The sequence below is a fragment of the Oceanimonas marisflavi genome (assembly GCF_003049725.1).
In the GTDB taxonomy this organism is placed as follows: Bacteria; Pseudomonadota; Gammaproteobacteria; order Enterobacterales; family Aeromonadaceae; genus Oceanimonas; species Oceanimonas marisflavi.
In genome coordinates, this window is the sequence record NZ_QAGM01000023.1 from 1 (window position 1) to 53,659 (window position 53,659).

Here is a 53,659-nt window from a genome sequence, read left to right on the forward strand (position 1 = left end):
GCGCTTACTGGCCTGTTCCAATAACGGTCTGACGGCTTCAAATTGTGCTCGCGTAATGTCGCTGGGGTATGTTTTTCGTTTCATCCGTCCAGTATCGGCTATTGGCGAAAGATTTCAAACAGGTTCTCACAGGCACCGAAGCGCCTGTGAGGGTGATGACATTCATGGTCGATCAGAAGAAGCTGTCGTCTTCGCTCTGAACCTGGCGATATTCAATGTCGGCTTCGGTCTTGAGCGCGTTGAGCAGGCTCTGGTAGTCCCGCTGGCCCTGTACCCGGCTCTGTCCCTGACGGATCAGCGCCAGCTGCTCAGAAGGCGCCTCAGGGGTGTTGACGCTGTTCAGGCGCAGCACCGCCAGATCCCCTCCGGACAGGGTCACCGTCTGCAGGCTGGGCTGCTCGTCCGGTGCCGTCATGGCAAACAGGGCATTGAGCAGAGCCGGATCCTGGGCGCTTTCCCGGGTCACGTCGGTCAGCTCACTGGCGCTCAGTTCATGCTCGCTCAGCCAGCCTGCAATATCACCCTCGGTCCATACCTGCTCCAGCTCACCGGCCGCTTCTCGCGCCAGCTCGGCAGCCTTGTCCTTCAGCGCCTGGGCACGGGCTTCGGCCTTCACTTCCTCGAAGTCACGCACCGCCGCCGGACGGTAATCCAGCACCCGGATCACCGCCGCCTTGTTGTCACCCAGCTCAATCAGATCCGAGTTCATGCGTTGCTCACGCAGCTCCGCCGAAAACGCCTGGGTCACCAGACGCGGATCGGCCAGCACCTCAGGCAGCTCATCCGCAGACACAAAGCCGGTAGACTGCACGGTCAGATCCAGCTCGCCGGCGGCCATATCGAGGGAGTCGGGAAACTCAAAGGCCAGCTCCGCCAGCCGCTGTTCACGCTGGTAGAAGTCATTGCCGGCCTGCTCGGCAGCGAGGCGTGCAGCAATGGCATCACGAACGTCTTTCAACGGTTTAACCTGAGCCGGACGCACCTCCAGCAGCTTGATCAGATGCAGACCAAATTCGCTTTCCACCACGCCGGATACATCACCCGCTTCCGCCAGACCAAAGGCCGCCTGATCAAAGGCCGGATCCAGAGTACCGGACTCCATCCAGTCCAGCTCACCGCCGTCCTCACCGGTAAAGGTGTCGTCAGACTCGGCTCTGGCCAGCTCGGCAAAGTCTTCGCCGGCGGTCAGGCGCTCGGCAATGGCCTGAATTTTTTCTTCCGCATCATCGCTCTTGTTCACCATGATATGGGCCACCCGGCGCTGCTCGGGCTGAGTGTAACTGGCCTGATTGGCGGCGTAGTAGTCCTCGATGGCCTGTTCATCGATATCATCGGCAGAGACTGTGCCGGCATCCAGCAACACATAGTTGAGCTTCACCTGCTCGGGGCGCTGAAACTGCTCCGGGTGCGCCTGATACCAGGCCTGTGCCTCTTCGTCGCTGACCTGGGCTTTGGCTTCATACTGCGCCAGAGGCAGGCGCACCAGGGTGGCGCTGCGCTGCTGGCGGGTCAGCCGGTCCAGCAGACCGGCTTCACTCTGCAGTGAAAAGGCCGAGCCGACCACGGCGTTCAGCAGCATCTGCCGGTTCAGATCCTGGCGAATGCTGTCGCGAAGCTGCTCCGGAGTCAGATTGTTACGGCTCAGCAGCTGCAGGTAACGGTCATTGTCAAATTTGCCATCCACCTGAAACTCGGGCAGGGAACGAATGGCATTGCGCACCTGCTCATCGCTGGCGCGCAGACCCAGATCGGCGATTTTCTGGTCAATCAGCCGCTGCTCTACCAGCTGCTCCAGTACCGAACGGCGAATTTGCGCCACATAGGCCGGATCGGCCAGCAACTGGCTGAACTGCTCGCCCAGCTGGCTTTCCAGACGGGCACGTTCGTTGCGGTAGGCGTTTTCCAGAACCTGGGCAGGGATCTCGTCGCCGTTGACCACGGCCGCCACTTCCTGCACCGGGCGGGTCACGTAGCTGCCCACGCCGGCCAGGGCAAAGGACAGTATGATGGCAACCAGTATGATCTTGGAGGTGGTGCCCTGGGCACCCGCTCTCAGTTTGTCAAAAAACATAAGTCGTTATTGCTCCCGATGGCGGCTCACCGCCAGTGCCGAAAAAAAGCGCACCACAGGATGCGCCTTGTTCGGATTCAGATTAACCGACGTAAGTGCCGGTGTGCTGACTTCAGTTAACGGCGTCTTTCAGGGCCTTGCCGGCCTTGAAGGCCGGGGTCTTGGCGGCAGCGATTTCAATGGTGGCGCCGGTTTGCGGGTTGCGACCGGTACGGGCGGCGCGCTCACGCACTTCAAAGGTACCAAAGCCAACCAGAGAGACAGAGTCACCGTCTTTCAGGGTTTCGGTGATCGCTTCCACAAAGGCGTCCAGCGCACGGCCGGCAGAGGCCTTGGTGATGTCGGCGCCATCGGCGATTCTGTCAATCAGTTGAGATTTATTCACGGTCATTCCCCTTTTCATTTTTTTGAGGTTGGCCAGATGACACAACCCTGTTATTTGAGTCTGGCGAGCCGGTATCATCCTGACCGGCTGCCACAAAGCTTTTCAAGGCTACTGCGAGTCTGAGTCACTGACAAGCCTCAAACCGCCGCTGGCGGCGAAAAAGCTCAGGCCGAGGCCACGGCAAAGCCTTCCGGCGGCTGTTCCAGCGCCAGCTCCAGCACTTCGTCCACCCAGCGCACCGGATGGATCTCCAGATCGCCCTTGACGTTTTCCGGAATTTCTTCCAGATCCCGCTCGTTTTCCGCCGGGATCACTACCCGCTTGATGCCGCCCCGATGGGCCGCCAGCAGCTTTTCCTTGAGGCCGCCGATGGGCAGCACTTCGCCGCGCAGGGTGATCTCGCCGGTCATGGCCACATCGGCCCGTACCGGGTTGCCGGTGAGGCTGGACACCAGCGCGGTGCACATGGCGATACCGGCGCTGGGGCCATCCTTGGGGGTGGCGCCCTCGGGCACGTGCACGTGAATGTCGCGCTTCTCGTAGAAGTCGGCGTTGATGCGCCACTTTTCGGCACGGGAGCGCACCACCGTCATCGCCGCCTGAATGGACTCCTGCATCACGTCACCGAGAGAGCCGGTATAGCTGAGCTTGCCCTTGCCCGGTACATTGGCCACCTCAATGGTCAGCAGATCGCCGCCCACTTCGGTCCAGGCCAGGCCGGTCACCTGACCGATCTGGTTGCTTTCTTCCGCCTTGCCGTAGTCAAAGCGGGCCACACCCAGATATTTCTTCAGGTTGTCACCGTTGATCACCACCTGCTTGATGTCCTTGTTGAGCAGAATTTCCTTCACCGCCTTGCGGCACAGCTTGGAGATTTCCCGCTCCAGGCTACGTACCCCGGCTTCCCGGGTGTAATAGCGGATAATGCCGATAATGGCGGAGTCTTCCACCACCAGCTCGCTTTCCTTCAGGCCGTTGCGGCTGATCTGCTTGGCCAGCAGGTGACGTTTGGCGATGTTGAGCTTTTCATCCTCGGTATAACCCGACAGCCGGATCACTTCCATCCGGTCCAGCAACGGGCCGGGAATGTGCATGGAGTTGGAGGTGGCCACGAACATCACATCGGACAGATCGTAGTCCACTTCCAGATAGTGGTCGTTAAAGCTGTGGTTCTGCTCCGGATCCAGCACTTCCAGCAGCGCCGAGGACGGATCGCCGCGCATGTCTGAGGACATCTTGTCGATTTCATCCAGCAGGAACAGCGGGTTGCGCACCCCTACCTTGGCCATTTTCTGGATCAGCTTGCCGGGCATGGAGCCGATGTAGGTACGGCGGTGACCGCGGATCTCGGCCTCGTCCCGCACGCCACCCAGGGCCATGCGCACATATTTGCGGCCGGTGGCCCTGGCAATGGACTGACCCAGAGAGGTCTTGCCCACGCCGGGCGGTCCCACCAGACACAGAATGGGGCCTTTGAGCTTGTTGGTGCGGGTCTGCACCGCCAGATACTCGATAATGCGTTCCTTGACCTTTTCCAGGCCGTAGTGATCGGCGTCGAGCACTTCCTCGGCCTTGGCCAGATCCTTTTTCACCTTGGACTTTTTCTTCCAGGGTACAGACACCATCCAGTCGATGTAGCCGCGCACTACGGTGGCTTCCGCCGACATGGGCGACATCATCTTCAGCTTGGCCAGCTCCGCCTCGGTCTTCTGCCTGGCGTCGTCGGTCATGCCGGCATCGTCAATTTTCTGTTGCAGCGCCTCAAACTCGTCGGGCACGTCGTCCAGCTCGCCGAGTTCCTTCTGAATGGCCTTCATCTGCTCATTCAGGTAATACTCGCGCTGGCTCTTTTCCATCTGCTTTTTCACACGGGCGCGAATGCGGCGTTCCACCTGCAGCAGATCCATTTCCGCTTCCATCATCGCCATCAGGTACTCGAGGCGCTCGCCGACTTCGGCGATTTCCAGCACCTTCTGCTTGTCTTCCAGCTTCAGCGGCATGTGAGCGGCCATGGTGTCCGCCAGACGGGCGGCATCTTCAATGGCGGTGAGCGAGGTCAGCACCTCGGGCGGAATTTTCTTGTTAAGCTTGATGTAGCCTTCAAACTGGGTAATGGCGGAGCGCACCAGCACTTCCTGCTCGCGCTCGTCCAGCGCCTGGGTGGCCAGATACTGGGCATCGGCCACGAAGTAACCATCCTGCTCGCGCAGTTGCTCCAGCCGGGCGCGCTGGGCGCCTTCCACCAGCACCTTGACGGTACCATCGGGCAGCTTGAGCATCTGCAGCACATTGGCCACCGTGCCCACCTGGTAGACATCATCCGCGCCCGGATCATCGGTGGACGCATCTTTCTGGGCGATCAGCAGTACCTTTTTGTCCTGCTCCATGGCCGCTTCCAGACAGCGGATGGATTTTTCCCGTCCCACAAACAGCGGGATGACCATGTGAGGATAAACCACCACGTCCCTGAGAGGCAGGACGGGAGTTTCGATGCGTTCGGAACGCTCTAGGGTCATAGTGTCCTCTCGGCTTGAATGCAATGTATTGGCGCTTGGGTGAGTATATGGGGGCGGGATCGCAAGATTCAATCGCTTCGGCGGCAAAAACGGAAAAAGGGGCAAAATGCCCCTTTTTCAGGTTAAAAAAGCCGCATTCAGTCGCCGGAGGCGGCCTGTGCTTCCCCTTTCTCGTAGATAAGAATGGGGTCGGATTCACCCTTGATCACGGTTTCGTCAATCACCACCTTGGACACATCGTTCATGGACGGCAGATCGTACATGGTGTCGAGCAACACCGCCTCCACGATGGAGCGCAGACCCCGGGCGCCGGTCTTGCGTTCCATGGCCTTGCGGGCGATGGAGCGCAGGGCGTCGTCGCGGAACTCCAGCTCCACGTCTTCCAGCGCGAACAGCGCCGCATACTGCTTGGTGAGGGCGTTCTTGGGCTCGGACAAAATCTGCACCAGGGCGTCTTCGTCCAGCTCGGTAAGGGTCGCCACCACCGGCAGACGGCCGATGAACTCGGGGATCAGGCCGTATTTGACCAGATCTTCCGGCTCCACCCGCGTGAAGATTTCGCTCAGGGTTGCTTTCTGATCCCGGGCCTTGACCTCGGCGCCAAAGCCGATGCCGGTGCCCTGATCCATACGCTGCTCCACCACCTTGTCGAGGCCGGCAAAGGCACCGCCACAAATAAACAGGATCTTGGAGGTGTCCACCTGCAGAAACTCCTGCTGCGGATGCTTGCGCCCGCCCTGAGGCGGAACCGACGCCACCGTGCCTTCAATCAGCTTGAGCAACGCCTGCTGCACGCCCTCACCCGACACATCCCGGGTAATGGAGGGATTGTCGGACTTGCGGGAAATCTTGTCGATCTCGTCGATGTAGACAATGCCTCGCTGGGCCTTTTCCACATCGTAATCACACTTCTGCAGCAGCTTCTGAATGATGTTCTCGACGTCTTCCCCCACATAACCGGCTTCGGTCAGGGTGGTGGCGTCGGCCATGGTAAAGGGCACGTCCAGCAGCCTGGCCAGGGTCTCGGCCAGCAGGGTCTTGCCCGAGCCGGTCGGACCGATCAGCAGAATGTTGGACTTGCCCAGCTCCACCCCGTCGGCACCGGTGGCGTTACGCAGCCGCTTGTAGTGGTTGTACACCGCCACCGCCAGCACCTTTTTGGCATGGTCCTGACCAATGACATAATCGTCCAGATGAGCGCGGATTTCGTGGGGCGTGGGCAGTGCATCGCCGTCACGCTTGGGCGAAATATCCTTGATCTCTTCCCGAATGATGTCTTCGCACAGCTCGACACATTCGTCACAAATATAGACGGAAGGGCCGGCGATCAGCTTGCGTACTTCGTGTTGGCTTTTACCGCAAAAGGAACAATACAGCAGTTTGCCGCCATCCCCTTCGCCCTTGCGTTTGTCTGTCATTCAGTCACCTCTTATGCATGCGGCGCAGGGCCCTGATCGTATTCGGCTCTACTGCACAGTGTACAGCACCCCGCCCCGCTTTGCTCAGTCGCGCTTGTAGAGCACCTCGTCAACCAGACCGTATTCTTTGGCCTGGGCCGCGGACATGAAATTGTCGCGGTCGGTATCGCGCTCGACCACCGCCAGATCCTGGCCGGTGTGCTCGGCCAGCAGCCGGTTGAGCTTTTCCTTGATATAAAGAATTTCCTTGGCGTGGATCTGAATGTCCGACGCCTGACCCTGAAAGCCCCCCAGGGGCTGGTGGATCATCACCCGGCTGTTGGGCAGCGCAAAGCGCTTGCCCGGTGCACCGCCGGCCAGCAGGAAGGCGCCCATGGAGCAGGCCTGGCCCATACATACGGTGCTCACATTGGGCTTGATAAACTGCATGGTGTCATAAATGGACATGCCCGCAGTCACCGAACCACCCGGCGAGTTGATGTAAAGGTAAATATCCTTTTCCGGGTTCTCCGACTCCAGAAACAGCAGCTGGGCGCAGATCAGGTTGGCCATGTGGTCTTCAACCTGGCCGGTGAGGAAGATCACCCGCTCCTTCAGCAGACGCGAGTAGATATCGTAAGAACGCTCGCCCTTGGCCGTCTGCTCCACCACCATGGGGATCAGGGCGGCCAGGGGTCCGTCCATCATCGGATTCTGGTTGTTCGACATAGATTCTTGTCCCTAAAACAAAATGGCCCGAGTGCACATACACTGGGGCCATTATACGCAAGAGCTTGATGCTTAAGTCAAATGATCTTAAGCGCCCATGCCCGGCTTGTTCATCACTTCGTCAAAGGAAACCTGCTTGTCGGTTACCTTGGCCTGAGACAGAACGAACTCGACGGCCTGATCTTCAACGGCCAGGCTGCGTACGTTTTCCAGCAGCTGGGGGTTGTCGTTGTAGTAAGCCACCACTTCGGCCGGATCTTCGTAGGCAGACGCCATGGACGCGATGATTTCCTGAACCTTGGCATCATCGGCCTTGATCTCGTTGGCCTTGATCACTTCACCCAGCAGCAGACCCACGCGCACGCGACGCTCGGCCTGATCCTTGAACAGTTCGGCGGGCAGCTCGGGGGCGTTCTTGGCATCCAGACCACCAAAGCGCTGCAGCGCCTGCTTGCGCAGGGTGTCTACTTCGCCGTCGATCAGGGACTGGGGCACGTCGATCTCGTTCTGCTCCAGCAGACCGTCGATCACCTGCTCTTTCACGGAGGCTTTCAGGGCCTGGGCCAGCTCGCGCTCCATGTTCTTGCGTACTTCGGCTTTCAGACCGTCAACGGTGCCGTCGGCGATGCCGAAGCGCTTCACGAATTCTTCGGTCAGCTCGGGCAGCTGCTGGGCTTCCACCTTGGTCAGGGTAATGGCGAAGCTGGCAGGCTTGCCCTTCAGGTTTTCGGCGTGGTATTCCTCGGGGAAGGTCACTTCGATGGTGAACTCGTCACCGGCCTTCTTGCCCAGCAGGCCGTCTTCAAAGCCCGGGATCATGCGGCCGGAGCCCAGTACCAGTACGAAGTCGTCGGCCTTGCCGCCTTCAAACTCTTCGCCGTCTACGGAGCCCACGAAGTTCATGGTGACGCGGTCGCCGTCTTCGGCGGCGCGGTCGGCTTCAACCCAGTCGGCGTGCTGCTTGCGCAGGGTGTCGATCATGTTGTCCAGATCGGCATCGGTCACTTCAGCCTGGGGCTTTTCAACGGATACCGCATCCAGGCCCTTCACTTCCACTTCCGGGTACACTTCAAAGGTGGCGGTAAAGGTGAAGTCTTCGCCGGCCTTGATCGGGGTCGGCTCCATGGTGGGCATGCCGGCCGGGTTGAGCTTTTCGCTCATCACGGCTTCAAAAAAGTTACGCTGCATCAGCTCGCCGGCCACGTCGGCTTCCACGGACGCACCGAACATTTTCTTGATAACGGTCAGCGGGGCCTTGCCAGGACGGAAGCCGTCGATGCGGCGGGTTTTGGCCAGCTGACGCAGACGGCTGTTCACTTCGCCGGTTACCTGCTCGGCGGGAACAGTGATGGTCAGGCGGCGCTCCAGGCCCTGGGTCGTCTCTACAGAAACTTGCATTCTTTTACCTCAATTTTCTTCAGCACGGCGGTGCTGACCCTGTGATGTTTGAAACAGCCCGGGCTGCTCCTTGAATCCTGGTGAAGACGATGTCTTCGCTAAAATACAGACGCGGCATTATAACGGCGCAGTTTCCAAGCGTCGAGGGACGATGGCGCGCCGTGGCTACTGAATATGGGGAGAAAACGATACTTTTCAAGACTGAACCACAAATAAGACCCTCAGCTCACCTTGAAACAGGCGGTTTGATGACCAGGCGGGCCTTCAAGCACGGGCATGGCCCGGGCACAGCCCTCGTCTGCCAGCGGACAACGGGTGCGGAACACACAACCCGAGGGCGGGTTCAGAGGCGACGGCAACTCCCCTTCCAGCAACTGCACCGGCCTGGTTCTTTCCGCATCCGGATCCGGCACCGGCACCGGCACCGCGCTGAGCAGGGCCTGAGTATAAGGATGCCGAGGATCGTTGTAGAGCGCCTGCTTGTCGGCCAGCTCCACCCCGTGGCCCAGATACATCACCAGCACTCTGTCGGAAATATGGCGCACCACCGACAGATCGTGGGCAATAAAAATCAGCGCCAGCCCCATTTCCCGCTGCAGATCTTTCAGCAGGTTGATTACCTGGGCCTGCACCGACACATCCAGCGCCGACACCGGCTCGTCGCAGATAATCAGTCTGGGTTCAAGGATCAGCGCCCGGGCAATGCCGATGCGCTGGCACTGGCCGCCGGAAAACTCGTGAGGGTAGCGGTTAATCAGGTTGGGCAGCAGGCCCACCCGCTCCATCATGGACTGCACCCGCTGCCGCACCTCGGCCTTGCCACGTTGCGGATAACAGGTAATGAGCGGCTCGGCAATAATGTCGCCTACCGTCATGCGCGGGTTAAGGGACGCCAGCGGATCCTGAAAAATCATCTGCATGTGCTGGCGCACCTCGCGCCACTGGCTTGCCGGCATACCGGTCAGCTCCCGGCCCTGCCAGCGCACCGAGCCGCCGGTGGCGGGCACCAGGCCGATAATGGCCCGGGCCAGGGTGGACTTGCCACAGCCCGACTCCCCCACAATCCCCAGGGTTTCGCCGGGGGCCAGGTTAAAGCTGACCCCATCCACCGCCTTTAACTGTTGCGGTGCCTGCCAGGGCCAGGCCGCTCTGGCCCGCACGGAAAAATGCACCCGCAAATGGTTCACCCGTAACAGCGGTTCAGTCATGACTCACCTCCAGAAAACAGGCGCTGTGCCGGCCGTCGCCGATGTCTTCCAGAGGCGGCGTTTCTTGCCGGCAACGTTCAAACACATAGGGGCAGCGTTGCTGAAACGGGCAACCCGGGGGCAGCTGCAGCAGGTTGGGCGGATTGCCGGCAATGGTGGCCAGCTCCTCTCCGTCGCTGTCGAGCCGGGGAATGGCATGCAGCAGTCCCTGAGTATAGGGGTGAGCCGGCCGATAGAAGATGTCCCGCACCGCCCCCACTTCCATGGTGCGGCCGGCATACATCACCATCACCCGGTCGCAGCTGCCCGCCACCACCCCCAGATCATGGGTGATCAGCATAATGGCGGTACTGAACTCGGTTTTCAGCTCGTTGAGCAGACTCATGATCTGGGCCTGCACGGTCACATCCAGGGCCGTGGTGGGCTCGTCGGCAATCAGCAGACTGGGCCGGCACAGCAATGCCATGGCGATCATCACCCGCTGGCGCATGCCGCCGGAAAACTCGTGGGGATAACGCCCCATGCGATCCCGCGCCTCGGGAATGTGCACCGCGTCCAGCATGCACACCGACTCGTTAAAGGCTTCCTTCCGGCTTATGCCCTTGTGCAGCAGCAGCACCTCCATCAGCTGCTCCCCCACCTTCATATAGGGATTGAGCGAGGTCATGGGATCCTGAAAAATCATGGCGATTTCTTCGGCGCGAATGCGGTTCAGCTCCCGCTCCGGCAACCCCAGCAGCTCCTGCCCTCGATAGCGCAAACTGCCGGTGGCGCGACCGTTTTTTGCCAGCAGCCCCATAATGGCAAAGGCGGTCTGGCTCTTGCCCGAGCCCGACTCGCCGACAATGCCGAGGGTTTCGCCGGCTTCAAGGGTGAAGCCGAGATCACTGACCGCCACCACCCGGCCTTCCGGCGTATCAAATTCCACCCTGAGGGCATCGACATTCAGCAGTTCCATTCCGGCCTCCGATCAGCGGTCCCGGGGATCCAGGGCGTCGCGCAGACCATCCCCCAGAAAGTTGAAGCAAAACAGGGTCACCACCATAAAGCCGGCGGGAAACAGCAATTGCCAGGGAGCGACCTCCATCGACTTGGCCCCTTCATCGAGCAGGGCGCCCCAGCTGGTCATGGGCTCCTGCACACCCAGGCCGAGAAAGCTGAGAAAAGACTCAAACAAAATCATGCCCGGCACCAGCAGGGTGGCGTACACCACCACAATGCCCAGCACATTGGGCACGATATGGCGGGTGATAATCCGAAAGCGGCTGACACCGCACACCTCGGCCGCCTCAATAAACTCTCTGCCCTTCAGGCTCAGGGTCTGGCCGCGCACAATGCGCGCCATGTCGAGCCAGCTCACTGCACCGATGGCAAAGAAAATCAGCCCTATGTTACGGCCGAAAAAGGTGATCAGCAGGATCACGAAAAACATAAAGGGAAAGGAATAGAGAATTTCCAGTATGCGCATCATCACCCTGTCGGTGCGTCCACCCACAAAACCGGCGGTAGCGCCGTAAAGCGTGCCGATCACCACCGCCACCAGGGCGCCGAGCAGCCCCACCATCAGCGAGATGCGCCCCCCGACAAGGGTGCGTACAAACAGATCCCGCCCCAGGGAGTCGGTCCCGAAATAATGCCCGTTATCCAGCGCCGGCGGGGCCATCATGGCGCCCCAGTCGGTGTCGTCGTAGGCGTAATCGGAAAAAGACGGCCCCGCCAGCACCAGCAACGCCATCAGCAGCAGGAGCAGCAGGCTGGCCAGCGCCGCCCGGTTTCGAAGAAAGCGCCGGCGGGCGTCCGCCCACAGGGAGCGTCCCTGTACCTCCAGCTCACCGGCAAACCGGGTCACCGCCACGGTTTTGTCCTTGGTTGTCACCATGCGCGCCTCAGTAACGGATTTTGGGGTCGATCAGGGCATAAAGAATGTCGACCACCGCATTAAAGGCAATGGTGAGCGCGCCCACCAGTATGGTAAGCCCCAGCACCATGGAATAGTCCCGGTTGAGGGCGCCGTTTACAAACAGCTGGCCGATGCCGGGCAGGCCAAAGATGGTTTCGATCACCACGGAGCCGGTGATGATGCCCACAAAGGCCGGCCCCAGGTAGGACACCACCGGCAGCATGGCCGGACGCAGGGCATGGCGCAGCAGAATGCGCGACATGGGCAGCCCCTTGGCCCTGGCGGTGCGAATAAAGGGACTGTTCATCACCTCGATCATGGCGCCGCGCATAATGCGGGCAATGGCGGCAATGTAGTGCATCATCATGGCGGTCACCGGCAGCAGCAGGTATTGCCAGCCACCGTCCTGCCAGCCGCCGGCGGGCAGCCACCCGAGCACAATGGCAAACACCAGAATAAGCAGGGGCGCCAGCACAAAGGACGGGATCACCACCCCCAGCATGGCACCGGACATCACCATATAGTCCACCCAGCTGTTTTGCCTGAGCGCCGCTGTCATGCCCGCGGCCACCCCCAGCAGCACGGCCCCGGTAAAGGCGAACAGGCCGATACGGGCCGACACCGGCAATGCCTGGGCGACCAGCTCGTTAACGGTAAAGTCCCGGTACTTGAACGAAGGGCCCAGATCCCCTTGCGCCAGGTTGCCCAGGTAGGTGAAATACTGCGCCAGCACCGGCTTGTCGAGACCGTATTTGGCCTCGATATTGGCCATGACTTCCGGCGGCAGTGAGCGCTCTGTGCTGAAGGGGTTACCCGGCGCAAAGCGCATCATAAAGAAGGAAATGGTGATCAGCACCAGCAGGGTGGGAATGGCTTCCAGTATTCGCTTTAGTATGAATTTAAACATGGAGTAACCTGTAACCAGCAGTGCAAGGAAGCATCAGCAGCATTACCTCCCCCGACACGCTTCGAGCCCCTCCTTGGGGCGCTCGGCAAATGCCATCCCTGGCATTTGACGGTCGGGTCCGGCAAACGCTGCTGCTGCTTCATGCAGACAAGGAGTTGCCTGCCATCTCGTTCCCACGCTCTGCGTGGGAATGCATAGCGATGTTAACGGCCACACCGAAATGCGCAGCCAACCTTCAGGCGCCTAATCACTTCGCCCTGATATACAGATCCTTGCTGTAGATATTGTCCAGGGGATTGTCGGGATAGCCGCCCACATGAGGCTGCACCAGCCGCGCCTTCACATACTGATAGATGGGTGCAATGGGCATGTCCACCGCCAGGATTTCCTCGGCCTGGGCATAGAGGCTGTTGCGGGCGGTGTCGTCACTCACCAGCCGCGATTCGGCCATCAGCCGGTCAAACTCCGGATTGCTGTATTTTCCATCGTTGTTGCCATGGCTGCTCTGCATCAGATCCAGCATGCTGGACGCCTCGTTATAGTCGGCAATCCAGCCGGCCCGGGCCACGTCAAAGTTCCCCTGGGTTTTGGTATCGAGGTAGGTTTTCCATTCCTGGTTAACCAGCTCTACTTCCACCCCCAGGTGTTTTTTCCACATGGAGGCAATAGCCACCGCCACCTTGCGGTGATTGTCGTTGGTGTTGTAGAGCAGCTCAAAGCGCAGCGGCTTGTCCTTGCCGTAACCGGCTGCTTCTATCAGCGCCCGGGCCTTTTCATCCCGCTGCTGCTGGGTCCAGCCGGCCCAGTCCACCGCCGGCGGAGTAAAGCCGTTCACCACCTCGGGGGCAAGCGTATAGGCGGGCCGCTCTCCCTGCCCCATGACCTTGTGCGCAATAATGTCGCGGTCAATGGCATAAGACAGGGCATTGCGTACGCGGGCATCGTTAAAAGGGGGTTTTTGCGTGTTGAACACATAGTAATAGGTGCCCACATAGCCGCCCACGCGAATGGCGTCGGGGTGCTCCTTTTGCAGCCGTTTGAAGTGCTCCAGAGGAATGTCGTAGGTCATGTCCAGCTCGCCGGACAGGAAACGGTTCATTTCTGCATTCTGGGACGCTATCGGCAGGTAGACCACCTTGTCCACCACGGTGTCGGCGTTATTCCAGTATTCAGGGTTACGCGCCAGCTCGATGCGTTCATTCACCACCCAGTTGCTCAGCCGGTAGGCACCGTTGGAGACCATATTGCCGACACGGGTCCATTCGTCGCCGTGTTTTTCCACCGTGGCCCTGTGCACCGGGTAGGTGGGCGCCAGCGACAGCATGGACACAAAATAGGGCACGGGGCTGGCCAGGGTAATTTCCAGGGTGTGCTCATCCAGCGCCTTCACGCCCAGCTCACTGGCGGGCTTGTTGCCGTTCACCACCTCGGTGGCATTGAGAATGGTGGCCTTTTCCAGATACCAGGAATAAGGCGAGGCGGTGGCGGGATCCACCGCCCGCCTGAGGGCATATTCAAAATCTGCGGCGGTCACCGGATCACCGTTGGACCATTTGGCGTCGTCGCGAAGATGAAACACATACACCAGGTTGTCTTTGGTTTCCCAGCGCTCGGCCACCCCGGGGACCACCTCGCCATCGGGACCGGAATTCACCAGCCCCTCGAACAGATCCCGCAGCACATTGCTCTCGGGTACCCCTTCCACCTTGTGCGGATCCAGGGACGCCGGCTCGGAGCCATTGCCCCGCACCAGTTGCTGCACCCCGGCAAGCTCTGTGCCTTCAGGAACCACGGCGGCATAAGCAGGCCCTCCCAGCAGGGTACACATCGACAGAGCAAGCAGGGATTTCTTCACGTTCATGGTTCTCTCCTTGAGTGAGCGCAACGGCCATTAACCGGCAACCTAATCCTTATTTCAGTGGGGTTATAGCATGACAAAATTCCAGATTAAACAAACAATTGATTCACATCACCAAACCGCGGGCAATCTTCAGGGTGAACAAACTATCACCATGATTGGGCCCGGACTCCGGGCAAAAAAAAGGCATGCCGAAGCATGCCTTTATTACCGCACTTCAGGGTCAGAACGACACGCGACGGTACTTGCGGTATTCCGGGGTCCAGTAGTTGGCCTCAATGGCCTTGTCCAGCACCTCGTCGGAGGTCTGCAGCGCCTGGCCCTGCAGCTGGGCGGTTTTGGCCACCATCTTGGCGATATGACGGCTCACCTGCTGAATTTCATCCAGCGGCGGCAGCAAGGCGCCTTCACCGTCCCGGGCCAGGGGCGAGCAGGCCGCCAGGGCACGGCTGGAGGCCATCAGCATGGCGTCAGTGATCCGTTTGGCGCCACAGGCCAGTACCCCCAGGCCGATGCCGGGGAAGATGTAGGAGTTGTTGCACTGGGCGATCTCGTACAGGGTGCCCTTGTACTCTACCGGTGCAAAGGGGCTGCCGGTGGCGACCAGAGCCTTGCCGTCGGTCCAGTTGATGATCTCTTCCGGGGTCGCTTCCACCCGGGAAGTGGGGTTGGACAGCGGGAAGATAATGGGCCGCTCGCAGTGAGCGTGCATGGTCTGGATCACTTCCTTGGTGAACAGACCCGGCTGGCCGGACACACCGATCAGAATATCGGGTTTGGCGTTCTGCATCACCTCCAGCAGGGAGATATTGTCACCGGCCACGGTCCAGTCCTGCAGGTTTTCCGGCGACTGGGCCAGCGGACGCTGAAAGTCCACCAGATTGGGCATGTTGTCGGTAATAAGCCCAAAACGGTCTACCATGTATACCCGCTCCCGGGCCTTGGCATCGCTCAGGCCCTCGGCCTTCATCTGCGCCACAATCTGCTCGGCAATACCACAACCGGCGGAGCCGGCACCCAGGAAAGCCACTTTCTTTTCGGACAGCTTGCTGCCGCTGGCCTGACAGGCAGCGATCAGTGAGCCCAGGGTCACGGCAGCGGTGCCCTGAATGTCGTCGTTAAAGCAGCACAGCTCGTCCTTGTAGCGGTTGAGCACCGGCATGGCGTTTTTCTGAGCGAAGTCTTCAAACTGCAGCAGCACGTCCGGCCAGCGGCGCTTCACCGCCTGAATAAAGGCGTCCACGAACTCTTCGTATTCCTCGCCGGTGACCCGCGGGTTGCGCCAGCCCATGTACATGGGGTCTTTCAGCAGCTGTGGGTTGTTGGTGCCCGCATCCAGTACCACCGGCAGGGTGTAGGCCGGTGAAATGCCGCCACAGGCCACATACAGGGACAGCTTGCCGATGGGAATGCCCATGCCGCCGATGCCCTGGTCACCCAGGCCCAGAATACGCTCGCCGTCGGTGACCACCATCACCTTGACGTTGCGTTTGGTGGCGTTTTGCAGAATGTCGTCGATATGATCCTTGTCGGGGTAGGAAATAAACAGACCCCGGGCGCGACGATAAATGTTGGAGAACTCCTCACAGGCCTGGCCCACGGTGGGGGTATAAATGATGGGCATCATTTCGGTGAGGTGATCTTCTACCAGGCGATAAAACAGGGTTTCGTTTGTATCCTGAATATTGCGCAGGTAAATGTGCTTGTCGAGATTGTTCTGAAACCCGCAGTACTGCTTGTAGGCCCGTTCGACCTGCTCTTCGATGGTTTCAATGTTATGGGGCAGCAGACCGTCCAGGTTAAATGCAAGCCGTTCTTCCTTGTTGAACGCGCTGCCCTTGTTCAGCAAGGGCGTTTCAAGCAGCGCGGGGCCGGCATAGGGAATGTAAAGGGCACGTTTGTCCTGTTGGTCTTGGGGCATAGACATCTCGCTTAGTTGTTTTTCCGCAGGAAAGTCATGATGTGAATCAGGTATTCGGGGGCTTGGCGAGCAGTATAAGCCAAGCCCCGTTTACAAACCACCGTCGCGGAGGCTTATTGCTCAGGCTGCCGCCTGTACACAGTTGCGACCGCTGCACTTGGCGTCATACAGCGCCTCATCGGCCCGGTTGAGCAGGCTTTGCAGATCACTGTCGTGGCGTCCTTCCACCACGCCGGCACTCAGGGTAACGGTAATTTCCCCCTCGCCCAGGGGGTTTTCCACCGGCTGGGATTCCACCGCCAGACGCAGGGTCTCGGCCTGGCGCAGGCCCTGCTCCAGGGTGGTGTCGGGCAGCAATACCATAAACTCCTCGCCGCCATAGCGCGACATAATGGCCTCGGGGCCAAAGATGTCTCCCAGGGTGGTGGCCACCCGCACCAGCACCTCGTCTCCCATCAGGTGACCATGTTCGTCGTTGATGCGCTTGAAGCGGTCCAGATCAAACAGAATAAGGGTGTAGGGACGGCGGCCTCCCTCATCGCGCTGATGCGCCAGCTGGCGCATAAACAAGCGGCGGTTCATCAGCCGGGTCAGCGGATCCCGGGTCGACTCCCGGTACAGATCCAGCAGCATGCGCAGCTGTCCCGCCTGTACCCAGATCATGGCGAGACTGAAGCAAATCAGCAGCCAGAGCCGGTCCAGCAGGGCGCCGTTGTCCAGACTGCGGGAATCCAGCCAGTAATCGGTGGCCAGCACACACAGGGTGATCACTGCCGCCACTCTGAGCCCTGACTTCACCGGCAGCGGCAGCACGCTCAGCAGCGCCAGCAGAAAATAGGGAAAGGCAATATAGCCGATGGGAATGGGGGCGCCGTCACGAAAGCTCCACAACCCAACCAGATTAAAGGCGAGCAGTACCCCCACCAGAAAATACAGGGAGGCCACCATCCAGCGCCGGTTGAGCTTGCACAGGTAACTGAGCGGCAGCAGGGGGGTCAGCATGGCGCCGGTGATCAGGCGAATCTTCCAGATCAGCTTGAAATGGGCCGGATCCAGTACCCACCAGTCAACGGCAATCCAGCCGGCAATGCCGATGATAAGCAGGGTGACCAGCCAGCGAAAACGAATGGCCACAAAGCCGATGCGGGTCAGTTTAAAGTCGCTGGAATGATGACTGTCACTCCAGTATTCCTTGAGCTCCAAGCCTTTCCCCTTTTATTTTGAAGGCAAAGCGAACGAAAAGCCGCGTGAAGTGCCGAAGCCCGGCAATCATCCGGGCCCGCTTGGCGACGACGGGAATTCAAAGTCGCTAACACTACCCAAAGCTGTCGTAATGCGCCAGCGTATTTTACCCGCCGACCGGGCTGGTTGCAGCCCTGAGGGTTAAATGACAAAATTCCGGCCACCCTCTTTAACGAGCTGCACCATGACCGTTACTCTCTACGGCATCAAAAACTGCGACACCATCAAAAAGGCCCGCAAGTGGCTGGAACAGGCGGGCATCGACTACCGCTTTGTGGATCACCGCGCCGATGGCCTCGACCCGGAACAGCTGGCCCACTGGCTGGAGGTGCTAGGCCACGAGGCGCTGGTCAACAAGCGGGGCACCACTTACCGGACCCTGAGCGATGAAGACAAGGCCGCCCTGGGGCCCGACACCGCCGCCGCCCTGCTGCAGGCCCATCCGGCCATGATCAAGCGACCGCTGCTGAACCTCGACGGCGAGCTGCATCTGGGGTTCAAGCCCGAGCTGTATGCCAGCCTGTTCAACCAATAAAAAAGAAGTAAGGAAACACATGACTGACTCTGCCGTGCTGGCGCTCACCAAAGAGCTGATTAACCGCCCCTCGGTGACCCCCGAAGACGAAGGCTGCCAGGAGCTGATGGGCGATCGGCTGGCCGCCCTGGGGTTCAAGCTGGAATCCATGGTGTTTGAAGACACCACCAACCTCTGGGCCCGCCGTGGCACCGAGGGCCCGTTGTTCTGCTTTGCCGGCCATACCGATGTGGTGCCCCCCGGGCCGCTGGATCAGTGGCACACCCCGCCCTTTGAGGCTACCGAAATCGACGGCTACCTGCACGGCCGGGGCGCCGCCGACATGAAAGGTTCGCTGGCCGCCATGGTGGTCGCCACCGAGCGCTTTGTGGCCCGCAATCCGGATCACAAGGGCTCCATTGCCTTTCTGATCACCAGCGACGAGGAAGGCCCCTTTATCAATGGCACCACCCGGGTGGTGGACACCCTGGAGGCCCGCAACGAGAAAATCACCTGGTGTCTGGTGGGTGAGCCTTCATCCACTCACGAGGTGGGTGATGTGGTCAAGAACGGCCGCCGGGGCTCGCTGACCGGTGATCTCACCGTAAAAGGCGTACAGGGCCATGTGGCCTATCCGCACCTGGCCGACAACCCGGTGCACAAGGCCTCCCCCGCCCTGGCCGAGCTGGCCGCCACCGTATGGGACAAGGGCAACGACTATTTCCCGCCCACCAGCTTTCAGATTGCCAATGTGCACGCCGGTACCGGTGCTTCCAACGTGATCCCGGGCGAAATGAAGGTGCAGTTCAATTTCCGTTTCAGCACCGAGCTCGACGAAGACAAGATAAAGGCCCGGGTGCACAGCGTGCTCGACGCCCACGGCCTGGACTATCACATCGACTGGCTGCTCAACGGCAAACCCTTTCTCACCGACACCGGCGATCTGCTCACCGCCACCGTGGGTGCGGTGCAGGCGGTGCGTCATCAGGAGCCGGCGCTGCTCACCACAGGCGGTACCTCCGACGGGCGCTTTATCGCCCAGACCGGCGCCCAGGTGATTGAGCTGGGGCCGGTCAACGCCACCATTCACAAGCTCAACGAGTGTGTGAAAATCGCCGATCTGGAGCAGCTTGCCGACATGTATGAAGGCATTCTGGAGCGGTTGCTGGCATGATGCCCGACTGCCTGCTGGGCCTGAATGAAAGCCATCTGGTGCCCCTGGCCGAGCCGGGGCACCGGCTGCAGGCCGAGGCCAGAGATGCCTTTGTGGCCCTGCAGGCGGCGGCCGCCGGCGCTGGATTCCATCTGGCGCCGGCGTCGAGCTTTCGCGGCTTTGACCGCCAGCTGGCCATCTGGAACGGCAAGTTCGAGGGCAGCCGGCCACTGCTGGATGCCAACAGCCGGCCGCTGGACGCCCTCTCTTTAAGCGAGCCCGCGCGCATTCATGCCATTTTGCGCTGGAGCGCCCTGCCCGGCACCAGCCGTCACCACTGGGGCACGGATCTCGATATCTACGACCCGACCCTGCTGCCCGCCGGCAACAAGCTGCAACTGGAACCCTGGGAATATGAGCCGAGCGGGTATTTTTACCCGCTCAGCCAGTGGCTGGCTGCCAATATGGAGCGGTTTGGCTTTTACCTGCCCTATGCCAGTGGCCACGGCGTGGCCGCCGAGCCCTGGCACCTGAGTTATCGTCCCCTGGCGCAGGAGTGTGAACATCGGTTGACGCCGGCGCTGGTGGCGAACGCCCTTGCTACCCGGCCAATACTGGGTAAAACACATATCCTTAATATGCTGGACGAGATTTTCGCCCGCTACATTTATCAATGAGGAAAACACCATGAGCACCTGGCTCTGGATTGCACTGCCCCTGTTGTTTCTGGTTGGCCTGTTTGTCAGCGCCCTCAAGGACACCAAGCACATCGAAAAAAACGTGCAGAAGAACCGCGACAAAATGAAGCTGCGCCGCTGGGATGACAGCAAGGAAGACTGGGGCGTGCCCCCGGGCAAGTACAAGGCCGATGAAAAGGACGACGAGAAGAAAAACGGGGACTAGGGACTAGGGACTAGGGACTAGGGAGGTTGTAGGCGCCGCTTTAGCCGGCGCAAACTCACAGACAACGGAACATTCAAAGCCTGTTGCACAGGCTCTGCCGGCTAAAGCGGCAGCTACCAATCCCTAATCCCCGCTCACTAATCCCTCAAAATCAAAACAGCCCCAGCTGCTGGCTGGTAATGCCCTCAAAACTTAACCCCACAAAGGGCAGTATGGCGTCGGCCACCGGCTTCAGCTGCTTGTCTACATAATGCTGATAATCCATGGCCGACCGGCGGTATTCCACCGGCTCCGGCCCGTTGACCGTGATCACATAGGCAATCACTCCCTTGCGCTGATAGCGCAGCGGTTTGCCGAGGCGGGCGTTGTGCTCGTCGGCCAGCCGGGCCGCCCGCACCTGGGGCGGCTGGGATTTCACATACTGGGCCAGTGGCCGGCGCAGCCGCTTGCGGTACACCAGCTCCGCGTCCCGCTCCCCGGTCAGGGTCTGTGCCAGGGTAAGCCGCACAAACCCGCTCGGATCTTCATCATTGAATACCAGCCGGTACAGCTCGGTCTGAAAGGCCCTCGCCAGGGGCGTCCAGTCGGAGCGCACGGTTTCCAGCCCCTTGAACACCAGCTTTGCCTCGCCCTGTTGCAGCCGCAGGCCGGCATAGCGCTTCTTTGAGCCCTCTTCCCGGCCGCGAATGGTGGGCATCAGAAAGCGGGCAAAATAACTCTCGAACTGCAGTTCCAGATAACTTTCCAGTTGCAGCTCCCGTTTCAGCCAGTCGCGCCAGTAATCATTCACCAGCGCCGCCAGCCGCTGCCCTTCCCGGCTGCCGGAAGCCTCGTCGTGCTCGCCGGCCAGCAGCACAAATACCGAGTCGGTGTCGCCGTAGATCACCTCGTGGCCTTCCCGCTCAATGCGCCGTGCGCTTTGCTGCATGATATCGTGGCCGCGCAGGGTAATGGACGAGGCCAGCCGGGTATCGTAAAAGCGGCAGCCGCCGGAGCCGAGCACACCGTAAAAGGAATTCATCAGTATCTTGATGGCCTGGGAGCGCGGCCCGTCCTGCTCCCGCTTGGCCTGATCCCGCTCGCGCCAGAGTCCGGCAATGATCTCGGGCAGAAAATGATGGGTACGGGAAAAGCGCGCGCCCCGGTAACCGGGAATGGCATCCTCTTCCTTCAGCCCCAGCACCAGCCCCAGGGGATCGATGCGAAAGGTGCGGATAATGGACGGATACAGGCTCTTGAAGTCCAGCACCAGCACATGACGATAGAGTCCCGGGCGGGAGTTCATCACATAGCCGCCGGGGCTCGCCAGGCCGCCGCCGGGAGGCAGGTTGGGAGCGGCAAAGCCGGCCCGGTGCAGATGAGGCAGATATACCTGCACAAAGGCCGCCACCGAGCCGCCGATACGATCCAGCTCCAGCCCGGTGAGCTGGCTGCGCAGACGCAGAAAGTCGAGCACTCGAGTGTGGGCGAAAATATCCCACACCAGCCGGCAGTCTTCCAGGTTGTAGGCGGCCAGCTTCGGCTTGTTAAAGCGAAAGTCGTGCATAATGCTGGCCAGCCGGTTGGCCACATCCTCAGTTTGCTTGCCCCGCCCCAGCAGGGCCTGCGCCACCGACTCCAGGCTGAAGCTGTCAAACTGGTAGCAGGCGGTCTTGAGGGCATCGATTCCGTCGATGGCCACCCGGCCCGGCAGGGTGACAAACACCTGCTCGGTGTGAGCCCGCTCGCGCAGAAAGGCACTCTCGCCGCCCCGGCCCAGCCGCAACCGAATGCCGTGCAGCGCCGCCCGCTTGAGGAGCAGCCGCAGATCAAAGGCCACCAGGTTCCAGCCGATAAGAATGTCGGGATCGTACTGCGCCAGCTCGCTTTCAAGGGCATGCAGCAACGCCCGCTCGTCGGCGACCCAGCGAATATCGGTGGCGGCAGGCTCGGGGGCACCAATAATCAGTACCCGGGCCAGGTGCTCACCGTAGAGGCCGATGGAATAGAGCTCCCCCTGGCCCGAGCATTCGATATCCAGGGAGAGCACGCGAAACGGCGGCTGCCAGTCGCCCTTGCGCAGGCGGGCGTCGTCCACCTGCACAAAGCCGGCCTGGGGCCGGGCCGTGCCGGTAAACTCAACGCTGCCGCGAATAAACCGGCTGACCAGGTAGCGCTCGTGAGGGCGAAAGTCATGCTCCAGCACCTCGGTGCCGGCGGCCTGCAGCCGCTGCACCGCCTGCTGCTGATCGGCCATGGTAGCGAAATAGAGCACCGCCAGCGGCTGGTGGGCAAAGCTGTGCAGGCCGGGCTCGGTCCAGTCAAACGACAACCCCGCCAGAGCCTTCTCTGCCCGGGCCCGCTCCGCCACCGGCACCATCAGCAGAGCCCGCTCGCCAGATACGGTGAGGCGCACCGGCCCCTGCGGCGTGCACAGCCAGTAGTGAATGTCGATATGGCCATGGCGATCCCGGCTGTGGCGGGTCAGTACAAAGCCCTGCTGGATAGGGTTCATTCTGTTGAGGGAATATAGGGATTAGGTACTGGTAGGCCCGGCTTCAGCCGGGCAACGACATTGCGGTTAACATCCTTGCCCGAATAAATTCGGGCCTACAAAACTGGCTGAAGTGTAGGTTGGAATGAGCCTCAGCGAATTCCAACATTCAACAGCCGCCTTCCTGTTGCGATTCGCTACGCTCATCACAACCTACTGCTGGCTTACAGCTGACAGCTTACGGCTTACAGCTCCCCCGAAGGGGGCTCAGCGAGCCAGATCGCCGCGTTCAAAGGCCGGGGCCAGGGTTCTGCTCAAGTCGTTCAGCACGCTGGCGGGCACCGGCTCTCTGTCCTTGTTGCTCAGGCTCAGGCTGGTGCGGCTGCCCAGATCCCCCAGTTGAATACGGTATTCCTGCTCGGGAATGGTCAGCGCCGGCAGTCTGAGATCGCGCCAGTCCCCCTTGCTCAGACCGTCAAACTCCACATCCACATACCCCAGCGCCTGCTGACGGTTGGTAATGTCAAAGCCGAGTTTCGGCAGCAGGGTGATCAGCCGTTTCCAGGTGCGATCATAGCTTTGTTCCGCGATCAGCCGCTGCTGCTCACTGTCTTGCGACAGCGCGATGGGGCCTTGATCCAGCAGCTCCTGCTGGCGGCTCAGCTCACGCTGATAAGACAGCGAAAAGGCGTTGAGCATGGAGGCCTCGGCCCGCAGCCGGTCCTGAGCCAGAGCGGCGGCTCCTTCGGTGGCCTGAACCTGCACCGCCACCGCCCGGCGCACCGGATCCGGCGTCAGCTGCCAGCGAAACTTCTGTTTGGGCGCACCAATGGCTTCACCATCACTTTCAAAGCCGTTATTCATCCGGCTGAAGTCCGCATCACTGCCTTCAAAAAAAGCCACCAGCGCCTTATCCAGCTCTTGTTCCAGAGCCTGATCCAGCTGCTGCTGGTAAAACCACAGACCGTTACCTTCGTCCATGGCCTCGGAGCCCCGTACCAGTGGCAGAACCTGGGTTGGCGGGCGAATATCCAGCGCCTTGCCGGTCGCTCCCTGGGCGGCCCCTTTGGGGATCACGTATTCGGTGTTGAAGCGCGGCGCTTCCAGTCCTTCCGGGATCAGCAACGGAGTGGTACGCAGGGTCTCTTCCTCATAGTCAAAGCCGCGGTTGGCCTGACTACGGGTTTCCGGATTGCTGCAGCCTGCCAGCACGCTCACGGCCAGCAGGCTCATTATCAGTGTTTTTGCTTTCACGCTTTGGTTCATGCCCTAAAATTCGCTTCGGTCAACGCGCCCCTTGCCTGCGACACAGGGACAAAGGCGGTCATGGTAGTGGTGGCCTTACCCTAATACAAGACAGGCACTGGAGCCAACCGGCTTTTATGCTAACATGCCAGCTCTTCCCCACAGCATTATTCGGACTGCCGATGACCCATCATCTCGTGGTGACCGCCATAGGCGAAAACAGAGCCGGCATTGTAAACGAAGTCGCCCGCCATGTTTCCGATTGCGGCTGCAATATCGTCGACAGCCGCCTGGGCATCTTCGGCAACGAATTCACCTTTATTCTGCTGCTGTCGGGCAGCTGGAACCAGATCACCCGGCTGGAAACCACCCTGCCCCTGTTTGGCCAGAGTCAGCAGCTGATTACCATGATGAAACGCACTCAGGTACTGAATCAGCCCAGCTATATTCTCAGCGCCGATGCCGATATCGTGCTGGCCGACCGGCCTGGCATCGTGAACCGCTGCACCCAGTTTTTCAGCGACGCCGGCTGGGATATTCAGGCCATGCAGAACCAGACCCTGAGCGGCGAGCACAGCGGCAAGTTTCAGGCACACTTTCAGCTCAACCTGCCCGAGCAGCTCACCGACGACCAGGCCCAGGCCACCTTTGAGCAGCTGTGCGCCGAGCTGGAATGTGAACGGCACAGCTTTCGTTTAAAACGCAAACCAACCACAGGAAACAGCACATGACCTATCTGCAGGAAGGCAGCCAGGCTCCGGCCTTTACCCTTTGCGATCAGAACGGCCAGCGCGTCAGCCTGAGCGATTTCAGCGGCAAGAAAGTACTGGTGTATTTTTACCCCAAGGCCATGACCCCGGGCTGCAAGGTGCAGGCCTGCGGCCTGCGCGACAGCCGCGCCGAGCTTGAAGCACTGGGTGTAGTGGTACTGGGCATCAGCCCGGATCCGGTGGCCCGGCTGAAAAAGTTTGAAGAAAAGGACGAGCTCAACTTCACCCTGCTCTCCGACGAAGATCACGCCGTGGCCGACGCCTTTGGCGTCTGGGGTCCGAAGAAATTCATGGGCAAGGAATACGACGGCATTCACCGCATCAGCTTTCTGGTCGACGAAGCCGGCACCGTGACCAAGGTGTTCAACAAGTTCAAGACCAAGGATCACCACGAAGTGGTGCTGGACTACCTCAAACAGCTTTAAAGCTCGAAGCGAGCGCAATACGAAGCAACAGCGCGGTTGCGTCACGGCGAGCAAGCTCGCCCCCTGTAACGCTCGGCACATGCGTCTGCCTGCCATGGATGGCGAAAATGCCGAAAATGCAGGAGCAATTTTCGGCCATGGCATGTGACGGTCGGCTTCGGCAATCCCCGCTGCTGCTTCGTGCAGCTTCGACGTTGACTGTTGAATGCCGGCAGGCGACTCAAAGTTAAATCCAGGAGGGCAAAGGGTGTCTGTTTCGCCGTGCCCTTCGCGCCAGGGATGGCGCGACGGAGCCTACATGGAGGTATTCACGGCGTGCCGGCGAAGCAGTGCGCTTTGGCCGACGAAAGAGCACGGTGCTACAAACGATGGAGACTGGCTTCAGGTTTTTTGCAATCGGCCCACAAGGAAGAAGCCGGCGATCATGGCGGCCACAAACAGGCCGGCCTGCCACTGCAGGCTGCCCAGCAGGCCCAGCGCCGGCCCGGGGCAGATGCCCGCCAGTCCCCAGCCGATGCCAAACAGCAGCGCCCCCAGCAACAGCCTGAGATCAAAACGGGTGGCAGGCACATCCGGCAGCTTGTCACCCAGCACACACTGAGCGTGGCCCTGTCTGCGCCACCACCAGTAACCGGGAGCAAATACCGCCAGCGCTCCCCCCATCACCAGCGCCAGACTCGGGTCCCACTGACCGAACAGATCGAGAAAACCCAGTACCTTGGCCGGGTTCATCATGCCCGACACCAGCAGCCCCAGCCCGAACAGGGCGCCTGAAAACAGTGCAATCGGTATCAGCATGATCAGCCTCCCAGCCCGGTCAGGGTCACGGTGGCGATGCCCGCCGCCATAAAGATGAGGGTGGCCACCACGGAGCGGGGCGACAGCCGGCCCAGGCCGCAAATGCCGTGGCCGCTGGTGCAGCCATTGCTCAAGCGGGTGCCAATGCCTACCAGCAGGCCGGCCACCAGCAAACGCCACGGCGAGTAATGCTGCAATGACGCAGCGTTCGCGACATCCAGGCCAAACAGCACCAGCGGCACCGCCACCAGCCCCGCTACAAAGGCCATTCGCCAGCTCTTGTCGGGCTGGCTGCCAATGCCGGCGACAATGCCGCTGATGCCGGCAATGCGCCCGCCCACCACGAACAACAGCAAGGCGGCACTGCCGATCAGCAGGCCACCGGCCAGGGCCGTCCAGGGAGTAAAGTTAACAATGGTCATAAGGTGCTCCCGTCAATCACAACAAGGCAATAATACAAGACCAAGTTAATTTAGTAAAACCTAATAAACAAAGCCGAAGCACCACCTTTACAATGCTTTTGACCCGCTTCACCATAAGACGATTTTTTCCGACTAACCAAACAAGGATGCTCACATCATGTCATTGCCTGTGCTCTCCCGGACTGGTGTAACCCCGTCCGCGCCAATCAGGCCTTCTTCCTCCGCTGAGGACATCATGACTCAACTGATGCCACTCCTTTGGCGTTATACCGGACAGGACTTTTTCAACCAGCTTGTGTTGCAGCTGGCCGGGCTCACGGGCGCCAGCATGGTGTTCGCCGGCCTGCAGCATCAACAGGCGGAGCAAGTGCGGGTGATTGCCTGCAACCAGCAGGGACGGCTGTGTCCGCCGTTCAATTACGATCTGGCCGGCACGCCCTGCACCTTCAGCCGGCACAGCCAAGAGCAGGTTTGTATATATAACTCCGGTATTGCCGAACGCTTTTCTGACGATCACATACTGGTCGAACACGGCCTTCAGGCCTATGCCGGGCTCGCACTCAGAGAGCCCGGTGGTCAGCCCCTTGGTGTGCTGGTGCTGCTGTTCGACCAGCCGCTGGCCGACAGTAACCGGATCAGGACGCTGCTGTCCCGGCTCGATCCCAGAGTCACTGCGGAATTAAGGCAGCGGCGGACTCAGGAGCAACTGATGGTTGCCGCCACCGCCTTTGAAAGCCGGGAAGGCATTTTTATTGCCAACAGCCGTATGCAGATACAGCAGACCAATCGGGCCTTTGCCCGCTTGTGTGGCCAGGAGCCGGACAGTCTGTCCGGCATCTCGCTGACGGAACTCAGGGCCCATGCCGCCGGCATGACCGATATTGAGGACATAGTGCAGGCCATTGACAGCCGGGGCTGGTGGCAGGGAGAGCAACGGCTGCAGCGGGCCGATGGCCGTACCATTGACGTTAATGTGCAGATCAGCAAAATTCACGATGGCCTGGGCATTCCCCATTATGTGCATTATGTAGAAGACATCTCGGAGCAAAAAGCCAACCGCAAGCGCATTGAAAAAATGGCCTACTTTGATGAGCTGACCGGCCTGCATAACCGTCGCTTTATGGTAGAGCACATCAGCCATACCGTGGCCCTTGCCGAATATGAGTCCACCCGCGGGGCCCTGCTGTTGCTGGATCTGGACGGTTTCAAGAACATCAATGACTCTCTGGGTTACGCCATCGGCGATCAGCTGCTTATTCAGGTGGCCGAACGACTGCGTTGTTTTAGTCAGGAATATGAGGATGTCAGTCTGGCCCGCATGGCCAGTGACGAATTTGTGCTGTTGTTTCCACGGCTGGGACACGGCTATTCCGCCACCAAAACCCGGACCGAACAACTGGCCAACGCCCTCAATGAGCTGTTTTCCATGCCCTTTGAAGTGAACGGCCTGCGCCTGCATGTCGGCATCAGCGCCGGCATCAGTGTGTTTCCGGCCACTGGCGTAACCCTGGAGGAATACCTGCGTCAGGCCGACACCGCCACCCATATGGCCAAGCGCATCGCGCAAGGCCGCCATGTATTTTTCAGTCAGGAAATGGCGGAAGAAGTACAGGAGCGGCTGCAGCTGTTCAATGCCCTGCAGCAGGCGCTGAAAAACGAAGAGCTGACCCTGCATTATCAGCCACAGGTGCAGCTGGACAACAATCGCATTATTGGGGCGGAGGCGCTGCTGCGCTGGCAGCCGCCAGGCCAGCCCCCCATACCGCCGGGGCATTTCATTCCGGTGGCGGAAGAAACCTCACTGATCTGCGATATCGGCAACTGGGTGCTGCAGAAGGCCTGCCGGCAACTGCAACACTGGCAGCAAAACGGTACCGGCCCTGAACGCCTGTCGGTCAATATCAGTGCCCGTCATTTTCACAGCCCGGATTTTGTGGCCCGGATTGAAGCCCTGCTGCAACAATATCCCGCCTGCCGGCACCGGCTGACCCTGGAAATGACCGAAAGCGTGCTCCTGGAAAACCTGGCCGAAAGCCGCACCCGCATGGCCCGGCTGAAGAAACTGGGGCTCTGGCTGTCCATCGACGACTTTGGTACCGGCTATTCTTCCTTTGCCTACCTGAAGGAGCTGCCGGCCGACGAGCTCAAGCTGGACCGCTCCTTTATCCGCCATGTTGACGAAACGCCCCGGGACAGGGCCATTATCGCCTGCATACTGCAGCTGTCCCGGGAACTGAGTATGACGGTAGTGGCCGAAGGCGTGGAAACCCAGTCGCAACGCAGCCAGCTGCAGGCCATGGGCTGTCCCGCCTGTCAGGGCTTTCTGCTGGCCCGTCCCATGCCGGAGGAAGCACTGATGACCTGGCTGAGCAACACCGGTTAACCCTGCTTACTTCAGTACGGTTTTCAGTGCCGCTTCGGCACAGGCCTGATCCAGATGGCCGCCGGGGGCACCACCGATGCCAATGCCGCCCACCAGCTGATCATTCACGCGAATGGGCAGACCGCCGCCCAGGATCAGCATGTCCGGGTGCATTTCCCGCAGGCCAAACAGGGCCGGCTTGTCGGCGATGTTGTTGGCCAGATCGGCGGTCACCACGCCCATGGAGGCAGAGGTAAAGGCCTTTTTGCGGGCGCTTTCAACGGTGTGCGGGCCGGCGTTTTCATGGCGGCCCAGGGCCTTGAGCGCACCGCTGCGGTCCACCACCGCCACGGTCACCTTATAACCATCTCTGGCGCACTGGCTGATGCCTTCGCTCACCAGCTTCAGGGCGGTATCGGTGGTCAGCACTTGGGTGCTGACGGTCTGGGCCTGAACACCCAGGCTGGCCAGGGCCAGCACGGCGAGAACTTTTTTCATGACGCATCTCCTTGTGAATGTCCCGGTTACTATAGCCAGCCTGTGTTGCGGCTGCCTTGCCGCTGCATTACAGAATGGAAAGGTTCGTGGCCACCACCCTTGATGGCGGTACAATATTTGCCATGCACACCACGGAGACCCCCGGCCATGGAGCTGTTACTGGTTGAAGATGATCCCAAGATTGCCGCCTTTCTTGAACGCGGCCTCACCGAGCAGGGCTACCGGGTGCACCATTGCAGCCGGGCCGAAGACGCCGCGCCCCTGGCCCTGGAGCTGGCCCCCGCCCTGGCCATTGTCGATATCATGCTGCCGGGCCAGGATGGCCTGACGCTGGTGCAGGACTGGCGCGGCCAGGGCGCCGGTTTTCCCATACTGCTGCTGAGCGCCCGCCGCTCGGTGGACGACCGGGTGCAGGGGCTGCGCCTGGGCGGCGACGACTACCTGACCAAGCCCTTTGCCTTCAGCGAGCTGCTGGCCCGTATTGAAGCTTTGCTGCGCCGGCACCAGCCGGCACCGGCTCAGGAGCTGCTGCAACTCGCCGATCTGCGTCTGGATGCCTCCCGCAAGCTGGCCTGGCGCGGTGAACACAAGCTGGCCCTGCAACCCAGGGAGCTGGTGCTGCTGGAGCTGCTGCTGCGCCATCAGGGCCGGGTGGTGTCGCGCACCCAGATCCTGGAGCGGGTGTGGGATTACCGCTTTGATCCCCAGACCAATGTGGTGGACGTGCTGGTGTGCCGGCTGCGCAACAAAATCGACAAGGGCCAGCCGCAAAAGCTGCTGCACACCCTGAGAGGAATGGGCTATGTCCTGCGCGCCGGCTAATCCCCGCTTTACCACCGGTCTGACCCTCACCCTCTGGTATCTGGTGCTGATGACCCTGGTCACCGGCGGCCTGCTGCTGGCCGGTGATCACCTGCTGGGCAAGCGTCTGCTCGACAAGGACCGGCAACTGGTGGCCACCCTGCTCGACAATTACCAACGCATCAGCCTCGATGCCGGTCCCGACAAGCTGCTGCATGTGCTGGAGCGGGACCGGGAATTTCTGTTGCTGAGCCACTACCGGGTGCGCTTTACCAATCCGACCGGGCAGTTGCTGTTCAGCGCCGGCCCCGCCCTGCCGCCCCGGGCCGACAGCCAGCTCAATGATGGCAGCTGGCATCAGGGCCGCACCCTTGAAGGCTACCGGCTGCAGGTGGCGCTGTCGGCCACTCCCCGCCAGCAGGATCTGGCCAGTTATCGCCAGACCATGCTGCAGCTGCTGCTGCCCATGCTGCTGATAAGCCTGGTGCTGGTGGCCTGGCTGACCCGGCGCACCCTGCGCCCCATTCGCGCCCTTATTCACCACATCGGCAGCCTGCAGCGGGACGGACTTGAACAGCCGGTGCCGCAAACCGCCTCAAGCCGCACCGAGCTGGGCCAGCTGACCCTGCTGTTCAACCAGCAAATGGCGCGCATTCACCGGCTGGTGAGCGGGCTGCGCCATGCCCTCGACAGCGCCGCCCACGATCTGCGCACGCCGCTGACCCGCCAGCGCCTCAGTCTGGAGCAGGCACTGGCCAGCCAGGATCCACAGCGCTGGTACGACAGCCTGCTCGACTGCGCCGAGGAAAACCAGCGCATGCAAACCCAGCTCGACTACCTGCTGGCGATCACCGCCGCCGAGCAGGGGCTGGATCCGGCCCGGCTCGAGCCCTGTGATCTGGGAGCATTGCTGGCGGAAGTGGCCGAGCTGTATGAACTGGCCGCCGAGGACAGGGGCATCGTCCTCACCACTGAACTGGCACCGGATCTGACCGTACATGGAGATACCCAGGCCCTGCGCCAGGCCTTTGCCAACCTGCTCGACAACGCCATCAAGTACACAAATGCCGGCGGCCGGGTGCATCTGCGTGCCAGGCGCCACCAGGGAGTCATCGAGGTGGAGGTGGAAGACAATGGCATGGGCATCAGCGAGACGGATCTGCCCCATATCTTTGAACGTCTGTACCGGGCCGATCGCAGTCGCCACAGCCCGGGCCATGGTCTGGGGCTGGCCCTGGTCAAGGCCATTCTCGATGGCCATCAGGCCTCCATTGAAGTGACCTCGGGCCGGGGCACGACCCGGTTTTACTGCACCTTCAGCGCCGAACCTTAAGCCTCGGCACGGGCCAGGGCCGCCGTGCGCGCCGCCATGCGTGACGCCAGCAGGGAGTCGGCCAGCATATGCAGAAAGTGAAACACCAGGCAGGCCACCACCGCCAGCCCCTGTGCCGCGTTCATCGCCACCAGCACGCTCACCGCCACCGGCGTGGTTTTCTGGGCGGCGGTAAACAGCAGGGCCAGCCGCGCCGGCCGGGCCAGCCCGGTGCCGGCCAGCTGGCACAACAACAACAAAATGCCGTGCAACAACAGGGACCAGGCCGCCAGCGCCAGCAAGTCGCCCCCTTCCAGTGCCAGCAACGCCGGGCGACTGGTGGACAGGGTGATCCAGGCGGTGGTGACCACGCTCAGGGTGGGCACCACCGTCATCCAGCGGTGTACCACTCTGCCACCCAGCAGCAGCCGCAGCACGATGCCCAGCACAAAAGGCAGCAGCACCATCAGCGACAGCTTGTGCAGTAAGGGCCAGGGCGACAGCTCGCCGCTGCTGCCTGTCAGCAGGCTCAGCATCAGCGGTATGGTGATGATGCCCAGCAGGTTAAAGCCCAGGGTCATAAACAGCGACCACTGGGCATGGCCGCCGCTGAGCCGGGTCAGCACCACACAGGATGACAGGGTCGGCGGCACCACGGACACCACCAGCAGCCCCAGCGCCAGTCCGGGCAGCAGCCCGCTGTACTGGTAAACCAGCCAGCCCGCCAGCGGCGACAGCAACAGGCTGATGACCAGCCCGAGCCCGAACACCCGGCCAAAACCGGGCTCCGGCCTGAGCTCGCGCACCTGAGTCTGCAGGCCATTGACCAGAAAGATCACCGCCACCAGCCAGGGCAGCGGCTGCCACTGGGCCAGCCAGACGCCGGGCCCCGGCAACAGCAGGGCCAGCAGGATGGCGGCACACAGGCCGCCGGGAAGCAACCAGGCGATGATGTCCTCCTTACCGGGTAGTCCGGCGCCCGTTAATTCACCTTATGCGATGGACAGCGCAACCTCGCCAATGCCGGAGAACTCCGCCCGAATATCGGCACCGGGCTCGATAAATTTCATGCCGGTCCAGCTGCCGGTGGTGATCAGATCCCCCACAGCCAGCCCCTGATTGCGGGCCACCAGATGGTTGACCGACCAGGTCAGCAGCAGGGTGGGATCGCTCAGCGGGTGACCGCCGCTTTTGTCCGCCAGCACCTCGCCGTTCACGGTCAGCTGCACCGGCTGCAGGGCCAGATCCCGCTCCTGCCAGTCTTCAATGCCGCTGCCCACCACCAGGCCACCGCTGATCTGGTTGTCGGCCAGCCGCCACAGCGCACTGGTCTGCTGCCAGTCCTGCAGCCGGGTATCCACCAGCTCCAGGGTGACGCACAGCTCTCCCAGCGCCGCCCGCACCTCCTGCTCGCTGTAGGCCTCGGCCCGCACTGGCAGGGCCCTGGTTACCCGAAAGGCCAGCTCCGCTTCGATGCCAATCATGTGAAAGTCATCCCCCCTGAGCCGCACGCCGCTGTCGTATACCTTCTGCGGCGGAATGGGCGCGCTGTAGGGCTCGGTGTCCCGGTTGGGGGCGCCTACCTTCCAGCAATGGGTACGGTGTGCCGGCCACAGATGACGGGCCACGCCATCCTGAATGGCATAGGCCTGCGCTACCGTTTGCGGCCCTTCACCAGCGTCAAACTGCTGCCCGCTCTCATAGGCGGCCAGTACTCTGGCCACCGCTTGCTGTATCTGTTGTTGTGTCTGCTGTTCCATGGTGCTCATCCTGTTATCACGCTTCTGCCAGGGCCGGCCATTGCCAGCCCCGCCCACTTTCCCGTTCATAGTCCGCCGCCAGCCGCAGCAGCAGCTCGTCCTGGCCCATGGCCGCCACCAGCTGAAAGCCGATGGGCAGGCCCTCCGCCGACGGCGCCGCGGGCAGGTTGATGGCCGGATGCCCGCAGGCATTCACCCAGCCGGTATAAATGGCATGGCCACGCGGACCCACCGGCCGGCCGTCGATCTCCCCCGGATAAGGCTGCGCCGCCGGCCAGGGCAGGGCCGCCGCCGAGGGCGTGATGATAATGTCGATATCGAGAAAGGCCTCGGCCACGGTTCGGCGAAAGCGGCGAATGCCGTCCAACCCACACAGATAATCGGTGGCCGACAGCTGCCGCCCCTGCCCGGCCATATCGCGAAAGAGCCCGGCGGCTTCGGGCTCGGTCTCGGGCAGGGCCCGGAAAATGGCCGCCACCGCCGCCGCCCCCATCATGGGCCAGAATCTGTCCACCGGCTCGAGAGAAAACGGCAGCTCACCCTGAGTCACTTGATGGCCCTGACGCGCAAACACCGCCAGCGCCTGCTCCACGCTGTCGGCGATCTGCCGATCCAGCGGCTGTTCGCCAAAACGGGGCACATAGTGAATGCGCAGCTTGCCGGCCGGTGCCTCGGGACGAGTGCGCCAGGACGCCGGATCCCGCACATCGGGGCCACTGATAATGCGGTACAGGGCCTCGGCATCGGCGGCGCTGCGGGCCAGTGGCCCCACCACCTCAAGATCCAGCATCACCTGGGGCAGGCTGCCCGCCCGGGCCACGGCACCGATGGAGGGCTTGAGCCCCACCAGACCGGTGTGGGACGCCGGCCGGCGAATGGAGCCGCCGCCGTCGGTGCCGAGCGCCAGCGGCGCCAGCCCGGCGGCCAGGCTTGCCACCGCCCCACCGCTGGAGCCCCCCGGGGTCAGCGCGGTATTCCAGGGGTTGCGGGTCACACCGAACAGGGGATTGTCGGTATAGCCTTCAAGGGTGAACTCGGGCACATTGGTCTTGCCCAGGATCACCAGGCCTGCCGCCCGGCAGCGGGCCACCGCCAGCTCGTCTTCGGTGGCGATATTGCCGGCCAGGGCCCGGTTGCCCCAGGTGGTGGCCAGCCCCCGAGTGTTAAGGTGATCCTTGACCGTCAGCGGCACCCCATCCAGCGGGCTCAGGGGCCGGCTCTCGGCCCAGCGGTGAGTGGCGGCGGCGGCCTCCTCAGCGGCCGCCGGGTTAAGAGTGACAAGCGCATTAAGCTCGGGGTTAAGGCGGTTGATCCGGGCCTGCAGGGCCTCGGTGACCGCCAGCGGGGTCAGAGTGCCGGCGGCATAGGCCGCCGCCAGCTCAAGGGCGCCGAGGCGCCAGCTTTGGGTTACATCATGTTGGGCAGCCACAGGGCAATCTCCGGGAACATCATCAGACTGAAGGTGAACAACATCATGATCAGGATGAACGGCACCACGCCCCACATCACGTCGCTGATATTGCCACCGTCCTTGCGTACACTCTGCACCACGAACAGGTTCATGCCCACCGGCGGCGTGATCAGCGCCAGCTCGCACATCAGTACCACAAACACGCCGTACCAGATGGGATCCACACCCAGGGCGGTAACGATGGGATAGGTGATGGGAATGGTCAGCACCTGCATGGACAGCACGTCCATAAACATGCCCAGGGCCAGATAGAACAGAATGAGAATAAGCAGCAGGCCGGTCACGCTGAGGCCAAAGGAGGTCACCCAGGCGGTCAGCTCGTCCACCACCCCGGTGAGGCTGATGGTCAGGTTAAGCACAAAGGCGGCGGTGATGATAAGCAAAATCATGCCGGTAATGCGGGCGGTCTGCACAAAGCATTCCTGCAGGAAATTGACCGACAGCCGGCCGGAGCGCCAGGCAAACCAGAGTGCGGTCATTACCCCCAGGGCGGCGGACTCGGTGGCGGTGGCCAGGCCGCTGTAGATGCTGCCCATCACAATGCCGAACACCACGGCCGGCGGGATCAGGTGACGGGACAGGCTCAGCTTCTCGGACAGGCTCAGCTTTTCTTCCCGCACACTGCCCTGGCCGCGGTTGGCAAAGGCGATATACACCATAAACAGCAGGCTCAGCATCACACCGGGAATAAGCCCCGCCATAAACAGCTTGCCGATGGAGTTGTTGGTGAGCGAGCCGTAGATCAGCATATTGACGCTGGGCGGGATCAGAATGCCCAGGGTGCCGCCGGCAGCCAGGCTGCCCAGGGACTGGCGCATGCAGTACTTGCGCTCCTGCAGCGAGGGCAGTGCCACCGTGCCGATGGTGGCGGCAGTGGCCACCGAGGAGCCGGAAGTGGCGGCAAACAGCGCACAGGAGCCGATATTAGTGTGCAGCAGACCACCGGGCAGCCGGCCCAGCCAGGCCGCCATGGACAGAAACATCTTGTCGGCGATGCCGCTGCGCAGCAGCAGTTCACCCAGCAGAATAAACAGCGGAATGGCGGTCAGCAGCGCCTCGTTGTGCACGCTCCAGACCACCGAACCGATAGAGTCCATAAAAGTCCAGTCGAACACCATGATGCCGCCAATCACCCCGATCAGGGCCATGGCCACGGCGATGGGAACGCCCAGCAACAGCATGCCGAGCATGGCGAAAAAGCCGATAAAAACCGTGGTTACTGTCATTATGCACCCTCCCCGGCCAGCTTCTGTGCCGTGGTAGCTTGATCCTGTTGCTGCTGGCGCTGGGCGAAATCTTCCAGCTCTTCCTTCAGCTCTTCACTCACCCCTTTGGGGTTGAACTCATCGTTGAGCGCCTGATGCCGGCCGGTGGCCAGCAGCCAGGTGGCGCGCAGGCCATAGCCCAGTGCCACCAGGGCAAACACCGCCAGGCCCGCCATCCACACGCCCTGGGGGTAAATCAGCGGCGTGGCCCAGGGAGTCTGGGAGGTACTGCCGTAGTCCAGGGTTTCCAGCACGACCTTGGCGCACACCCACACCATAAACAGGCCCAGACCGCTCATAAACAGGGCGGAGAGCCAGTTCAGCACGCTCTGCAGCCCTTTCGGCAGCCGCTCGTGAAAAATATCAATACGCATGTGCGCACGGCCGAACAGGGCGATGGTAAACGCCAGGGTAGCCCCCACGGCCAGAGCATAACCGCTCAGCTCGTCGACCCCCTGCAGCGATATCTTGAAAAACTTGCGCAGCAGGGTTTCTACCGCAATCATCAGCGACAACAGCAGAAACATGCCGCCAAACACCAGGCTGGTCAGTTGCTCTATTCGCTTCATGTCAACGTCTCCTTGTCACCGGCGCCAGGGCAGCCATCACCCTGTTGCCGGACGCGGGACCGGCGAGGCCCATATCGCCAGCCGGTCCACTGAGTGTCATTCAGACAAAGACGCCGGCACAGGCCGGCGTCGGATTTGGTTACAGACCCACGATATCCTTCAGATCCCGTTTCCAGTTGGCGGAGCAGTCGGCGTTTGATTTGTCGCACTGCTCGGCCCAGGTCGGGTAGGACACCTGAGTCACCGTGCTGGCCACGGTGGCCAGATCGGCCTCGTTCACCGGCACTTCCACCAGGTTGTAGGACTTGCCGGTGTCACAGGGCTTTTCACCCACGTTACAGCGGCTGGCGTCCAGGAACAGCTCTTCGGAGTAGCTCCAGATTTCCTCGTTCAGCTCGTCAAAGGCGGCCTGCAGGGTCTGCTGCTGATCCGGGGTCAGCTTGTTCCAGGTCTTGAGGTTGATGCCGTAACCGTTCAGCGCCAGCTGGAAGCCCAGGGGCAGCATGTGCGTGGTCACTTCCGGCCAGCCCGCGGAGTTGGCGGAGCTGGGGCCGGTAATGGCACATTCAATCATGCCCAGCGCCAGACTCTGGTGCACGTCACCAAAGGCCACCGGTACCGGCACCCCGCCCACGGATTCCACAAACTGGGCCAGGTTCTGGTCATATACCCGCACCTTCAGGCCCTTGACGTCTTCCAGGCCGTTGATGGGATGGTTACAGAACAGCACCTGGGGGCCAAAGGGCCATACGCCCAGCAGCTTGGTGTTGAAGCGCTCCTGCAGACGCTGATCCACCGTGTCCTTGTAGGCGGCCACCACCTTGCGGCCCTGCTCGAAGTCGGGGTTCAGACCGACCAGATCCAGACCGAGAATGGTGGGTTCATCCCGGGATATCTGGGACATGCGCAGGGAGATAAGGTCAAACAGGCCGGACTTCAGCACCCTGAGCTGCTCCACGTCCTTGATGCCGGTAGTGTCCAGCGGCTTGTAGTTGACCTTGAGCGGCAGACCGGTCTTTTCGGCCAGGTTTTCAAAAAACGGCTGCTCCTTGTTTTTCTGAATAAGACCGGTGGCCAGCGGCTGACCGATCACCTTGAGGTTGATGGTCTCGGCCAGGGCCGGCGTGGATGCCAGGGCACTGCCCAGCAGAGTGGTTACGATCAGTTTTCTCATCATGAGGTCGTCCTTCCTTGAATATGCAGATTGCATGAACAGATGGCCCGCACTCCGCGGGCCACCGAAACCGGTTTAGTGATCGGCCAGAAAACGCATGGCGGCCTGTACGCCACCCGGGCTGTGAGGAACACCCGCCGCCACCAGACCCATCTCGACCCCGGCCAGGGTGCCGAGCAGGGTAAGATCGTTGATGTCGCCCAGATGGCCGATGCGGAACACCCGCCCCTTGAGCTTGCCAAGGCCGGCACCCAGGGACATGTCGAAGCGCGCCAGAATGACCTTGCGCAGGGCATCGGCATCCTGCCCTTCCGGCAGCAGCACAGTGGTCAGCACCGGGCTGTATTCCTCCGGGTTCAGGCAGAGTACCTCCAGGCCCCAGGCCTGCACCGCCCGGCGGGTGGCTTCGGCATGGCGCTGGTGGCGGGCAAAGACGTTCTCCAGCCCTTCTTCCTCCAGCATGGCGATGGCTTCCTTCAGGCCATAGAGCAGGTTGGTAGCCGGGGTGTAGGGAAAGTAACCGGTGGCATTGCTCGCCAGCATGGAGCTCCAGTCCCAGTAGGACTTCGGCAGCCGGGCCTGCTGGTGGCGGACCAGGGCCTTGTCGCTGAGGGCGTTGAAACTGATGCCCGGCGGCAGCATCAGCCCCTTCTGGGAGCCGGATACAGTGACGTCCACCCCCCATTCATCGTGCTTGTATTCGGCAGAAGCCAGTCCCGAGATGGTGTCCACCATAAACAGCGCCGGATGACCGGTGCCGTCAATGGCGCGGCGAATGTCGGCAATGCGGCTGGTGACACCGGTGGAGGTTTCATTGTGCACCACGCACACCGCCTGGATTTGATGCTCATGATCCTGGCTGAGACGCTCGGCAATGGCTTCCGGGCTGGCGCCGTGGCGCCAGTCACCGGGCAGAAACTCCACGTCCAGCTCCAGGCGGGTGGCCAGCTCGTGCCAGAGGGTGGCAAACTGGCCGGTTTCACACATCAGCACCTTGTCTCCCGGGCTCAGGGTATTGACCAGGGCCGCTTCCCAGGCGCCGGTACCGGAAGCGGGATAAATCACCACCGGGCTTTCGGTCTGGAAAATGCGCTTGATGCCGGCCAGCACGTCACGGCCCAGCTCACCGAACTCCGGTCCGCGGTGATCGATCACCGCTTTTGACATGGCGCGCACCAGACGCTCCGGCACCGGTGACGGACCCGGGATCTGCAGAAAATGACGCCCGCTTTGGTATGACATATTCACTCCTTGAACTGCTCGGTTAATGGGCGGCCGGCCCGCTCCTGGACCGGCCTGCCCGAAATCGTTCCCTGACGCTCAGCGCCGCACCCTGGGTTTTGCCATGTCCGGCTTGCCGCAGGGCAGAAAGCGGCCGTCGCCGGCCTGGCCCAGCACCTCGCCGTCGCGCCACACCACCTTGCCCCGGCTCAGGGTCAGCACCGGCCAGCCGGTGACCACCTGGCCCTCATAGGGGGTGTAATCCACGTCGTGGTGCAGCAATTCGTTCTGAATCACCACTTCACGCTTGGGATCCCAGATGGCGATATCGGCGTCGGCGCCCACGGCGATGCTGCCCTTTTGCGGATACAGGCCGTAGAGCTTGGCCGGGTTGGTGGCGGTCAGCTCCACAAAACGGTTGAGGGTAATGCGGCCCTTGTTGACCCCTTCCGAGAACAGCAGCGGCAGACGGGTTTCCAGACCGGGAATGCCGTTGGGAATATAGGGGAAGTCCACTTCCTCGCCGTTCGGCTTCTTGCCCTGGGGATCTTCGTAACGGAAGGGGGCATGGTCGGAAGAGAAGATGGTAAACAGGCCGTCTTCCAGGCCATCCCAGATCACCTGCTGGTTGGCCTCGTCCCGGGGGGGCGGGCTGCACACGCACTTGGCGCCTTCGTAGCCGTCCAGGCCCAGATCTTCGGCGGTGAGAAACAGATACTGGGGGCAGGTTTCGGCATAGATGCTGATGCCCTTGCTGCGGGCCCAGCGAATTTGCTCCACCGCTTCTTCACCGGACACATGCACAATCAGAATGGGCACGTCCACCAGCTCGGACAGGGCGATGGCCCTGTGAGTGGCTTCCCGCTCCACCAGCATGGGGCGGGAAGCGGCATGGTATTTGGGGGCGGTATGGCCGGCGTCGATCAGCCGCTTGGTCAGCCAGCCGATGCAGTCGGCGTTTTCGGCGTGGATCATGGCCATGGCGCCCTCGTCCCGGGCCAGGGCCAGCACGTCGAGGATCTGGCCGTCGTTGAGCTTGAGATCGTCGTAGGTCATGTAAATCTTGAAGGAAGTACAGCCCTGACGGATCAGCTCCGGCAGCTCTTCCTTGAGCACTTTTTCGGTGGGGTCACTGACGATCAGGTGAAAGGCGTAGTCCACCACCGCCTTGCCTTCGGCGCGCCGATGGTAATCCTCCACCGCCGCCTTCAGGGACTGGCCCTTTTCCTGAGCCGCAAAGGGCATGACGGTGGTGGTGCCGCCGCAGGCGGCAGAGCGGGTGCCGGTGTAGAAGTCGTCGGCCATGCGCAAACCATCGGGCATGGGCTGATCCAGATGACAGTGAGCATCCACGCCGCCCGGCAGCACCAGCTTGCCGCTGGCGTCCAGCTCTTCCCGGCCCGGTCCCAGATTCAGGCCCATGGCCACGATGCGGCCATCTTTTATACCGATATCACAGTCGGTTACGTCGGCGGCGGTGGCGATGCGGCCATTTCGAATCACCAGATCAAACTCGGACATGGGTCACTCCTTGATGTTGTTCCGTTCCACTAGATTGCATTCATAATTATGTATACGTAATTAATCATTGCCTGTGCGCACTTTCAAACCGTCAACGGAAGAAATGTGAACGGGATCTCACAAATAAAACAAATCATTAACAAGCGGGAAATAAATGAAAAACTGGCATGGCACCAGGGCACACAGACAGAAGGAGGCTGCCTCTTGGTTACAAATCGCCAAATAGGCCGCAACGCGAAGGCGCCGCTTTAGCTGGCGCAAACCTGAAGACCACCATGCCTTCACGGTCTGTTGCACTGGCCCTGCCGACGAAAGTGGCAGCGATCCAAAGACCCACAGATCCGGATAATTTGCTGAATGGGGTTGGTATAACAGGGGAGAAACGAAGGGAAAATCAAGGGGGCAGGCAAGGCCCCGGATGGAAGGATCAGCCGGCTTTTTGCCGTTTCTGCTCCAGTTCACGCACCAGCAGATCACCGGTGTGCATCACATGCTCGGCCAGAATACGACCCGCCCTGTCGCCGTCACCGGCCTTGAGGGCCTCCAGCAGATCCCGGTGCTCGGTCACGGATTCATCCCAGCGGTGATGAAAGCCGATGGCCAGGTAACGGCCCCGGCTGACCTTGTTCATCAGCTGGTGATGCAGCAGAGTCAGGGTCTCGTTGCCGGCCAGCTCGATAATCAGCCGGTGAATATGCTGGTTGACCTCGAAATATTGCTGCTTGTCCTGAGCCTGATGGTAGTCTTCCAGTTGCTGCTGCAACCGGGTCAGCTCCGCCAGCTCGGCTTTTGTCGCCCGCTCTGCGGCCAGCTCGGCGGCACGGCGCTCCAGGGAGCAGATAATTTCGAAATGTTCACGAATTTCCTCGGGGGTGATCACCGCCACCCGGGCGCCCCGGTTGGGCTCTATGGTGACAATGCCTTCGGAGTTGAGTACCTTGAGGGCTTCGCGCAGGGGCGTGCGGGAAATGTCCAGCTGCTTGCACAGTGCCGGCTCGTTGATGCGCTCCCCTTCCTTCAGCTCGCCCTCGATGATCATGGTGCGCACGCAGTCGGCCACTTCCTCATGCAGCGAGCGTCGCCGCAGGGAGTTGCGGCCCAGGGTATTCACACTGCTTGCCATATCCTGCTCCTGTTATTTGAATGTTATCGATCGCGTACCTTAATCCGTGGCCGGAGAAAATGGTATGACCGGGGTGGGCAAGGGTGATCCCGATCGAATAATGAATAATAAATAATAGCCTGCAGCCTGCCCCGGCACTCTCTGCCACCCGGGCAGGCCACACTTACCTATGAATTATATAATATATAATTACGGCTTGACCGAAAATAAAGATCCCCAGCCCTTGATCTGGCTCGGATCGGCGTCGGCCAGCAGCATGCCCTTCCATACCCCGGTAGAGACGGTGTCGTAGATGGGAATGTTCAGCTCTTTTTCCAGCCGTGCCGCCACCCGGGCGCCGCGCAGGTTGGTGCAGAAAATGGTAATGGCATCACATTGCCCTTCCGCGGCCACGGCACGCACCATCTCTTCAAGGGTTTCCTCGCTCACCTCGGAGAAGGAGAAGTTGCCCTTGTCGTTGAGGTGACGCTCGGCCACACACTCAAAACCGGCGCCGGCATAGGTGGCGATCACCTTGCTCTGCACATCGTGCAGATAGGGAGTGACCAGACCAAAGCGCTTGACGCCGGTAAGCGTGAACAGTTCGTTCAGCGCCAGCACAGAAGTGGTGGCCGGAATACCGGTCTCCTCGGTAATGGCCTGGCACAGGATTTCGTCATCCTGAAAGCCGCGCCAGCCCGAGGAAGTGCCGCTCCAGGTGATGGACTGTACCCTGGCATCGGCCAGCAGCCGGGATGCCTGCAGGAAAGGCTCGTTGTCGAACTGGCTCAGGGCCTGCTCGGTCAGGGAAATTTCGGTTACCTTGAGGCGGCCGAAGTGGGCGCTGACGCCGTCTACACCGTGCAGAATATCGGCGGTCACCGGCTCCAGGCTGGTGTTGGAAGAGGGGGTCAGTACACCCAGCAGAGTACGATCAGTCATTATAAGCTCCTTGCTTGTCATTATGTTTCATTCAGTTATCAGTAGCCCAGGGCGTGCGGCAGGGCCGTCACGATTTCCGGGAAAATCCAGCACAGCGCCAGCACCAGGTATTGCAGGGCAATAAAGGGCCAGACATAGCGCAACAATTGAGACATGGGGATCTTGGCGATGCCGCACATCACGAACAGCAGTACCCCGACCGGCGGCGTCATCATGCCGATCACCAGGTTGAACACGAACAGAAAGCCGAAATACAGCGGGTCTATGCCATAGGCCAGGGCAATGGGCGCGAACAGGGGCACCAGCATGATGTAGGCCGCGTTCGACTCCAGGAACATGCCCACCACCAGCAGCATCACCATCACCAGTGCCAGGAACACATCGGGGTTCTCGGTCAGGGTCTGAATGAACTGGGACAACCGCATCGGAATAAGATCGATGGTGAACAGGAAGGTCAGCGGCGTCGCAAAGGCGATCAGCGCACCCACCACCGCCGAGGTCAGCGCCGCGCGGAACATGCAACCCGGCAGATCGACCCATTCCAGCTTGCGGGTGACCCACTTGCCGATGATAAAGGCATACACCACGGCGATGGCTGCGCCTTCGGTGGCGGTAAACACGCCGCCGACAATGCCGCCGATCACGATCACCGGCATCAGCATGATGGCCCCGGCCCGTTTGGTCTGCACCAGCAGATTTTTCAGGCTGAAGGGTTCACCCGTGGGCGGATAACCCTTGCGGTGCGCAATCCAGCTCGACAGCGCCATCATGCCCAGCACCAGCAGCACACCCGGAACCACGCCGGCCATAAACAGGCCACCCACGGAGACCGAGGAGCCGGCCATCAGGGCGTAGACGATCATGGCCGCGCTGGGGGGAATGATGGGACCCAGGTTTGAAGCCGAGGCCACCACTGCCGAGCCGAAGCCCGCATCGTAGTGCTTTTTCATCGACGGCATCATGGTGGTGCCCAGGGCACTGGCCCCCGCCACGGCGGCACCGGTGACCGACGCCAGCCCCAGACCGGACAGCAGGGTGACATGGGCCAGCCCGCCCTTGACCCGACCCACAAAGGCGTTGGCAAAGTCGATGGTGCGCTGCATCACCTGGCCACCCACCATCAGCTCGCCCGCCAGCATAAACAGCGGAATCGCCATCAGCGGAAAGGAGTTGACCGCGTGCATCATGCGCTGGGGCAGCACCGACAGCTCAATGCCGCTCCAGGCCAGGCCACCAAGGGCCGCCAGCCCCAGTGAAAAGGCCAGGGGCATGCCCAGCAGGGCCAGCACCAGGAACAGAATAATGGCCAGTGTGGTCATGAGACTTCCTCCTCGTTATCCGGCTCACGCCAGGTATCTGTACCTTGCCAGGCCATAAACAGCAGATGCAGCAAGGCATGGCCGCAGCTCAGCATCACCGGGAAATAGAATACGGAAGCGGTCACCGGCAGGGTCGGCATCAGCTCTCCCCAGGTGTCGATGGAAACGATCACCGCCTGATAGCTGACCACCACCATCAGCACGCCGCTTATCAGCAGCATCAGCCGGGCCAGTTGTTCCTGCAGACGGGCCGGCAGCTTGCTGGTCAGCACATCGATGCCCACATGCACCCCTTGCTTGAGCCCGTGGGGAATGGCCAGAAAGATGGCCCAGACAAAGGCCAGTCGTGATCCTTCATCGGCCCAGTCAATGGACTCCGACAACAGATAACGGCTGAACACCTGGGACGATACCAGCAACACCATCACCGCCATGGTCACCTGGATCAGGGCCATGGAGGCCTTGTCCACCCTCAGCAGGTACCGGCGGACAATGTCCGCCAGTGAAGGCAAAGGCCCGGCTCCGTTCAGCATTTGCGGCTGCTCGGAAGAACCGGCTTTCATGACTTGGCTCCTTCCAGTACTGCGTCAATCAGCTCGGCACCGAGACGCTCTTTCAGATCATCGACAATACCGGCGGTTTTCTGCTGCATTTGCTGATGCAGCTCGGGCGTAACGGCATTGAACTTCATGCCGGCGGCAATCAACTCATTCCGGGATTCGAGATCTTCTTCGGCCGCCTTGTCCCGCTGCCAGGCAACGGCCTTGGCCATGGACTCGCGCAGCACCTGCTGCTCTTCGTCAGACATGCGATCGAACTTTTTCTTGTTGGCCACCACCACGATAAAGTCGAAGAAATGGTTGGTATCGGTCAGATACTGCTGCACTTCGCCGAAATTGTTCTTGCGAATGATGCTGAAGGGGTTTTCCTGGCCGTCGATCACCTTCTGCTGCAGGGCCGAGTACACCTCGTTGATGCCCATGGACACCGGGCTGGCACCCAGAGCGCGGAAGCTGTTCAGGTGGGTTTCATTCGGCTGCAGACGGATCTTCAGGCCCTCGAAGTCCTCGATGGACTCGATAGGCCGCACGCTGTTGGTGATATGGCGCGCACCCAGCTCCATAAAGCCGAGGGCGACAAAGCCTTTTTCCGCCAGTTTTTCATTGAGCAGATCCCCGACCTTGCCATCGATAACACGGAAGGCGGTTTCCCTGTCCTTGAGCACAAAAGGCAGGCTCACCGCTTCCAGCTCGGGCACGGTGCGTGACAGGAAGGACACACCGATCCAGGTCATGCTGAGCACACCGGAGCGCACCTGATCGACGTTTTCCGAGGCGCCGCCCAGTTGCATGGCCGGAAACAGGTTCACGTTAATATCGCCGTCGGTGGCCGCTTCCACTTCCTTCTTGAAGACCTCCATGGCCAGGGTACTGGAATGATCCACGGCGAAGTTGCCGGCCACCCTCAGGGTGTCGGCATGCACCGAGGCGGTGGCCAGGGTGGCGCCCAGCGAAATCGTTAACAAACTCTTTTTAAAGAAGCCACGAAAAGAGTGTACATTGTTTCCCATTACCTTCTCCTTGGTTATGACGCCGCCTGCGTCATTATGAATTCATAATTATATATACATTCCATTAACAAGATGAGCAATGCCAGTGGCGAATAAAAAACCGTCCCCGAGTTCAGGAATATTCACAACCAGCTGAAAAATATAGATTTTTATTGATTGGATGAATTTTTGATGGTTAAAAAAGTGTGATCATGATCGCCCTTGCCATGTCCCTGCCCCGCAGCGCTCCAAATCACAGACATAAAAAAACCGGCTCAAGAGCCGGTTTTTTCATTGATTAAGCGCTCAGGCTCAGGCCAGCAGGGCCTCGGCCTTCTCCACCACGTTCTCGGTGGTAAAGCCGAACAGCTTGAACAGATCACCGGCAGGCGCCGACTCACCAAAGCTGCTCATGCCGATGATGTCGCCACCAAAGCCCACATACTTGAACCAGAAGTCGCGAATGCCGGCTTCTACCGCCAGACGCTTGGTCACAGCGGCGGGCAGCACGCTTTCACGGTATTCGGCACTTTGTGCGTCAAACACATCGGTGGACGGCATGGACACCACGCGCACGGCGCGGCCCCTGGCGGTCAGCTGCTCGGCGGCGGCCATGGCCAGCTCCACTTCGGAGCCGGTGGCGATCAGAATAAGCTCCGGGGTGCCGGCGCAGTCGCGCAGCACATAGCCACCCTTGGCCACGTCGGCCAGCTGGGCCTCGGTACGCTCCATCTGGCCCAGGCCCTGGCGGGAGAAGATCAGGGAAGTGGGGCCGTCCTTACGCTCGATGGCGTGTTTCCAGGCCACGGCGGACTCCACCTGATCACAGGGGCGCCAGGTGCTCATGTTGGGGGTCAGGCGCAGAGAGGCGATTTGCTCCACCGGCTGGTGGGTGGGGCCGTCTTCACCCAGACCAATGGAGTCGTGGGTGTAAACAAAGATGGAGCGCTGCTTCATCAGGGCGGCCATGCGCACGGCGTTGCGGGCATATTCCACAAACATCAGGAAGGTGCCGCCGTAGGGCACGAAACCACCGTGCAGGGCGATGCCGTTCATGATGGCGCTCATGCCGAACTCACGCACACCGTAGTGCAGGTAGTTGCCGGAGGCATCGTCGGCGCTGATGGCCTTGGAACCCTTGTGCATGGTCAGGTTGGAAGGGGCCAGATCGGCACTGCCGCCCAGCAGCTCGGGCAGAACGGCGCCAAAAGCATCCAGCGCGTTCTGGGAGGCTTTACGGGTGGCAATCTTGGCCGGGGCGGCCTGCAGACCCTTGATAAAGTCGGCGCTTTGCTGTTCCCAGTCGGCGGGCAGCTCGCCGTTCAGGCGGCGCTTGAGCTCGGCGGCCAGTTCCGGGAACTCGGCGGCGTAGGCCTCGAATTTTGCGTTCCAGCCGGCTTCCAGCTCGGCACCTTTCACTTTGGCATCCCACTCGCCGTAAACCTCGGCAGGGATTTCAAAAGGCGCGTGATTCCAGCCCAGCTGCTCGCGGGTGGCGGCGATTTCGGCCTCGCCCAGGGGGGCGCCGTGGCAGTCGTGGCTGCCGCCCTTGTTGGGGGAGCCAAAACCGATCACGGTCTTGCAGCAGATCAGGGTCGGACGGCCGGTCTCGGCACGGGCGGCCTCGATGGCGGCGGCCACGGCGGCGCTGTCGTGACCGTCCACCGCGGGAATAACATGCCAGCCATAGGCTTCAAAACGTTTGGGGGTGTCGTCGCTGAACCAGCCGTCCACTTCACCGTCGATGGAGATGCCGTTGTCATCCCAGAAGGCAATCAGCTTGCCCAGGCCCAGGGTGCCGGCCAGGGAGCAGGCTTCATGGGAGATGCCTTCCATCAAGCAGCCGTCACCCAGGAAGGTATAGGTGTAGTGATCCACCACGTCGTGGCCGGGCTTGTTGAACTGGGCCGCCAGCGCCTTTTCGGCAATGGCCATGCCCACGGCATTGGTAATGCCCTGACCGAGCGGACCTGTGGTGGTTTCCACGCCCGGGGCGTAACCGTATTCCGGGTGGCCGGGGGTCTTGGAGTGCAGCTGACGGAACTGCTTGAGATCGTCGATGGACAGCTCGTAACCGGTCAGGTGCAGCAGGGAGTACAGCAGCATGGAGCCGTGGCCGTTGGACAGAATAAAGCGGTCGCGGTCGGCCCAATCCGGGTTGGCGGGGTTGTGCTGCAGGTAATCACGCCACAACACCTCGGCGATATCCGCCATGCCCATGGGGGCTCCGGGGTGACCGGAATTGGCTTTCTGTACCGCATCCATACTGAGCGCGCGCACGGCATTGGCCAGCACTTGACGAGAAGGCATCGACATCTCCTGAGAAAATCTTTTAAAAAGAAGGGTGAACAAAACGGCGGTTATTGTCCCAAAGACGGCCGGGAGGCGCAAATTATTCTCCCCCGCCATGAAACCCCTTCGCCGCACCGGTCACACATTTTACTGGCAATCCCGCCCTCGCCTCTCTAGAATAGCCGTCCAGATGTTAATACCGCTATCGTGGCGGTCACTGACAACGCCAAATTCATTACATTTTCAGGAAGTGAAGTAACATGGCCAGACTGTTTACCTCCGAGTCCGTGTCCGAAGGTCATCCCGACAAGATTGCCGACCAGATCTCCGATGCGGTCCTCGACGCCATTATCAAGCAGGACCCCAAGGCCCGCGTGGCCTGCGAAACCTACGTCAAGACCGGCATGGTCATCGTCGGTGGCGAAATTTCCACCAGCGCCTGGGTTGATATCGAAGAGCTGGCCCGCCGCACCGTGCGTGAAATCGGCTACACCAGCTCCGACATGGGCTTTGACGGTGACAGCTGCGCCGTACTGAACGCCATCGGCAAGCAGTCGCCCGATATCGCCATGGGCGTGGACCGGGAAGACGAAGACCCCTACGCTCAGGGCGCCGGCGACCAGGGCCTGATGTTTGGTTACGCTTCCAACGAAACCGACGTGCTGATGCCCGCTCCGGTGACCTACTCCCACCGTCTGGTGAAGCGCCAGGCCCATGTGCGCAAGGCCAAGGAGCTGCCCTGGCTGCGCCCGGACGCCAAGTCCCAGGTGACCTTCGTTTATGACGACGGCAAGCCCGTGGGCATCGACACTGTGGTGCTGTCTACCCAGCACAGCCCCGACATCGACCAGGCCACCCTGCGCGAAGCGGTAATGGAGCTGATCATCAAGCCGGTGCTGCCCGCCGAATGGCTGAGCAAGGACACCAAGTACCATATCAACCCCACCGGCCAGTTCATTATCGGCGGCCCCATGGGTGACTGTGGTCTGACCGGCCGCAAGATCATCGTGGACACCTACGGCGGCATGGCCCGTCACGGTGGCGGCGCCTTCTCCGGCAAGGATCCGTCCAAGGTGGACCGCTCCGCCGCCTACGCCGCCCGCTATGTGGCCAAGAACATCGTTGCTGCCGGTCTGGCCGACCGCTGCGAAATTCAGGTGTCCTACGCCATCGGCGTGGCCGAGCCCACCTCCATCAGCGTGGAAACCTTTGGCACCGGCAAGGTATCCGAAGAACTGATCGACGCCCTGGTGCGCGAGCACTTCGACCTGCGCCCCTATGGCCTGATCCAGATGCTGGATCTGAACCGTCCCATCTACCAGGCCACCGCCGCCTACGGCCACTTCGGCCGGGACGAGTTCCCCTGGGAAGCCACCGACAAGGCCGCCCTGCTGCGCGACGCCGCCGGCCTGAAGTAAGCATCAAGGGGGAGCAAACGCTTCCCCTTTTTATTACGTGGTAGCGAGAACCATCTCTGGAGCGCCTGCGGCGCTAATGCCTGCGCGTTCCCACGCTCTGGGTGGGAATGCAGACAGCAGCCCAGCCATACACCGGCGTGGCTGCCAGTACGATACACACTCCCACGCCGGAGCGTGGGAGCGAGAAACAGGCTCTGCCGACTAAAGTGGCAGCTACTTACAGCTGACAGCTTATGGCTTACAGCTTTACGATCATGAAACTCGACGATTCCCTTTTTCAGCAAATACAGAACCGGGTCACCGAGTGCCTGGCCCTGGCCGAACGCTACACCGGCCGGCCGTTTGATCCGCCTTTGGTGCGTTTTAACCAGCGCGGACGTATTGCCGGCTCTGCCTGGCTGGAACAGTGGGAGCTGCGCTTTAACCCGGTACTGCTGGCCGACAATCCACAGAACTTTCTGACCGAAATCGTGCCTCACGAGGTGGCCCATCTGGTGGCCTTTGCCCTGCACGGCAAGGTAAAACCCCACGGCCGGGAATGGCAGGCCATCATGGTGGACGTATTTGGCCTTGAGCCCCGCACCCGGCACCGGCTCAATACCGAGAAAGTGGCCCCGGTTTTTCGCTATGATTGCGGTTGCCGTATTCATAAACTGAGCCTGCGCCGGCACAACAGCGTGCGGCGTGGTAAGAAGCGCTATCAGTGCCTGCACTGCGGTCAGCCACTGATGCCCGTCAAACCGTCCGGAAAAAGGAAAACCCCATGATCAAACCCGGTGACACCCTGCCCCAGCACGACTTCACCTTTATTACCGAAAGCGGCAAGGCCAGCGCCGACACTCAGGTCCTGTTCGGCCACAAAAAGGCGGTGATCTTCGCCGTGCCCGGAGCCTTTACCCCCACCTGTTCCCAGGCCCATCTGCCGGGCTTTGTCGCACTGGAAGACGAATTTCAGACCAGAGGCGTGGCGCTGTTTTGCCTGTCGGTCAACGACGCCTTTGTGATGCACGCCTGGCAGCAGAGCCAGAACGCCGGCGCCATTACCATGCTCGCCGACGGCGATGGCAGCTTTACTCAGGCCCTGGGTCTGGCCAAGGACACCGGCGCCTTTGGCGGCCTGCGCGCCCAGCGCTTCGCCTTGGTGGTGGACAACGGCGTGGTCACTCAGGTGTGTGTGGAACAGCCCGGCAAGCTGGACGTCTCTTCTGCCGAAGCCATGCTCAAACTGGTTTAATCATAAAAGTCATACCGGGCGCCGGCCCGGTATCCTCCCCCCTTTTCCCCGCCCCGCCGCCGGTGGTAAGCTTGCGCGCACAAATACCAACATAACAATGAGTCGTGCGCTATTTTCTTCTGATCCTGAGCCTGTGCTCCTCGCTGGCCCATGGCGAAGCCATGTCGTTTCGCCAGGCCAAAAAGGTGGCACCGGGCATTTATCGTGACAATCCGGTGAGTTTTTACTGCAACTGCAACATTCAGGCCCAGGGCAAGAAGCTGGTGCCGGATCTGGCCAGCTGTGGCTACCGGGTACGCAAGCAGGAGCGGCGGGCCAGCCGCATCGAGTGGGAGCATGTGGTGCCCGCCTGGGAATTCGGCCACCAGCGCCAGTGCTGGCAGCAGGGCGGGCGCAAAAACTGCACCCGCAAGGACGAGCTGTTCCGGCAAATGGAAGGCGACCTGCACAACCTGGTGCCGGCGGTGGGCGAGGTCAACGGCGATCGCTCCAACTATCGTTTTTCGGAATGGAACGGCAAGCCGGTACAATATGGCCGCTGCCAGATGCTGGTGGACTTCAAGGGGCGCAAGGTGCAACCTCCCGTGGAAACCCGGGGCGCCATTGCCCGCACCTATCTGTATATGCAGCAGCAATACCGGCTGAAGATTGCCCGCCAGCAGCAGAAACTGTTTGAGGCCTGGAACCGGCAATATCCGGCCAGTCCCTGGGAGTGCGAGCGGGACAAGCGTATCGGCCGTATTCAGGGCAACCACAACCCCTTTGTTCAGGAGCAGTGCAAAAATTATGCGTATACCCCGAATCCATGAGCCGAGCGAGCTTGCCAGCGGCCAGGAGCTGACCCTGTCGGAAGACGGCGCCAACCATGTGGGCCGGGTGCTGCGCATGCAGGCCGGCCAGCATCTGGTGCTGTTTAACGGCGAAGGTGGCCAGTACGCCGCCGAGATCATTGAGGCCGGCAAGAAAAGCGTGCGGGTGCGCGTGGGAGAGTTCAGCGCCGGTGAGGTGGAGTCCCCCCTGCACTTTCACCTGGGCCAGGTGGTGAGCCGGGGCGAAAAGATGGAGTTCACCATTCAGAAGTCGGTGGAGCTCGGGGTGAACGTGATCACGCCGCTGTTTTCCAGCCGCTGTGGCGTCAAACTCTCCGGCGAACGCCTGGAAAAGAAACTGCAACAGTGGCAGAAAATCGCCATCGCCGCCTGCGAGCAGTGCGGTCGCAACCGCATTCCCGAGATCCGCCCGGCCATGGCCCTGGAGCAGTGGCTGGCGGAAGACACCAATGAGCTCAGGCTCAACCTGCACCCCCGGGCCGAATACAGCGTCAACACCCTGCCCGCCCCCGAGCACGGCGTGCGCCTGCTGATCGGCCCCGAAGGGGGGCTGTCGGATGAGGAAATTGCCGCCGCTCAATCGCACCACTTTATTGATATACTGCTCGGACCGCGCGTGCTGCGCACCGAAACCGCGGCGCTCACCGCCATTACCGCCCTGCAATGCCGATTTGGAGATCTCGCATGACCATCAAACTGGGAATCGTGATGGACCCCATTCAGTCCATCAACATCAAGAAAGACACCAGCTTCGCCATGCTGCTGGAAGCCCAGCGCCGGGGCTATGAGCTCTGGTACATGGAAATGAGCGATCTCAGCCTGCGCGATGGTGAAGCCTATGGCAGCATGGCCCGGCTGTCGGTAAAGGAAGACGCCAGCCAGTGGTATACCCTGGCCGAGCCTGAGCTCCAGCCCCTGCACAACCTGGACGTGATCCTGATGCGCAAGGATCCGCCCTTTGATACCGAGTTTATCTACGCCACCTATCTGCTGGAGCGGGCCGAGGGTGAAGGCACCCTTATCGTCAACAAGCCCCAAAGCCTGCGCGACGCCAACGAAAAGCTCTACACCGCCTGGTTTGCCGAGCACACTCCCAGCACCCTGGTGACCCGCAAGGCCGCCGACATTCGCGCCTTTCACGCCGAGCACAAGGACATTATTCTCAAGCCCCTGGACGGCATGGGCGGCGCCTCCATCTTTCGGGTGAAGGAAGACGATCCCAATCTGGGCGTGATCATCGAAACCCTCACCGAGCATGGCAGCCGTTACTGCATGGTGCAGACCTATCTGCCCGCCATCAAGGACGGCGACAAGCGGGTGCTGGTGGTGGACGGCGAGCCAGTGCCCTACTGCCTGGCGCGCATTCCCCAGGGGGGCGAAACCCGGGGCAACCTGGCCGCCGGCGGCCGGGGCGAGGCCCGCCCCCTGAGCGACAGCGATCGCCGCATTGCCGAGGCCCTGGGCCCGGTACTCAAAAGCAAGGGACTTATCTTTGTGGGTCTCGACATCATCGGCGACAAGCTCACCGAGGTGAACGTCACCAGCCCCACCTGCGTGCGCGAGATAGAAGCCGCCTTTCCGGTCAACATTACCGGTATGCTGATGGACGCCATTGAAAAGCGGCTATCCTGACAGTAACACTCATCCCCGGTGGCATGCCGCCGGGCGAATACAGCGATAACGAGACAACATGGATTCACTGGAACATCACTTTCTGATCGCCATGCCCAACCTCAAGGATCCCTTCTTTGCCGGCTCCGTGACCTATATCTGCGAGCACAATGAGGAAGGCGCCATGGGGCTGGTGATCAACATTCCGGTCGATATGCAATTGCACGAACTGCTGCACCAGCTGGAGCTGGAGCCCGATGACGTGCCCGGGCTGGACAGTCCGGTGCTGCAGGGTGGCCCGGTCTCTGCCGACCGGGGCTTTGTGCTGCACACTCCGGTTGAAGGCTTTGGCTCCAGCCGGCTGCTTGCCGATGATCTCATGGTCACCACCTCCCGGGATGTGCTGGAAACTCTGGGTACCAGTCAGGCGCCGGAAAAATTTCTGGTGACGCTGGGCTATGCCGGCTGGACACCGGGTCAGCTGGAGCAGGAGCTGGTGGAAAACAGCTGGCTGACGGTGCCCGCCGACAGCAGCCTGATTTTCGATACTCCCCTCGGTCAGCGCTGGCACCAGGCCATTGCCCGCCTCGGCATCGACTCCCGTCAGCTTTCATCCCAGGTAGGTCACGCATGAGCCGTACTCTGCTGGGCTTTGACTATGGCCTGAAAAGCATCGGCGTGGCGGTGGGCCAGGAGCTCACCGCCAGCGCCCGCCCCTTGCTGGCACTGAAGGCCAACGACGGCGTGCCCAACTGGGAGCAGATTGAAAAGCTGCTCAAGGAGTGGCAGCCGGCCCTGCTGGTGGTGGGCCTGCCGCTGAATATGGACGGCACCGAGCAGGACATCAGCCGTCGCGCCCGCAAGTTTGCCAACCGGCTGCACGGCCGCTTTGGTCTGCCGGTGGAGCTGCAGGACGAGCGCCTGACCACCACAGACGCCCGCGCCCGCCTGTTTGAAGCCGGCGGCTACAAGGCCCTGGGCAAGGACGCCGTAGACGCGGTCTCGGCACAGTTAATTCTTGAATCCTGGATGGCAAGTAAGCTGTAAGAACCTGTTTGAAATCTTTCGCCAATAGCCGATACTGGACGGATGAAACGAAAAACATACCCCAGCGACATTACGCGAGCACAATTTGAAGCCGTCAGACCGTTATTGGAACAGGCCAGTAAGCGC

49 protein-coding genes are annotated in these 53,659 nt (G+C 61.1%); 17 read left to right on the top strand and 32 right to left on the bottom strand.

The genetic code is table 11. The annotated features are described in order from the left end of the window. Window positions 1-172: 172 nt before the first annotated feature. From DA373_RS13250 to DA373_RS13310, 13 genes are all read right to left on the bottom strand, one after another. Window positions 173-2,071, bottom strand: coding sequence for a SurA N-terminal domain-containing protein (locus tag DA373_RS13250; protein WP_107852784.1), 1,899 nt, complete (start codon window positions 2,069-2,071; stop codon window positions 173-175). 112 nt (window positions 2,072-2,183) lie between these two features. After that, window positions 2,184-2,462: an HU family DNA-binding protein gene (locus DA373_RS13255; protein WP_269801427.1), complete on the bottom strand. Its 279-nt coding sequence runs from the start codon at window positions 2,460-2,462 to the stop codon at window positions 2,184-2,186. Between the two features lie 158 nt (window positions 2,463-2,620). Then, window positions 2,621-4,972, bottom strand: a complete 2,352-nt coding sequence (lon, locus tag DA373_RS13260; RefSeq protein WP_107852785.1) for an endopeptidase La — start codon at window positions 4,970-4,972, stop codon at window positions 2,621-2,623. A 137-nt stretch (window positions 4,973-5,109) separates the two neighbouring features. Then, window positions 5,110-6,390 carry an ATP-dependent protease ATP-binding subunit ClpX gene (gene clpX / locus DA373_RS13265; RefSeq protein WP_107852786.1) on the bottom strand — a complete coding sequence of 427 codons (1,281 nt, stop codon included), beginning with the start codon at window positions 6,388-6,390 and terminating at the stop codon, window positions 5,110-5,112. Between the two features lie 84 nt (window positions 6,391-6,474). Then, on the bottom strand, window positions 6,475-7,098 hold the full coding sequence (gene clpP, locus DA373_RS13270) for an ATP-dependent Clp endopeptidase proteolytic subunit ClpP (RefSeq protein WP_107852787.1): 624 nt from the start codon (window positions 7,096-7,098) through the stop codon (window positions 6,475-6,477). Window positions 7,099-7,185: 87 nt separating this feature from the next. Then, window positions 7,186-8,496, bottom strand: a complete 1,311-nt coding sequence (gene tig / locus DA373_RS13275) for a trigger factor (protein ID WP_107852788.1) — start codon at window positions 8,494-8,496, stop codon at window positions 7,186-7,188. 221 nt (window positions 8,497-8,717) lie between these two features. Beyond that, window positions 8,718-9,704, bottom strand: coding sequence for a murein tripeptide/oligopeptide ABC transporter ATP binding protein OppF (oppF, locus tag DA373_RS13280; RefSeq protein ID WP_107852789.1), 987 nt, complete (start codon window positions 9,702-9,704; stop codon window positions 8,718-8,720). Next, window positions 9,697-10,662: an oligopeptide ABC transporter ATP-binding protein OppD gene (gene oppD, locus DA373_RS13285; protein ID WP_107852790.1), complete on the bottom strand. Its 966-nt coding sequence runs from the start codon at window positions 10,660-10,662 to the stop codon at window positions 9,697-9,699. The genes oppF and oppD overlap by 8 nt, the downstream gene beginning before the upstream one ends. A 12-nt stretch (window positions 10,663-10,674) precedes the next feature. Continuing rightward, window positions 10,675-11,583, bottom strand: coding sequence for an oligopeptide ABC transporter permease OppC (gene oppC, locus DA373_RS13290; protein ID WP_107852791.1), 909 nt, complete (start codon window positions 11,581-11,583; stop codon window positions 10,675-10,677). Between the two features lie 7 nt (window positions 11,584-11,590). Beyond that, window positions 11,591-12,511, bottom strand: coding sequence for an oligopeptide ABC transporter permease OppB (gene oppB, locus DA373_RS13295; RefSeq protein ID WP_107852792.1), 921 nt, complete (start codon window positions 12,509-12,511; stop codon window positions 11,591-11,593). A gap of 247 nt (window positions 12,512-12,758) precedes the next feature. Beyond that, the gene (locus DA373_RS13300) at window positions 12,759-14,372 is read right to left on the bottom strand and encodes an ABC transporter substrate-binding protein (RefSeq protein WP_107852793.1); all 1,614 of its coding nucleotides are present in this window, start codon (window positions 14,370-14,372) and stop codon (window positions 12,759-12,761) included. 220 nt (window positions 14,373-14,592) lie between these two features. Continuing rightward, entirely contained in the window at window positions 14,593-16,290 is a 1,698-nt protein-coding gene (locus tag DA373_RS13305) for an NAD-dependent malic enzyme (RefSeq protein ID WP_107852794.1), read from the bottom strand. 120 nt (window positions 16,291-16,410) lie between these two features. Next, window positions 16,411-17,493: a GGDEF domain-containing protein gene (locus DA373_RS13310; protein ID WP_107852795.1), complete on the bottom strand. Its 1,083-nt coding sequence runs from the start codon at window positions 17,491-17,493 to the stop codon at window positions 16,411-16,413. Between the two features lie 223 nt (window positions 17,494-17,716). Between DA373_RS13310 and DA373_RS13315 the strand changes: the two genes are divergently transcribed. The 4 genes from DA373_RS13315 to DA373_RS13330 are packed head-to-tail and all read left to right on the top strand — an operon-like array spanning window position 17,717 to window position 20,102. Beyond that, window positions 17,717-18,067 (top strand): ArsC family reductase, encoded by a 351-nt coding sequence (locus DA373_RS13315; RefSeq protein ID WP_107852796.1) that lies wholly within the window; start codon window positions 17,717-17,719, stop codon window positions 18,065-18,067. Window positions 18,068-18,086: 19 nt separating this feature from the next. Further along, window positions 18,087-19,220 carry a succinyl-diaminopimelate desuccinylase gene (dapE, locus tag DA373_RS13320; protein ID WP_107852797.1) on the top strand — a complete coding sequence of 378 codons (1,134 nt, stop codon included), beginning with the start codon at window positions 18,087-18,089 and terminating at the stop codon, window positions 19,218-19,220. Continuing rightward, window positions 19,217-19,876: a M15 family metallopeptidase gene (locus tag DA373_RS13325; RefSeq protein ID WP_107852798.1), complete on the top strand. Its 660-nt coding sequence runs from the start codon at window positions 19,217-19,219 to the stop codon at window positions 19,874-19,876. Before dapE ends, DA373_RS13325 begins: the two co-directional genes overlap by 4 nt. Window positions 19,877-19,886: 10 nt before the next feature. Beyond that, complete coding sequence (locus DA373_RS13330; RefSeq protein WP_107852799.1) at window positions 19,887-20,102, top strand: hypothetical protein; 216 nt, start codon at window positions 19,887-19,889, stop codon at window positions 20,100-20,102. Between the two features lie 151 nt (window positions 20,103-20,253). Here the strand turns inward: DA373_RS13330 and DA373_RS13335 are convergent, their stop codons facing one another. Further along, window positions 20,254-22,596, bottom strand: coding sequence for a DNA polymerase II (locus DA373_RS13335; RefSeq protein WP_107852800.1), 2,343 nt, complete (start codon window positions 22,594-22,596; stop codon window positions 20,254-20,256). Between the two features lie 246 nt (window positions 22,597-22,842). After that, entirely contained in the window at window positions 22,843-23,829 is a 987-nt protein-coding gene (gene bamC / locus DA373_RS13340) for an outer membrane protein assembly factor BamC (RefSeq protein ID WP_232821276.1), read from the bottom strand. 173 nt (window positions 23,830-24,002) lie between these two features. Here bamC and DA373_RS13345 point away from each other — a divergent pair, with 173 nt between their 5' ends. Together DA373_RS13345 and bcp are read left to right on the top strand one after the other, a co-directional pair. Continuing rightward, window positions 24,003-24,551 (top strand): glycine cleavage system protein R, encoded by a 549-nt coding sequence (locus DA373_RS13345; protein ID WP_107852801.1) that lies wholly within the window; start codon window positions 24,003-24,005, stop codon window positions 24,549-24,551. Next, a complete protein-coding gene (bcp, locus tag DA373_RS13350; protein ID WP_107852802.1) occupies window positions 24,548-25,015 on the top strand; it encodes a thioredoxin-dependent thiol peroxidase in 468 nt (155 codons plus the stop codon). The genes DA373_RS13345 and bcp overlap by 4 nt, the downstream gene beginning before the upstream one ends. 381 nt (window positions 25,016-25,396) lie before the next feature. Here the strand turns inward: bcp and DA373_RS13355 are convergent, their stop codons facing one another. Beyond that, window positions 25,397-25,813 (bottom strand): DUF6691 family protein, encoded by a 417-nt coding sequence (locus DA373_RS13355; RefSeq protein ID WP_107852803.1) that lies wholly within the window; start codon window positions 25,811-25,813, stop codon window positions 25,397-25,399. Window positions 25,814-25,815: 2 nt separating this feature from the next. After that, the gene (locus DA373_RS13360; protein ID WP_107852804.1) at window positions 25,816-26,235 is read right to left on the bottom strand and encodes a YeeE/YedE family protein; all 420 of its coding nucleotides are present in this window, start codon (window positions 26,233-26,235) and stop codon (window positions 25,816-25,818) included. 235 nt (window positions 26,236-26,470) lie between these two features. On the opposite strand from DA373_RS13360, the gene DA373_RS13365 reads away from it, so the two are divergent. Next, complete coding sequence (locus DA373_RS13365; protein ID WP_232821277.1) at window positions 26,471-28,618, top strand: putative bifunctional diguanylate cyclase/phosphodiesterase; 2,148 nt, start codon at window positions 26,471-26,473, stop codon at window positions 28,616-28,618. A 6-nt stretch (window positions 28,619-28,624) separates the two neighbouring features. Here the strand turns inward: DA373_RS13365 and DA373_RS13370 are convergent, their stop codons facing one another. Continuing rightward, a complete protein-coding gene (locus tag DA373_RS13370) occupies window positions 28,625-29,095 on the bottom strand; it encodes a GlcG/HbpS family heme-binding protein (RefSeq protein ID WP_107852806.1) in 471 nt (156 codons plus the stop codon). A gap of 147 nt (window positions 29,096-29,242) precedes the next feature. On the opposite strand from DA373_RS13370, the gene DA373_RS13375 reads away from it, so the two are divergent. Further along, complete coding sequence (locus tag DA373_RS13375) at window positions 29,243-29,917, top strand: winged helix-turn-helix domain-containing protein (RefSeq protein ID WP_107852807.1); 675 nt, start codon at window positions 29,243-29,245, stop codon at window positions 29,915-29,917. Next, window positions 29,898-31,229 (top strand): sensor histidine kinase, encoded by a 1,332-nt coding sequence (locus DA373_RS13380; RefSeq protein WP_107852808.1) that lies wholly within the window; start codon window positions 29,898-29,900, stop codon window positions 31,227-31,229. Before DA373_RS13375 ends, DA373_RS13380 begins: the two co-directional genes overlap by 20 nt. On the opposite strand, the gene DA373_RS13385 is transcribed toward DA373_RS13380, so the two are convergent. The 14 genes from DA373_RS13385 to tkt form a co-directional block, all read right to left on the bottom strand. Then, complete coding sequence (locus tag DA373_RS13385; RefSeq protein ID WP_107852809.1) at window positions 31,226-32,149, bottom strand: bile acid:sodium symporter family protein; 924 nt, start codon at window positions 32,147-32,149, stop codon at window positions 31,226-31,228. The genes DA373_RS13380 and DA373_RS13385 overlap by 4 nt on opposite strands. Before the next feature lie 51 nt (window positions 32,150-32,200). Next, a complete protein-coding gene (locus tag DA373_RS13390; RefSeq protein ID WP_157953727.1) occupies window positions 32,201-32,968 on the bottom strand; it encodes a 2-keto-4-pentenoate hydratase in 768 nt (255 codons plus the stop codon). 16 nt (window positions 32,969-32,984) lie between these two features. After that, the gene (locus tag DA373_RS13395; protein ID WP_107852811.1) at window positions 32,985-34,397 is read right to left on the bottom strand and encodes an amidase; all 1,413 of its coding nucleotides are present in this window, start codon (window positions 34,395-34,397) and stop codon (window positions 32,985-32,987) included. Then, entirely contained in the window at window positions 34,376-35,665 is a 1,290-nt protein-coding gene (locus tag DA373_RS13400; RefSeq protein ID WP_107852812.1) for a TRAP transporter large permease, read from the bottom strand. The genes DA373_RS13395 and DA373_RS13400 overlap by 22 nt, the downstream gene beginning before the upstream one ends. After that, a complete protein-coding gene (locus DA373_RS13405; protein ID WP_107852813.1) occupies window positions 35,665-36,273 on the bottom strand; it encodes a TRAP transporter small permease subunit in 609 nt (202 codons plus the stop codon). Before DA373_RS13405 ends, DA373_RS13400 begins: the two co-directional genes overlap by 1 nt. 139 nt (window positions 36,274-36,412) lie before the next feature. Continuing rightward, on the bottom strand, window positions 36,413-37,450 hold the full coding sequence (locus DA373_RS13410; RefSeq protein ID WP_232821278.1) for a TRAP transporter substrate-binding protein: 1,038 nt from the start codon (window positions 37,448-37,450) through the stop codon (window positions 36,413-36,415). Window positions 37,451-37,522: 72 nt separating this feature from the next. Beyond that, window positions 37,523-38,689, bottom strand: coding sequence for a pyridoxal-phosphate-dependent aminotransferase family protein (locus DA373_RS13415; protein WP_107852814.1), 1,167 nt, complete (start codon window positions 38,687-38,689; stop codon window positions 37,523-37,525). A 78-nt stretch (window positions 38,690-38,767) separates the two neighbouring features. Further along, window positions 38,768-40,189 (bottom strand): dihydropyrimidinase, encoded by a 1,422-nt coding sequence (hydA, locus tag DA373_RS13420; RefSeq protein ID WP_107852815.1) that lies wholly within the window; start codon window positions 40,187-40,189, stop codon window positions 38,768-38,770. A gap of 427 nt (window positions 40,190-40,616) precedes the next feature. Continuing rightward, window positions 40,617-41,312 carry a GntR family transcriptional regulator gene (locus DA373_RS13425; protein WP_107852816.1) on the bottom strand — a complete coding sequence of 232 codons (696 nt, stop codon included), beginning with the start codon at window positions 41,310-41,312 and terminating at the stop codon, window positions 40,617-40,619. 189 nt (window positions 41,313-41,501) lie between these two features. Beyond that, window positions 41,502-42,233 carry a maleate cis-trans isomerase family protein gene (locus DA373_RS13430; RefSeq protein ID WP_107852817.1) on the bottom strand — a complete coding sequence of 244 codons (732 nt, stop codon included), beginning with the start codon at window positions 42,231-42,233 and terminating at the stop codon, window positions 41,502-41,504. Between the two features lie 38 nt (window positions 42,234-42,271). Beyond that, complete coding sequence (locus DA373_RS13435; protein ID WP_107852818.1) at window positions 42,272-43,552, bottom strand: TRAP transporter large permease; 1,281 nt, start codon at window positions 43,550-43,552, stop codon at window positions 42,272-42,274. Beyond that, window positions 43,549-44,115 (bottom strand): TRAP transporter small permease, encoded by a 567-nt coding sequence (locus tag DA373_RS13440; RefSeq protein ID WP_107852819.1) that lies wholly within the window; start codon window positions 44,113-44,115, stop codon window positions 43,549-43,551. The genes DA373_RS13435 and DA373_RS13440 overlap by 4 nt, the downstream gene beginning before the upstream one ends. Continuing rightward, window positions 44,112-45,122, bottom strand: coding sequence for a TRAP transporter substrate-binding protein (locus tag DA373_RS13445; RefSeq protein ID WP_107852820.1), 1,011 nt, complete (start codon window positions 45,120-45,122; stop codon window positions 44,112-44,114). Before DA373_RS13445 ends, DA373_RS13440 begins: the two co-directional genes overlap by 4 nt. A 291-nt stretch (window positions 45,123-45,413) precedes the next feature. Beyond that, window positions 45,414-47,411, bottom strand: a complete 1,998-nt coding sequence (gene tkt / locus DA373_RS13450; RefSeq protein ID WP_107852821.1) for a transketolase — start codon at window positions 47,409-47,411, stop codon at window positions 45,414-45,416. 242 nt (window positions 47,412-47,653) lie between these two features. Here tkt and metK point away from each other — a divergent pair, with 242 nt between their 5' ends. The 8 genes from metK (at window position 47,654) to ruvX (ending at window position 53,533) form a co-directional block, all read left to right on the top strand. Continuing rightward, the gene (metK, locus tag DA373_RS13455) at window positions 47,654-48,811 is read left to right on the top strand and encodes a methionine adenosyltransferase (protein WP_107852822.1); all 1,158 of its coding nucleotides are present in this window, start codon (window positions 47,654-47,656) and stop codon (window positions 48,809-48,811) included. A 254-nt stretch (window positions 48,812-49,065) separates the two neighbouring features. Beyond that, entirely contained in the window at window positions 49,066-49,578 is a 513-nt protein-coding gene (locus DA373_RS13460) for a SprT family zinc-dependent metalloprotease (RefSeq protein ID WP_107852831.1), read from the top strand. Then, complete coding sequence (locus DA373_RS13465) at window positions 49,575-50,045, top strand: peroxiredoxin (RefSeq protein ID WP_107852823.1); 471 nt, start codon at window positions 49,575-49,577, stop codon at window positions 50,043-50,045. The genes DA373_RS13460 and DA373_RS13465 overlap by 4 nt, the downstream gene beginning before the upstream one ends. Window positions 50,046-50,206: 161 nt before the next feature. Then, window positions 50,207-50,854, top strand: a complete 648-nt coding sequence (locus DA373_RS13470; RefSeq protein WP_232821279.1) for an endonuclease — start codon at window positions 50,207-50,209, stop codon at window positions 50,852-50,854. Further along, on the top strand, window positions 50,832-51,563 hold the full coding sequence (rsmE, locus tag DA373_RS13475) for a 16S rRNA (uracil(1498)-N(3))-methyltransferase (RefSeq protein WP_107852825.1): 732 nt from the start codon (window positions 50,832-50,834) through the stop codon (window positions 51,561-51,563). The genes DA373_RS13470 and rsmE overlap by 23 nt, the downstream gene beginning before the upstream one ends. Then, on the top strand, window positions 51,560-52,507 hold the full coding sequence (gene gshB / locus DA373_RS13480; RefSeq protein ID WP_107852826.1) for a glutathione synthase: 948 nt from the start codon (window positions 51,560-51,562) through the stop codon (window positions 52,505-52,507). Before rsmE ends, gshB begins: the two co-directional genes overlap by 4 nt. Before the next feature lie 58 nt (window positions 52,508-52,565). Then, window positions 52,566-53,120 (top strand): YqgE/AlgH family protein, encoded by a 555-nt coding sequence (locus tag DA373_RS13485; protein ID WP_107852827.1) that lies wholly within the window; start codon window positions 52,566-52,568, stop codon window positions 53,118-53,120. Beyond that, window positions 53,117-53,533 carry a Holliday junction resolvase RuvX gene (gene ruvX / locus DA373_RS13490; protein WP_107852828.1) on the top strand — a complete coding sequence of 139 codons (417 nt, stop codon included), beginning with the start codon at window positions 53,117-53,119 and terminating at the stop codon, window positions 53,531-53,533. Before DA373_RS13485 ends, ruvX begins: the two co-directional genes overlap by 4 nt. Window positions 53,534-53,659: the final 126 nt, after the last annotated feature.

Bases quoted from the DNA above. Each gene is read 5' to 3' on its own strand.
- tkt (WP_107852821.1), bottom strand. From the start codon at position 47,411: ATGCCTTCTCGTCAAGTGCTGGCCAATGCCGTGCGCGCGCTCAGTATG.
- DA373_RS13435 (WP_107852818.1), bottom strand. From the start codon at position 43,552: ATGACCACACTGGCCATTATTCTGTTCCTGGTGCTGGCCCTGCTGGGC.
- DA373_RS13410 (WP_232821278.1), bottom strand. From the start codon at position 37,450: ATGATGAGAAAACTGATCGTAACCACTCTGCTGGGCAGTGCCCTGGCA.
- DA373_RS13405 (WP_107852813.1), bottom strand. From the start codon at position 36,273: ATGAAGCGAATAGAGCAACTGACCAGCCTGGTGTTTGGCGGCATGTTT.
- DA373_RS13335 (WP_107852800.1), bottom strand. From the start codon at position 22,596: ATGAACCCTATCCAGCAGGGCTTTGTACTGACCCGCCACAGCCGGGAT.
- gshB (WP_107852826.1), top strand. From the start codon at position 51,560: ATGACCATCAAACTGGGAATCGTGATGGACCCCATTCAGTCCATCAAC.
- DA373_RS13470 (WP_232821279.1), top strand. From the start codon at position 50,207: ATGTCGTTTCGCCAGGCCAAAAAGGTGGCACCGGGCATTTATCGTGAC.
- DA373_RS13250 (WP_107852784.1), bottom strand. From the start codon at position 2,071: ATGTTTTTTGACAAACTGAGAGCGGGTGCCCAGGGCACCACCTCCAAG.
- DA373_RS13375 (WP_107852807.1), top strand. From the start codon at position 29,243: ATGGAGCTGTTACTGGTTGAAGATGATCCCAAGATTGCCGCCTTTCTT.
- DA373_RS13355 (WP_107852803.1), bottom strand. From the start codon at position 25,813: ATGCTGATACCGATTGCACTGTTTTCAGGCGCCCTGTTCGGGCTGGGG.
- oppB (WP_107852792.1), bottom strand. From the start codon at position 12,511: ATGTTTAAATTCATACTAAAGCGAATACTGGAAGCCATTCCCACCCTG.
- clpX (WP_107852786.1), bottom strand. From the start codon at position 6,390: ATGACAGACAAACGCAAGGGCGAAGGGGATGGCGGCAAACTGCTGTAT.
- ruvX (WP_107852828.1), top strand. From the start codon at position 53,117: ATGAGCCGTACTCTGCTGGGCTTTGACTATGGCCTGAAAAGCATCGGC.
- lon (WP_107852785.1), bottom strand. From the start codon at position 4,972: ATGACCCTAGAGCGTTCCGAACGCATCGAAACTCCCGTCCTGCCTCTC.
- DA373_RS13345 (WP_107852801.1), top strand. From the start codon at position 24,003: ATGACCCATCATCTCGTGGTGACCGCCATAGGCGAAAACAGAGCCGGC.
- hydA (WP_107852815.1), bottom strand. From the start codon at position 40,189: ATGTCCGAGTTTGATCTGGTGATTCGAAATGGCCGCATCGCCACCGCC.
- bcp (WP_107852802.1), top strand. From the start codon at position 24,548: ATGACCTATCTGCAGGAAGGCAGCCAGGCTCCGGCCTTTACCCTTTGC.
- oppC (WP_107852791.1), bottom strand. From the start codon at position 11,583: ATGGTGACAACCAAGGACAAAACCGTGGCGGTGACCCGGTTTGCCGGT.
- DA373_RS13360 (WP_107852804.1), bottom strand. From the start codon at position 26,235: ATGACCATTGTTAACTTTACTCCCTGGACGGCCCTGGCCGGTGGCCTG.
- DA373_RS13380 (WP_107852808.1), top strand. From the start codon at position 29,898: ATGTCCTGCGCGCCGGCTAATCCCCGCTTTACCACCGGTCTGACCCTC.
- dapE (WP_107852797.1), top strand. From the start codon at position 18,087: ATGACTGACTCTGCCGTGCTGGCGCTCACCAAAGAGCTGATTAACCGC.
- DA373_RS13300 (WP_107852793.1), bottom strand. From the start codon at position 14,372: ATGAACGTGAAGAAATCCCTGCTTGCTCTGTCGATGTGTACCCTGCTG.
- DA373_RS13390 (WP_157953727.1), bottom strand. From the start codon at position 32,968: ATGGAACAGCAGACACAACAACAGATACAGCAAGCGGTGGCCAGAGTA.
- DA373_RS13365 (WP_232821277.1), top strand. From the start codon at position 26,471: ATGACTCAACTGATGCCACTCCTTTGGCGTTATACCGGACAGGACTTT.
- DA373_RS13440 (WP_107852819.1), bottom strand. From the start codon at position 44,115: ATGAAAGCCGGTTCTTCCGAGCAGCCGCAAATGCTGAACGGAGCCGGG.
- oppF (WP_107852789.1), bottom strand. From the start codon at position 9,704: ATGACTGAACCGCTGTTACGGGTGAACCATTTGCGGGTGCATTTTTCC.
- DA373_RS13430 (WP_107852817.1), bottom strand. From the start codon at position 42,233: ATGACTGATCGTACTCTGCTGGGTGTACTGACCCCCTCTTCCAACACC.
- DA373_RS13255 (WP_269801427.1), bottom strand. From the start codon at position 2,462: ATGACCGTGAATAAATCTCAACTGATTGACAGAATCGCCGATGGCGCC.
- DA373_RS13325 (WP_107852798.1), top strand. From the start codon at position 19,217: ATGATGCCCGACTGCCTGCTGGGCCTGAATGAAAGCCATCTGGTGCCC.
- DA373_RS13370 (WP_107852806.1), bottom strand. From the start codon at position 29,095: ATGAAAAAAGTTCTCGCCGTGCTGGCCCTGGCCAGCCTGGGTGTTCAG.
- DA373_RS13315 (WP_107852796.1), top strand. From the start codon at position 17,717: ATGACCGTTACTCTCTACGGCATCAAAAACTGCGACACCATCAAAAAG.
- oppD (WP_107852790.1), bottom strand. From the start codon at position 10,662: ATGGAACTGCTGAATGTCGATGCCCTCAGGGTGGAATTTGATACGCCG.
- DA373_RS13445 (WP_107852820.1), bottom strand. From the start codon at position 45,122: ATGGGAAACAATGTACACTCTTTTCGTGGCTTCTTTAAAAAGAGTTTG.
- rsmE (WP_107852825.1), top strand. From the start codon at position 50,832: ATGCGTATACCCCGAATCCATGAGCCGAGCGAGCTTGCCAGCGGCCAG.
- DA373_RS13330 (WP_107852799.1), top strand. From the start codon at position 19,887: ATGAGCACCTGGCTCTGGATTGCACTGCCCCTGTTGTTTCTGGTTGGC.
- DA373_RS13305 (WP_107852794.1), bottom strand. From the start codon at position 16,290: ATGCCCCAAGACCAACAGGACAAACGTGCCCTTTACATTCCCTATGCC.
- DA373_RS13460 (WP_107852831.1), top strand. From the start codon at position 49,066: ATGAAACTCGACGATTCCCTTTTTCAGCAAATACAGAACCGGGTCACC.
- DA373_RS13425 (WP_107852816.1), bottom strand. From the start codon at position 41,312: ATGGCAAGCAGTGTGAATACCCTGGGCCGCAACTCCCTGCGGCGACGC.
- clpP (WP_107852787.1), bottom strand. From the start codon at position 7,098: ATGTCGAACAACCAGAATCCGATGATGGACGGACCCCTGGCCGCCCTG.
- tig (WP_107852788.1), bottom strand. From the start codon at position 8,496: ATGCAAGTTTCTGTAGAGACGACCCAGGGCCTGGAGCGCCGCCTGACC.
- DA373_RS13400 (WP_107852812.1), bottom strand. From the start codon at position 35,665: ATGACAGTAACCACGGTTTTTATCGGCTTTTTCGCCATGCTCGGCATG.
- DA373_RS13485 (WP_107852827.1), top strand. From the start codon at position 52,566: ATGGATTCACTGGAACATCACTTTCTGATCGCCATGCCCAACCTCAAG.
- metK (WP_107852822.1), top strand. From the start codon at position 47,654: ATGGCCAGACTGTTTACCTCCGAGTCCGTGTCCGAAGGTCATCCCGAC.
- DA373_RS13465 (WP_107852823.1), top strand. From the start codon at position 49,575: ATGATCAAACCCGGTGACACCCTGCCCCAGCACGACTTCACCTTTATT.
- DA373_RS13415 (WP_107852814.1), bottom strand. From the start codon at position 38,689: ATGTCATACCAAAGCGGGCGTCATTTTCTGCAGATCCCGGGTCCGTCA.